Source organism: Cystobacter fuscus (genome assembly GCF_044360685.1).
In the GTDB taxonomy this organism is placed as follows: Bacteria; Myxococcota; Myxococcia; order Myxococcales; family Myxococcaceae; genus Cystobacter; species Cystobacter fuscus_C.
Genome location: NZ_CP043491.1, coordinates 11644448 through 11701986, shown reverse-complemented (window position 1 = coordinate 11701986; position 57539 = coordinate 11644448). Strand labels below are relative to the sequence as shown.

General features: G+C 69.3%; 47 protein-coding genes and 1 pseudogene (1 of these 48 cut by a window edge). 31 read left to right on the top strand and 17 right to left on the bottom strand.

Going from position 1 to position 57539, the window contains the following annotated elements:
* Both F0U63_RS47960 and F0U63_RS47955 read right to left on the bottom strand, forming a co-directional pair.
* On the bottom strand, positions 1-139 hold the beginning of the coding sequence (locus tag F0U63_RS47960; protein WP_395842067.1) for a DUF6968 family protein. 323 nt of this gene lie to the left of the window's left edge; only the first 139 of its 462 coding nucleotides appear in the window; its start codon is at positions 137-139; its stop codon lies beyond the left edge, outside the window.
* Between the two features lie 473 nt (positions 140-612).
* Positions 613-1539, bottom strand: coding sequence for a heme-dependent oxidative N-demethylase family protein (locus F0U63_RS47955; RefSeq protein WP_395842065.1), 927 nt, complete (start codon positions 1537-1539; stop codon positions 613-615).
* Positions 1540-1802: 263 nt separating this feature from the next.
* Between F0U63_RS47955 and F0U63_RS47950 the strand changes: the two genes are divergently transcribed.
* The 4 genes from F0U63_RS47950 to F0U63_RS47935 all read left to right on the top strand — a co-directional run bounded on the left by F0U63_RS47950 (position 1803) and on the right by F0U63_RS47935 (position 6412).
* On the top strand, positions 1803-3587 hold the full coding sequence (locus tag F0U63_RS47950) for a thiamine pyrophosphate-requiring protein (RefSeq protein WP_395842063.1): 1785 nt from the start codon (positions 1803-1805) through the stop codon (positions 3585-3587).
* Positions 3588-3651: 64 nt separating this feature from the next.
* Positions 3652-4803, top strand: a complete 1152-nt coding sequence (locus F0U63_RS47945; RefSeq protein ID WP_395842061.1) for a zinc-dependent alcohol dehydrogenase — start codon at positions 3652-3654, stop codon at positions 4801-4803.
* 11 nt (positions 4804-4814) lie between these two features.
* Positions 4815-5219 carry a hypothetical protein gene (locus tag F0U63_RS47940; protein ID WP_395842059.1) on the top strand — a complete coding sequence of 135 codons (405 nt, stop codon included), beginning with the start codon at positions 4815-4817 and terminating at the stop codon, positions 5217-5219.
* Between the two features lie 56 nt (positions 5220-5275).
* A complete protein-coding gene (locus tag F0U63_RS47935) occupies positions 5276-6412 on the top strand; it encodes an aminotransferase class V-fold PLP-dependent enzyme (protein WP_395842057.1) in 1137 nt (378 codons plus the stop codon).
* Positions 6413-6422: 10 nt separating this feature from the next.
* Here F0U63_RS47935 and glgC read toward each other — a convergent pair whose 3' ends face one another.
* Entirely contained in the window at positions 6423-7673 is a 1251-nt protein-coding gene (gene glgC, locus F0U63_RS47930) for a glucose-1-phosphate adenylyltransferase (protein WP_395842055.1), read from the bottom strand.
* Positions 7674-7911: 238 nt separating this feature from the next.
* Here glgC and F0U63_RS47925 point away from each other — a divergent pair, with 238 nt between their 5' ends.
* The 5 genes from F0U63_RS47925 to F0U63_RS47905 all read left to right on the top strand — a co-directional run bounded on the left by F0U63_RS47925 (position 7912) and on the right by F0U63_RS47905 (position 14391).
* On the top strand, positions 7912-8349 hold the full coding sequence (locus F0U63_RS47925) for a hypothetical protein (protein ID WP_395842053.1): 438 nt from the start codon (positions 7912-7914) through the stop codon (positions 8347-8349).
* Between the two features lie 108 nt (positions 8350-8457).
* Positions 8458-10095 (top strand): phosphoglucomutase (alpha-D-glucose-1,6-bisphosphate-dependent), encoded by a 1638-nt coding sequence (gene pgm / locus F0U63_RS47920; protein ID WP_395842051.1) that lies wholly within the window; start codon positions 8458-8460, stop codon positions 10093-10095.
* Between the two features lie 20 nt (positions 10096-10115).
* Positions 10116-10493: a DUF3253 domain-containing protein gene (locus F0U63_RS47915; RefSeq protein ID WP_395842049.1), complete on the top strand. Its 378-nt coding sequence runs from the start codon at positions 10116-10118 to the stop codon at positions 10491-10493.
* A gap of 105 nt (positions 10494-10598) precedes the next feature.
* Positions 10599-11927 carry a hypothetical protein gene (locus F0U63_RS47910; protein ID WP_395842047.1) on the top strand — a complete coding sequence of 443 codons (1329 nt, stop codon included), beginning with the start codon at positions 10599-10601 and terminating at the stop codon, positions 11925-11927.
* 19 nt (positions 11928-11946) lie between these two features.
* A complete protein-coding gene (locus F0U63_RS47905) occupies positions 11947-14391 on the top strand; it encodes a tetratricopeptide repeat protein (RefSeq protein ID WP_395842045.1) in 2445 nt (814 codons plus the stop codon).
* 82 nt (positions 14392-14473) lie between these two features.
* Here the strand turns inward: F0U63_RS47905 and F0U63_RS47900 are convergent, their stop codons facing one another.
* Complete coding sequence (locus tag F0U63_RS47900) at positions 14474-15172, bottom strand: hypothetical protein (RefSeq protein WP_395842044.1); 699 nt, start codon at positions 15170-15172, stop codon at positions 14474-14476.
* 92 nt (positions 15173-15264) lie between these two features.
* On the opposite strand from F0U63_RS47900, the gene F0U63_RS47895 reads away from it, so the two are divergent.
* Complete coding sequence (locus F0U63_RS47895; protein WP_395842042.1) at positions 15265-18324, top strand: CHASE2 domain-containing protein; 3060 nt, start codon at positions 15265-15267, stop codon at positions 18322-18324.
* A 33-nt stretch (positions 18325-18357) separates the two neighbouring features.
* Here the strand turns inward: F0U63_RS47895 and F0U63_RS47890 are convergent, their stop codons facing one another.
* The gene (locus F0U63_RS47890) at positions 18358-18669 is read right to left on the bottom strand and encodes a Flp family type IVb pilin (RefSeq protein ID WP_395842040.1); all 312 of its coding nucleotides are present in this window, start codon (positions 18667-18669) and stop codon (positions 18358-18360) included.
* 178 nt (positions 18670-18847) lie between these two features.
* On the opposite strand from F0U63_RS47890, the gene F0U63_RS47885 reads away from it, so the two are divergent.
* The 10 genes from F0U63_RS47885 to F0U63_RS47840 all read left to right on the top strand — a co-directional run bounded on the left by F0U63_RS47885 (position 18848) and on the right by F0U63_RS47840 (position 31815).
* Positions 18848-19483, top strand: a complete 636-nt coding sequence (locus F0U63_RS47885; RefSeq protein ID WP_395842038.1) for a LysE family transporter — start codon at positions 18848-18850, stop codon at positions 19481-19483.
* A 58-nt stretch (positions 19484-19541) separates the two neighbouring features.
* Positions 19542-22091: a bifunctional lysylphosphatidylglycerol flippase/synthetase MprF gene (gene mprF, locus F0U63_RS47880; RefSeq protein ID WP_395842036.1), complete on the top strand. Its 2550-nt coding sequence runs from the start codon at positions 19542-19544 to the stop codon at positions 22089-22091.
* Positions 22088-23521: a virulence factor family protein gene (locus F0U63_RS47875; protein WP_395842034.1), complete on the top strand. Its 1434-nt coding sequence runs from the start codon at positions 22088-22090 to the stop codon at positions 23519-23521. The genes mprF and F0U63_RS47875 overlap by 4 nt, the downstream gene beginning before the upstream one ends.
* A 245-nt stretch (positions 23522-23766) precedes the next feature.
* The gene (locus tag F0U63_RS47870) at positions 23767-24930 is read left to right on the top strand and encodes an AAA family ATPase (protein WP_395842032.1); all 1164 of its coding nucleotides are present in this window, start codon (positions 23767-23769) and stop codon (positions 24928-24930) included.
* Positions 24927-25517, top strand: a complete 591-nt coding sequence (locus tag F0U63_RS47865) for a DUF4276 family protein (RefSeq protein WP_395842030.1) — start codon at positions 24927-24929, stop codon at positions 25515-25517. Before F0U63_RS47870 ends, F0U63_RS47865 begins: the two co-directional genes overlap by 4 nt.
* 38 nt (positions 25518-25555) lie before the next feature.
* Positions 25556-26824 (top strand): MFS transporter, encoded by a 1269-nt coding sequence (locus F0U63_RS47860; RefSeq protein ID WP_395842028.1) that lies wholly within the window; start codon positions 25556-25558, stop codon positions 26822-26824.
* A 112-nt stretch (positions 26825-26936) separates the two neighbouring features.
* The gene (locus F0U63_RS47855) at positions 26937-28115 is read left to right on the top strand and encodes a hypothetical protein (protein ID WP_395842026.1); all 1179 of its coding nucleotides are present in this window, start codon (positions 26937-26939) and stop codon (positions 28113-28115) included.
* Between the two features lie 118 nt (positions 28116-28233).
* The gene (locus F0U63_RS47850; protein WP_395848541.1) at positions 28234-29634 is read left to right on the top strand and encodes a serine/threonine protein kinase; all 1401 of its coding nucleotides are present in this window, start codon (positions 28234-28236) and stop codon (positions 29632-29634) included.
* A gap of 121 nt (positions 29635-29755) precedes the next feature.
* Positions 29756-31051, top strand: a complete 1296-nt coding sequence (locus F0U63_RS47845; RefSeq protein WP_395842024.1) for an AAA family ATPase — start codon at positions 29756-29758, stop codon at positions 31049-31051.
* Positions 31048-31815, top strand: a complete 768-nt coding sequence (locus F0U63_RS47840; protein WP_395842022.1) for a hypothetical protein — start codon at positions 31048-31050, stop codon at positions 31813-31815. Before F0U63_RS47845 ends, F0U63_RS47840 begins: the two co-directional genes overlap by 4 nt.
* Before the next feature lie 3 nt (positions 31816-31818).
* Here the strand turns inward: F0U63_RS47840 and F0U63_RS47835 are convergent, their stop codons facing one another.
* On the bottom strand, positions 31819-33243 hold the full coding sequence (locus F0U63_RS47835; protein ID WP_395842020.1) for an RtcB family protein: 1425 nt from the start codon (positions 33241-33243) through the stop codon (positions 31819-31821).
* Between the two features lie 317 nt (positions 33244-33560).
* Here F0U63_RS47835 and F0U63_RS47830 point away from each other — a divergent pair, with 317 nt between their 5' ends.
* Positions 33561-34817 carry an ATP-binding protein gene (locus F0U63_RS47830; RefSeq protein ID WP_395842018.1) on the top strand — a complete coding sequence of 419 codons (1257 nt, stop codon included), beginning with the start codon at positions 33561-33563 and terminating at the stop codon, positions 34815-34817.
* Between the two features lie 12 nt (positions 34818-34829).
* Here F0U63_RS47830 and F0U63_RS47825 read toward each other — a convergent pair whose 3' ends face one another.
* Positions 34830-36032: a hypothetical protein gene (locus F0U63_RS47825; RefSeq protein ID WP_395842016.1), complete on the bottom strand. Its 1203-nt coding sequence runs from the start codon at positions 36030-36032 to the stop codon at positions 34830-34832.
* A gap of 204 nt (positions 36033-36236) precedes the next feature.
* Here F0U63_RS47825 and F0U63_RS47820 point away from each other — a divergent pair, with 204 nt between their 5' ends.
* The gene (locus F0U63_RS47820) at positions 36237-37811 is read left to right on the top strand and encodes a RecQ family ATP-dependent DNA helicase (protein WP_395842014.1); all 1575 of its coding nucleotides are present in this window, start codon (positions 36237-36239) and stop codon (positions 37809-37811) included.
* Between the two features lie 23 nt (positions 37812-37834).
* Here the strand turns inward: F0U63_RS47820 and F0U63_RS47815 are convergent, their stop codons facing one another.
* The 3 genes from F0U63_RS47815 to F0U63_RS47805 all read right to left on the bottom strand — a co-directional run bounded on the left by F0U63_RS47815 (position 37835) and on the right by F0U63_RS47805 (position 41067).
* Positions 37835-38863, bottom strand: a complete 1029-nt coding sequence (locus tag F0U63_RS47815) for an NUDIX domain-containing protein (protein ID WP_395842012.1) — start codon at positions 38861-38863, stop codon at positions 37835-37837.
* A 138-nt stretch (positions 38864-39001) separates the two neighbouring features.
* Positions 39002-40405 (bottom strand): sensor histidine kinase, encoded by a 1404-nt coding sequence (locus F0U63_RS47810; RefSeq protein ID WP_395842010.1) that lies wholly within the window; start codon positions 40403-40405, stop codon positions 39002-39004.
* Positions 40402-41067, bottom strand: a complete 666-nt coding sequence (locus F0U63_RS47805; protein WP_395842008.1) for a response regulator transcription factor — start codon at positions 41065-41067, stop codon at positions 40402-40404. Before F0U63_RS47805 ends, F0U63_RS47810 begins: the two co-directional genes overlap by 4 nt.
* Before the next feature lie 114 nt (positions 41068-41181).
* Here F0U63_RS47805 and F0U63_RS47800 point away from each other — a divergent pair, with 114 nt between their 5' ends.
* Genes F0U63_RS47800 through F0U63_RS47785 form a run of 4 tightly spaced genes read left to right on the top strand, consistent with a single transcriptional unit; the run spans position 41182 to position 46426 of the window.
* Positions 41182-42258, top strand: a complete 1077-nt coding sequence (locus F0U63_RS47800; protein WP_395848540.1) for an ABC transporter substrate-binding protein — start codon at positions 41182-41184, stop codon at positions 42256-42258.
* A gap of 31 nt (positions 42259-42289) precedes the next feature.
* The gene (locus F0U63_RS47795) at positions 42290-43948 is read left to right on the top strand and encodes an ABC transporter permease (RefSeq protein WP_395842006.1); all 1659 of its coding nucleotides are present in this window, start codon (positions 42290-42292) and stop codon (positions 43946-43948) included.
* A complete protein-coding gene (locus F0U63_RS47790; RefSeq protein ID WP_002630279.1) occupies positions 43941-44996 on the top strand; it encodes an ABC transporter ATP-binding protein in 1056 nt (351 codons plus the stop codon). Before F0U63_RS47795 ends, F0U63_RS47790 begins: the two co-directional genes overlap by 8 nt.
* Positions 44984-46426 (top strand): porin, encoded by a 1443-nt coding sequence (locus F0U63_RS47785; protein WP_395842004.1) that lies wholly within the window; start codon positions 44984-44986, stop codon positions 46424-46426. Before F0U63_RS47790 ends, F0U63_RS47785 begins: the two co-directional genes overlap by 13 nt.
* Positions 46427-46481: 55 nt before the next feature.
* Here the strand turns inward: F0U63_RS47785 and F0U63_RS47780 are convergent, their stop codons facing one another.
* From F0U63_RS47780 to glp, 4 genes and pseudogenes are all read right to left on the bottom strand, one after another.
* On the bottom strand, positions 46482-46940 hold the full coding sequence (locus F0U63_RS47780; protein WP_395842002.1) for a PIN domain-containing protein: 459 nt from the start codon (positions 46938-46940) through the stop codon (positions 46482-46484).
* 375 nt (positions 46941-47315) lie between these two features.
* Positions 47316-48146 carry a formate dehydrogenase accessory sulfurtransferase FdhD gene (gene fdhD, locus F0U63_RS47775; protein WP_395848539.1) on the bottom strand — a complete coding sequence of 277 codons (831 nt, stop codon included), beginning with the start codon at positions 48144-48146 and terminating at the stop codon, positions 47316-47318.
* 222 nt (positions 48147-48368) lie between these two features.
* A pseudogene (gene mobB, locus F0U63_RS47770) lies at positions 48369-48752 on the bottom strand (molybdopterin-guanine dinucleotide biosynthesis protein B); the annotation flags it as partial.
* Positions 48749-49996 (bottom strand): gephyrin-like molybdotransferase Glp, encoded by a 1248-nt coding sequence (glp, locus tag F0U63_RS47765; protein WP_395842000.1) that lies wholly within the window; start codon positions 49994-49996, stop codon positions 48749-48751. The pseudogene mobB and the gene glp, both read right to left, overlap by 4 nt.
* Positions 49997-50114: 118 nt before the next feature.
* Here glp and F0U63_RS47760 point away from each other — a divergent pair, with 118 nt between their 5' ends.
* The 3 genes from F0U63_RS47760 (at position 50115) to F0U63_RS47750 (ending at position 52776) form a co-directional block, all read left to right on the top strand.
* A complete protein-coding gene (locus F0U63_RS47760) occupies positions 50115-50756 on the top strand; it encodes a molybdenum cofactor guanylyltransferase (RefSeq protein WP_395841998.1) in 642 nt (213 codons plus the stop codon).
* 61 nt (positions 50757-50817) lie between these two features.
* Positions 50818-51600 (top strand): SDR family NAD(P)-dependent oxidoreductase, encoded by a 783-nt coding sequence (locus F0U63_RS47755; RefSeq protein ID WP_395841996.1) that lies wholly within the window; start codon positions 50818-50820, stop codon positions 51598-51600.
* A gap of 135 nt (positions 51601-51735) precedes the next feature.
* Positions 51736-52776, top strand: a complete 1041-nt coding sequence (locus tag F0U63_RS47750; protein WP_395841994.1) for a cyclase family protein — start codon at positions 51736-51738, stop codon at positions 52774-52776.
* Between the two features lie 27 nt (positions 52777-52803).
* Here F0U63_RS47750 and F0U63_RS47745 read toward each other — a convergent pair whose 3' ends face one another.
* Entirely contained in the window at positions 52804-53232 is a 429-nt protein-coding gene (locus F0U63_RS47745) for a winged helix-turn-helix transcriptional regulator (protein ID WP_395841992.1), read from the bottom strand.
* 101 nt (positions 53233-53333) lie between these two features.
* Here F0U63_RS47745 and F0U63_RS47740 point away from each other — a divergent pair, with 101 nt between their 5' ends.
* A complete protein-coding gene (locus F0U63_RS47740) occupies positions 53334-54188 on the top strand; it encodes an SDR family oxidoreductase (RefSeq protein ID WP_395841990.1) in 855 nt (284 codons plus the stop codon).
* Between the two features lie 28 nt (positions 54189-54216).
* On the opposite strand, the gene F0U63_RS47735 is transcribed toward F0U63_RS47740, so the two are convergent.
* A complete protein-coding gene (locus F0U63_RS47735) occupies positions 54217-55275 on the bottom strand; it encodes a hypothetical protein (RefSeq protein WP_395841988.1) in 1059 nt (352 codons plus the stop codon).
* A gap of 66 nt (positions 55276-55341) precedes the next feature.
* The gene (locus F0U63_RS47730) at positions 55342-56442 is read right to left on the bottom strand and encodes an acetyltransferase (RefSeq protein WP_395841986.1); all 1101 of its coding nucleotides are present in this window, start codon (positions 56440-56442) and stop codon (positions 55342-55344) included.
* A 549-nt stretch (positions 56443-56991) separates the two neighbouring features.
* Between F0U63_RS47730 and F0U63_RS47725 the strand changes: the two genes are divergently transcribed.
* The gene (locus F0U63_RS47725) at positions 56992-57519 is read left to right on the top strand and encodes a hypothetical protein (protein WP_395841984.1); all 528 of its coding nucleotides are present in this window, start codon (positions 56992-56994) and stop codon (positions 57517-57519) included.
* Positions 57520-57539 lie beyond the last annotated feature (20 nt).

Here is a 57539-nt window from a genome sequence, read left to right as displayed (position 1 = left end):
AGTTGCCTGTCCGCGAATCCCTGGCCGGTGCACGGACACGGATGGAGGCACGAGCGCCACCAGAACTCTTGAACTTGCGCTCCGCCAAGATGGGCCCAGTGGGTTTGTGGCCGCGCATCAGTTGAGTCACCGTAGTCATGGCGGAGACCTCTCAGCTTCCGAAGTAGTTGGAACAAAATCCCCGACACTGCTGCTCGCTCTCATTGGCTTTCGAGAAGCAAACGGCACGTGTCGCGGTTTTTTCGATGTCGTTGCAGAAGTTGATGAAGACCACGCCACCAGCGGCACACGAATCGAGGCAACGACTCAGATTGACCGGGCGCTTCCGCGGCTCCTCTTCCTTTCCTGGGGACTTGGGTTTCCTTGGCGGCTTACGCGCTCCCCCTCTTTCAGGACCAGATGAGAGGAGGGGTAGCTGATGCCATGGGGGCTCTGCCAGAAACTCGAATCCTGGCAAAGTACAGGCTGTAATAAGCACGAGCGTGTGTGTCCAGGTCATGACGCGTCCTTGATGGCCATGCTAACCCAGGCCACGAAGCGTTAGCACTGAGGTAGCCACCGCCCTCCTCCGCCGCCGTGCAACCCCCATGGCGGCGGAGAGCGGCGCGCCGCTCAGGAGCGGGCGTCCGGCTCGAGCCAGGCGAGGAGCTGGGGGAGGAAGGCGGTGAGGCCCTTGTAGTCGCGCGTCTCGGGCGGAAGGGTGCGCAGCACGCCCGCGAGCAGGCGGCGCCGCTCGGGGTCCTCCACCTCGGAGGCCACGGGGGCGCGGTAGGTGTGGATGGTGAAGAGGATGGCGCCCGAGGCGGGCAGCACCGAGAGCGTCTGCCGCTCCAGCCGCAGGTAGCACTTCTCCCCGGCGTTGAGCGCGGTGACTTCCTGGCGCAGGTGGCGCCACTCGGGCTGCGTCCAGGGCGCGAGATCCAACTGGGGGGTGACGCTGATGCCCCAGTTGACGCGGGTGACGGGGCGGCCGGACTTGAGTCCGCGCATGAGGCGCACGGTGGCGCCGCCGAGCTGCTCGCCGAAGCCGGGCACGGGCGCGTGGATGTCGAGCACCGGGTGGCCCAGCTTGTCGGCGAGGCACCAGCCCGCGGGAAAGCAGAGCTGTCCGGCGATGAGGGGCATGCCCTCGCGCGCGCCGTCCATGAGGAGGAGATCCTCCTGCACCTGGCGGCCGAGCCAGTCGAGCGGGGCCAGGGGGAGGCTGTCCGGATCGCCGGGGACGAAGCGCGTCCGGGTGCCGAGCAGGTGGTTGTGCCAGAGCCAGGCGTCCCCCGTGCGCTCCAGGGCGAAGTGGCGGGGGTGCTGGCGGGCCATGAGCGGCAGCAGCTCGGTGAGCGTCTCCCACTGGGCCGCGAGGGTGTCGGGCAGGGCGGCGAAGCGCACGCGCTGGGACTCGGCGAGCAGGGACTGCTTGAGCGCGAGCTCCTCGGCGTAGCGCGGCTCCTCCACCTCGATGAGCGGCTCGTCCGGACGGAGCGCGCGCACGCCGAGCCGCATCGCGAACAGCGCTTGTTCGAAAGGAAAATAGGGCAACACGGCGTCGGCTCCGTTCTCTTGGAGAAGTGTAAAGGATGGGAGCCACGGTGCGCGTCTTCCGTTCATTTCCGGCGTCGGCGGGGCGACGGAAGGAGCAGGCGGACGGGCGGGCCCCCGGGTGCCCAGGGCTAGGGCGAGATGGGCTGCGAGGAGGGGAGCGCGGCCTGCTCCCGCCTCCGGGGGCGTGCGTAGGTTTTCGCCACGGCGGGGGCCCTGACGGGGGGAGGTGTACCTCCAAGCGGTCCGCCCGAGGGAGACACGCCATGAGTGGCACCGTCAGCGATTACCTGCTCTACCGGTTGGGCCAGTGGGGCGTGCGCCGCATCTACGGCTACCCGGGTGATGGCATCAACGGCGTCATGGGCGCGCTGCGGCGCAACTCCGAGTTCCAGTTCATCCAATCGCGCCACGAGGAGATGTCGGCCTTCATGGCGTGCGCGCACGCGAAGTTCACCGGCGAGGTGGGCGTGTGCATGGCGACGTCGGGGCCCGGGGCCATCCACCTGCTCAATGGCCTGTACGACGCGAAGCTGGATCGCCAGCCGGTGGTGGCCATCGTGGGGCAGCAGGCGAGCATGGCGCTCGGCGGCCACTACCAACAGGAGGTGGACCTCTCGACGCTCTTCAAGGACGTGGCGGCCGAGTACCTCACCATGGTGACGCACCCCTCGGCCATCCGCCACGCGGTGGATCGGGCCATGCGCATCGCCCAGGCCCAGCGCACGGTGACGTGCATCATCCTGCCCAACGACATCCAGGAGCAGCCCTACGAGCCGCCGCCGATGAAGCACGGCACGGTGCACTCGAGCGTGGGCTACAGCGCGCCGCGCGTGGTGCCCCAGGAGCGGGACTTGCGGCGCGCGGCGGAGGTGCTCAACGCGGGCGGCAAGGTGGCGATGCTGGTGGGCGCGGGCGCGATGCGCGCGGCGCCGGAGATTCTCGAGGTGGCGGACCTGCTGGGGGCGGGCGTGGCCAAGGCGCTGCTCGGCAAGGCGGTGCTGCCGGATGACCTGCCCTTCGTGACGGGCGCCATCGGTCTGCTCGGCACCAGGCCGAGCTGGGACATGATGATGGGCTGCGACACGCTGCTCATGGTGGGCACGAGCTTCCCCTACTCGGAGTTCCTGCCGCCCGAAGGCCAGTCGCGTGCCGTGCAGATCGACTTGGACGGGCGCATGCTGGCCATCCGCTACCCGGTGGAGGTGCCGCTCACGGGCGATGCCAAGGAGACGCTGCGCGCGCTCGTTCCGCTGCTCAAGCGCAAGGAGGACCGGAGCTGGCGCGAGGGGGTGGAGAAGAGCGTGCGCAAGTGGTGGAAGGTGGTGGAGGGCCAGGCGATGGTGGACGCCAACCCCATCAACCCGCAGCGCGTGTTCTCCGAGCTGTCGCCGAAGCTGCCGGACCGGGTGATTCTCGCGGCGGACTCGGGGTCGACGGCGAACTGGTTCGCGCGGGACTTGAAGATCCGCGGGGGGATGATGGCGTCCCTGTCGGGCAACCTGGCCACCATGGGCTGCGGGGTGCCGTATGCGATTGGCGCCAAGTTCGCCTACCCCGAGCGGCCCGTCATCGCGCTGGTGGGCGACGGGGCCATGCAGATGAATGGCAACAGCGAGCTCATCACCGTGGCCAAGTACTGGCGCGAGTGGAAGGATCCGCGCTTCATCGTCCTGGTGCTCAACAACCGCGACCTGAACATGGTGACGTGGGAGCAGCGGGTGATGAACGGCGACCCCGAGTTCAAGGCGTCGCAGGACCTGCCGGACTTCCCCTACGCGCGCTACGCGGACTCGATTGGCCTGCGCGGCATCCGGGTGGACAAGCCGGAGCAGATCGCCGGGGCGTGGGACCGGGCGCTGGAGTCGGATCGTCCGGTGGTGCTGGAGGCCTTCGTGGATCCGGACGTGCCGCCGCTGCCGCCGCACATCTCCGTGGAGCAGGCCAGACACTTCTCCGAGGCCATCCTCAAGGGGGACCCGAAGGCGGCGGGCATCATCAACCAGTCCATCAAGGCCATGGTGGAGAAGCTCAAGCCGCACAAGAGCTGACCCGTGTTTCACCTCACACACACCCATTACCCGCGGCCGGGGGGCCGCGGAACAGGAGCGGTGCATGCAAGCGATGGTCTACGAAGGGCCCTACCGCGTGTCGGTGGGCAAGAAGCCGGATCCGGTCATCCTCCACCCCAATGACGCCATCGTCCGGGTGACGCGCACGGCCATCTGTGGCTCGGACCTGCACCTGTTGCACGGGCTCGTCACGGACACGCGCGTGGGGTGCACGTTCGGCCACGAGTTCGCCGGCGTGGTGGAGGAGGTGGGCCGCTCGGTGCGCAACCTCAAGCCCGGGGACCGGGTGGTGGTGCCCTTCAACATCTCCTGCGGCAGCTGCTTCTATTGCAAGCGCGGCCTGTTCGCCAACTGCGAGAGCAGCAACCCCAACAGCGACCTCGCCTCGGGCGTGTATGGCTATTCGCACACCACGGGCGGCTTCGAGGGCGGCCAGGCTCAGTACGTGCGCGTGCCCTTCGCGGACGTGGGGCCGATGAAGATTCCGGACGACATGGAAGAGGAGGACGTGCTCTTCCTGAGCGACATCCTGCCCACGGGCTACCAGGGGGCGGAGATGGGCAACATCCAGCCGGGGGACACCGTGGTGGTGTTCGGCTGTGGCCCGGTGGGCATCTTCGCCCAGAAGTCCGCGTGGCTCATGGGCGCCGGGCGCGTCATCGCCGTGGACCATGTCCCCTACCGCCTGGAGTTCGCCAGGAAGTACAGCCAGGTGGAGACGCTCAACTTCAAGGAGGAGGAGGACATCATCACCACCTTGAAGGAGATGACGGACGGGCGCGGGCCGGACGTGTGCATCGACGCGGTGGGCATGGAGGCCGAGGGCGAGACGCTCAACAACCTCCTCGGCGTGAAGCTCAAGCTGCAGGCGGGCTCGCCCACGGCCATCAACTGGTCCATCAACGCCGTGCGCAAGGGCGGCACGGTGTCCATCATCGGCGTGTACGGGCCCCCCTTCAATCTCATCCCCATCGGCACGGCGATGAACAAGGGCCTGACGATGCGCATGAACCAGTGCAACACCAAGCGCTACATGGGCCACCTGCTGGAGCACATCCGCGCGGGGCGCATCGACGCCAAGGGCATCATCACCCACCGCTTCCCGCTCGCCGAGGTGTCCAAGGCGTACGACATCTTCTCGGGCAAGAAGGACGGGTGCATCAAGTGCGTGCTGTTGCCGCACGGACACGCGTGAGGAGGCCGGACATGGCACAGCGAGAACACACCGACATCAGGGGCTGGGGCGCGGACGAGGATCCCAGGAACCGGCCCGGAGTCCCCATGCTGCTCGAGCCCCGGGTGCGCGGCGGGGCGCACTGGCAGGAGCCGGAGCGTCAGCCTCCTCCGGAGGTGCCCGTGCTCAAGCGCGCGTCGCTCGAGGAGCTGACGCCCGTCTTCAGCACGGCCATTCCGCCCAAGGGGCTGAGCGGCATTCTGCGGAGCGTGGCGTATGACATCCCCGAGCACTACTTCCGGCACGTGGCCCTGCTGCTGCTGGCGGACCGGGTGGACGTGCTGGAGTCGCGCCTGCGCACCCAGCCCGTGCGCGCCCTGGGCACCGTGCTGAGCCTGGCGGGCGGAAGCTGGCTCATCAGCCGCCTGCGCAAGTAGACACAACGGCGACGGAGGGCGGGCGCGGGGCTGCCGGGGCGTTATGCTCCGGGCCCATGCGCCTGCCCAACCAACGCCACCTGTTCGACCTGCCCGAGGGCCTCACCTGGCTCAACTGCGCGTACATGTCGCCCCAGTCCCACGCCGTGACGGAGGCGGGACGCGAGGCCGTGGCGCGCAAGGCGAGGCCCTGGCAGGTGCGGCCCGAGGACTTCTTCACCGAGTCGGAGGCGCTGCGCCGGCTCTTCGCGAGCCTGGTGGAGGCGGACGCGGAGGGTGTGGCGCTGGTGCCCTCGGTGAGCTACGGCATGGCGGTGGCGGCGGCCAACGTGCCGGTGCGCGTGGGCCAGCGCCTGCTGGTGCTCGCCGAGGAGTTCCCCTCCAACGTGTACCCGTGGCGCGAGCTGGCCGAGCGCTCGGGCGGGCAGGTGGTCACCGTGCGCCGGCCGCCGGACGGGGACTGGACGCGCGCGGTGCTCGCCGAGCTGGACGAGCGCGCGGCGCTGGTGGCGCTGCCGCACTGTCACTGGACGGATGGGAGCCTGGTGGACCTGGAGCGCGTGGGCGCCCGGGCGCGCGAGGTGGGCGCGGCGCTGGCGGTGGACGCGACGCAGTCGCTGGGCGCGCTGCCCCTGAGCGTGGAGCGGGTGCGGCCGGACTTCCTCGTGACGGCGGGCTACAAGTGGATGATGGGGCCCTACAGCCTGGGCTACCTCTACGTGGCGCCGCGCTGGCGCGGGGGCCGCCCGCTGGAGCACAACTGGCTCACGCGCGCGGGCAGCGAGGACTTCGCTCGTCTGGTGGACTACCGGGACGACTTCCAGCCCGGGGCGCGCCGCTTCGACGTGGGCGAGCGCAGCAACTTCGCGCTCGTGCCCATGGCGCTCGCGGCCCTGCGCCAGCTCACCTCCTGGGGCGTGGCGGACATCCAGGAGACGGTGGGCGTGCTGACGGCGCGGCTGTCGGCCGGGGCGCGCGCGCTCGGGCTGGAGGTGGCCCCCGAGGGCCTGCGCGCCGGGCACCTCATGGGCCTGCGCAACCCCGGGGGCTATCCCCCGGACATGCCGGCGAAGCTCGCGGCGCGCCGGGTGTTCGTGAGCGTGCGCGGCGACAGCCTGCGCGTCTCGCCCCACCTGTACAACACGGAGGCGGACGTGGACCGCCTCCTCGAGGAGCTGGACACCTTCGCCTGAGCGCTCCGCCTCAGTCGAACGAGTAGTTCTTGGGCACCACGACGATGCCGCTGTCCGTCACGGTGAAGCCGCGCTCCTTGTCCGCCGCCAGGTCGTAGCCGATCTTCGTGTGGGGCGGCACGCGCACGCCCTTGTCGATGATGGCGTTCTTCACCTGGGCGTGCCGGCCGATGTCCACCTCGTCGAAGAGCACCGAGCGCTCCACGAGCGAGTAGGAGTTCACCCGGACGCGGCGCGACAGGATGCTCTGGCGCACGGTGCCGCCGGAGATGATGCTGCCGCCGGCCACCATGGAGTCCAGCGCCCGTCCCATGCGCTCGCCCGCCTCGTGGACGAACTTGGCCGGGGGGCTGAACTCCACCGCGGTGCGCAGCGGCCACTCCGGGTTGAAGACGTCGAACTCGGGGTTGGCCGACACGAGGTCCATGCTCGCCTCGTGGTAGGCCTCGAGCGTGCCCACGTCGCGCCAGTACGTGTTGGCGCGGTCCTGGCCGGGGATGGGGTTGGAGTGGAAGTCATACGCCTGGATGCTGTAGCCGTCGCGCAGCGCGCGCGGCAGCACGTCCTTGCCGAAGTCGTGCTGGCTGCCCTCGGTCTTCGCGTCGATCTCCAGCAGCTCCTGGAGCACCTTCTTCTTGAAGATGTAGTTGCCCATGCTGGCCAGCGCGTGCGTGGGCTTGCTCGGCATGGCCGGGGGGTTCTTCACCTTCTCCTGGAAGTCGGTGACTCGGCCGCGCTCGTCGATCTGCATGACCCCGAAGCGGTGCGCCTCGGCGAGCGGCGTGGGATAGGCGGCGATGGTGATGTCGGCGCGCGTGGCCTCGTGCTGCTCGAGCATGTGCGCGACGTTCATCTTGTAGATGTGATCACCCGAGAAGATGGCCACGTTGTCGGCGCGGTAGTTCTCCACCAGGTGCAGGTTCTGGTAGATGGCGTCCGCCGTGCCGCGGTACCACACCGGCCCCAGCTCCTCGTAGAGGTACATCTGCGCGGGCACCAGCGTGATGAAGTAGTCGGCGAGCAGCCCCGAGCCGAAGCGCCAGCCGCGCTGGATGTGCTCGGTGAGCGACTGCGCCTTGAACTGCGTGAGCACGTAGATGGAGTAGACGCCCGAGTTGAGGAAGTTGCTCAACGCGAAGTCGATGATGCGGAACTTCGAGCCGAACGGCACGGCGGGCTTGGAGCGTTTGGCTGTCAAGGGCGCCAGGCGTGTGCCCTGGCCGCCGGCGAGAATCATTCCGAGGATGCGCTTGCTGCTCATTCGTGGGTGAACCCCCTCTGGGCGCGGCAGTATAGGAGGGTGTTCACGGAAGGCGCGGTTCTCTTCTACTTCCTCGATTCATGGCGCACGGCGCCATGATTGGGGGCCCAACGCCACCAGGGGGGCCGCTCCGCTCCCGGGGGAGCGGCCAGCCACGCGAGGGCCGCCTGTCGCCCATGGGCGCCCTGACCATATTCCCCTCGGCGCACACACCACGGAATTTTCAGAGGAGAGGCGTATGACCAGGACCAGGCTGTTGTGGACCGGACTCGTCGCGGGGGCGATGGTGTTGGGGACGGCGTGCTCGTCGGACATGTCCGCCCGGCGCTCGGAGCCGGCACCCGTTCCCCAGGTGGGGCAGCCCTCCGAGGTAGGCACGGGGGGCGCGGGGGATGAATCCGGGAAGGGCAACACGGGCGTGTATGACGACTACTCGGTGCCGCAGGAGGACCGCGGGAGCACCGGGGGCTCGGGCTACGAGGATCCGGTGACCAACCCGGACGCGAGCGGCACGAGCAACTCCAAGGACAAGGCGGACGTGCGCGACCAGGATCCCTCGCAGGAGCCGGGCACGGGCGGCTCCGGCTACGAGGAGGACAGCGAGATGTTCGAGGAGAGCCAGGAGCTGGGCGGCAGCCGCTTCCCCGGGGACAAGGCCGTTCCCCAGCACCTGTAGCCGCTGACGCGGGCTCCCCACGCCTTCCCCGCAGAGGGGAGGCGTGAACGGGAGAACATCGCGGAAAACGGGGCGTGCCGTGAGGGCGCGCGGCGCTAGAGTGGCCGCGTGGCCCATCAATTCGCTGGCAAGCCCCCTCCCGATTCCATCCTCATCAACCCCGACACCCTGCGCTCGCAGTACTACTCGGAGCTGCCGGACGTGCGCGAGCCCGAGCAACGCGTGGCGTTTGGCACCTCGGGCCATCGTGGCTCGGCCGCGCGCCGCAGCTTCAACGAGGCGCACATCCTGGCTGTCGTGCAAGCCATCTGCGAGTACCGGGAGAAGCAGGGCATCAACGGCCCGCTGTTCCTGGGCATGGACACGCACGCGCTGAGCGAGCCCGCGCAGCGCACGGCGCTCGAGGTGCTCGCGGCCAACGAGGTGCGCGTGCGCTACACGCCCGGCGCGACGCCCACGCCCGTCATCTCCCACGCCATCCTCACCCACAACCGCGGGCGGCAGACGGGCCTGGCCGACGGCATCGTCATCACCCCCTCGCACAACCCGCCCGAGGACGGCGGCATCAAGTACAACCCGCCCAACGGCGGCCCGGCGGACACCAACATCACGAGCTGGATGGAGAAGCGCGCCAACGAGCTGCTCGGCTCGGGCAACGCGGCGGTGCGGCGCATGCCCATCGAGCGCGCGCAGAACGTGGCCCACCTGGAGCGCTACGACTTCATCACCCCGTACGTGGAAGACCTGCGCAACGTGGTGGACCTGGACGTGGTGCGCGGGGCGAAGCTGTCCATTGGCGCGGATCCGCTGGGCGGCTCGAACCTGGACTACTGGGAGCCCATCGCCGCGCGCTACGGGCTCAACCTCCAGGTGGTGAACAAGACGGTGGACCCCACCTTCCGCTTCATGCGCGTGGACCATGACGGGAAGATCCGCATGGACTGCTCGTCGCCCTACGCCATGGCGGGGCTGGTGGAGCTCAAGGACCGCTACGACATCGCGTTCGGCAACGACACGGACTCGGACCGGCACGGCATCGTGACGCGGAGCGTGGGGTTGATGAACCCCAACCACTACCTGTCCGTGGCCATCAGCTACCTGTACCGCAACCGGCCCCAGTGGAAGCAGGACGTGGGGGTGGGCAAGACGCTGGTGAGCAGCAGCATGATCGACCGCGTGGCCGGGGACCTCGGTCGGCGCGTGGTGGAAGTGCCGGTGGGCTTCAAGTGGTTCGTGGATGGGCTGCTGGATGGCTCGCTGGGCTTTGGCGGCGAGGAGAGCGCGGGCGCGTCCTTCCTGCGCCACGACGGCAGCGTGTGGTCCACGGACAAGGACGGCATCATCCTGGACCTCCTGGCGGTGGAGATCCTGGCGCGCACGGGCAAGGACCCGGGCGTGCACTACCAGGAGCTGACGAAGAAGTTCGGCGCGCCGCTGTACACGCGGATTGATCAACCGGCCACGTCGGCGCAGAAGGCGGTGCTCAAGAAGCTGTCGCCGGAGGCGGTGCGGGCCACGACGCTGGCGGGCGAGCCCATCACCCAGCGGCTCACGCGGGCGCCGGGCAACAACGCGGAGCTGGGCGGGCTGAAGGTGGTGGCGGACAACGGGTGGTTCGCCGCGCGGCCCTCGGGTACGGAGGACGTGTACAAGATCTACGCGGAGAGCTTCCGGGACCAGGCGCACCTGGACGCGCTGGTGAACGAGGCGCGGCAGATCGTCGGCGACGCGTTCTCGCGCGGCTGAACCTTGGGGGCGGGAGACTCATGACGACTCCCGCCCCGAAGACGTGCGCGGTCTGCGGCCGGAGCATCACCTGGCGCAAGAAGTGGGAGAAGGACTGGGCGCAGGTGCGCTACTGCTCCGAGCGGTGCAGGCGCCGGAAGGACGCGGGGCGCCAGGACGGACTCGAGCGGCGCATCCTGGACATGCTGGCGACGCGGGCGAGGGGGGCGACGATGTGTCCCTCGGAGGTGGCGAGGGCGGAGGGAGGGGAGGACTGGCGCGAGCGGATGGAGCCGGTGCGCGAGGCGGCGCGGCGGCTGGTGGCGCGGGGCGAGGTGGAGATCCTCCAGGGGGGCCGGGTGGTGGACCCGTCGACGGCCCGAGGCCCCATTCGGCTGCGGCTGCGCGGGCCCCAGTAGGCGGGCAGGCGTGCCAGCATCTCGCCAGTGCACGGCGCATCTGTTAGGAGCGCGGGGTTCACCGTCCTGCCAACCGGCGGCCCTTCGCGGACGGAGACAACGCGCATGAAAACCGAAGACCTGGCATTCCTCCGCTCCTTCTTCCGCGCGGTCACCGACGAGCCCATCAAGTTCGATGAGCGCGACACGAGCCGCTACGTGCGGCTGTACGACACTCCGGAACTGGCGCAGCATGACCCGGTCAAGTTGCTCGCGCGCTCCATCCAGTTCGCCCTCGGGCAGAGCGTGCAGCTCTTCTCCGGCTTTCGGGGGAGCGGCAAGAGCACCGAGTTGCACCGCCTGCGGAAGTACCTGGGCGAGCAGGGTGACTACAAGGTCGTGCTCTGCGACATCGAGGACTACATCAACCTGTCGCAGAGCGTCGACATCATCGACTTCCTGCTGGCGGTGGCTGGTGCCTTCGGCGATGCGCTCCAGAAAGAGGGCTTCCTCCCGATTGATCCCGCGAAGGAAGGATACTGGGAGCGCTTCCCCAACTTCTTGAAGCGCACCAACGTCAGCATTCCGGACTTCTCCACGGTGGGAATCAAGGTCGCGCTCAAGAGCGACCCCTCGTTCCGGGAGACGCTCCAGAAGCGCATGGCGGGGCATCTCGGGGCGCTGGTGGAGGACGTGCGCGCCTACGTCACGGATTGCGTGCGCAAGGTCAAGGAGCGATTCGGTCCTGATACGGAGGTCGTGCTGCTGCTGGACTCGATGGAGCACATCCGAGGGACGTCGACCAATGCGATCGCCGTCCAGGACTCGGTGGTGAACCTGTTCAATGGTCACAGTGACAAACTCCACTTCGACCACCTGCACGTCGTCTACACGATCCCTCCCTATCTGAAGGTGCTGTCCCCGAATCTCGGAACGCTCTACTCCCCGGGGGGCGTCCAGGTTCTGCCAGCCCTCAAGGTGAGAGACAGCTCCGGAAACGTCTTCCAGCCCGGTCTCGACTTGCTGGAACAGCTCATCTCCGCGCGAAACGACTGGAAGCGACTGCTCGGCCCGGAGAGGGAAACGCTCGACAGGCTGATCCTCTTGTCCGGCGGGCATCTGCGCGACTTCCTCCGGCTGATCTCCGAGGTCATCCGCCGGGCGGATCGACTGCCGGTGCCGAAGGAGACGGTCGATGCCGCCATCGCGCAAGTCCGCACCGAGTTCCTCCCGATTGCCGATGCGGATGCGAAGTGGCTCCACCTGATCGCGACCACACATGGTGTGGCGCTTCCAGAAATCAAGCAGTTGCACGATCTCGCGCGCTACTTGGATACGCATCTCGCGCTCTATTACCGGAACGGTGACGAGTGGTACGACGTGCATCCGCTCGTGCGCGACGTCGTGAAGGCTCAGGTGGAGGCGGCCAGCAATCGCTCAGCGCAGGATACCTGACAGAGAGGCGTGAATCGCCATGAAGCCCGTCACCGAAGCGGACATCGGCCCTGGAGGTGAAGCGGAATGGCTGAGATTGCGACGGCAGCTGGAACTCGCCGAGGGGTTTTGGCTGGGGTTCATCTTCTCGCCGTCTCCGCTGAGTTCAGGAGTACTCCGTCGCCGTACCGAGCGACTGCTCCGGGGGATGACGCGCCGGTTGGAGCCCTTCCAGCCTGAGAGTCCGTCGGGTCTCAAGGGCATGCTTTCCACCCTGTTCGCCCCGGAAGCTGCGAACGCGGGATGCACGTGGGTGGAAGCCTTGAGCCCCGATCCAGGAGATGGAGCGGAGCGACCCTGGCGAGAGGCCTGGCTCGAGCTGGTCTCTCGCATGAACGAGCGGCGGGATGCCCTTCGCCGACACCTGCGCGGTGGCCTTGTACTCGTTGCGCCTCCGGAGATGAAGCTCCCGATGCGGGAGGCGGCTTCCGACCTTTGGTCCATTCGTGCCTTGGTGGTTGAACTACCTCTGGTTGCGGAGAGCATACCGAGAGAGTCCAGCATCAAGGCAGGCTTCTTGTCGGAACTGGCCGAGAGCGGGAAGATCCCTGAGTCCGAAAGGCTGATGGAGTTTGCTCTTGCCGAATCGGAACGACTCCTGGCGAAGGCTGTTGGCGGCGATCCAAGACAGATAGAGGTTCTGCTTGTTCGGGTGGATGCACTGCTCTCATCTGGGCGAACGATCGAAGCTGTCGAAACAGCTCGCAGGGCACGAGAGCTTGCCTTCAAGGACTCACAGGCAGTGCCACGCCTACAGGCTCAGGCACTCCATATGCTCGCCCTGGCCGAGAAGGCGCATGGAGACTCAGCTGCGGCTGCGGAGCATCTGGAGCAGGCTGTCAATGTGCTTGGGCCTCATGATGATCGCTATCGCGTATCACTGATGGATGAGCTAGCAAGTCTTGCCATTTGGCGAGGCGATCTTGTGCCAGCGCTGGCTGCCTACGAGGAGTCCCTGGCCCTTCGACGACAACTCCGTGCTGCGCTGGGCGACACGCCTGAGGCCCTGCGCGACCTCGCCATTTCCCTCGACAACGTAGGCGGTGTGCAGCAACGCCTGGGCCACCTCCCGGCCGCCCGTGCTGCTTACGAGGAGTCCCTGGCCCTCACCCGACAACTCCGTGTTGCGCTGGGCGACGCGCCCAATGCCCTGCGCGACCTCGCCATTTCCCTTAACAGGGTAGGAGATGTGCACCAACGCCTGGGCCACCTTCCGGCCGCCCGTGCTGCTTACGAGGAGTCTCTGGCCCTCACCCGACAACTCCGCGCTGCGCTGGGCGACACGCCCGAGACCTTGCGCGACCTCTCCGTTTCCCTCGACAACGTAGGCGGTGTGCAGCAACGCTTGGGTCACCTTCCGGCCGCCCGTGCTGCTTACGAGGAGTCTCTGGCCCTCGCCCGGCAACTCCGTGCTGTGCTGGGCAACACGCCCGAGGCGCTGCGCGACCTCTCCGTTTCCCTCGACAACGTAGGAGAAGTGCACCAACGCCTGGGCCACCTCCTGGCCGCCCGTGCTGCTTACGAGGAGTCCCTGGCCCTTCGACGACAACTCCGCGCTGCACTGGGCGACACGCCCGCGGCCCTGCGCGACCTCTCCGTTTCCCTCGACAACGTAGGAGAGGTGCACCAACGCTTGGGCCACCTTCCGGCCGCCCGTGCTGCTTACGAGGAGTTCCTGGCCCTCACCCGACAACTCCGCGCTGCGCTGGGCGACACGCCCGAGGCGCTGCGCGACCTCTCCGTTTCCCTCGACAGGGTAGGAGAAGTGCACCAACGCCTGGGCCACCTCCCAGCGGCCCATGCTGCTTACGAGGAGTCCCTGGTCCTTCGACGACAACTCCGCGCTGCGCTGGGCGACACGCCCGAGGCCCTGCGCGACCTCTCCATTTCCCTCGACAGGGTAGGAGATGTGCAGCAAAGCCTGGGCCACCTTCCGGCCGCCCGTGCTGCTTACGAGGAGTCCCTGGCCCTCACCCGACAACTCCGCGCTGCGCTGGGCGACACGCCCGAGGCCCTGCGCGACCTCTCCGTTTGCCTCGACAGGGTAGGAGAAGTGCACCAACGCCTGGGCCACCTCCCAGCGGCCCATGCTGCTTACGAGGAGTCCCTTTCCCTTACCCGACAACTGCGCTCTGTCCTGGGAGACATGCCCGAGGCCCTCCGCGACCTCTTCGTTTCCCTCAACAAGGTAGGGGGCGTACAACAAAGCTTGGGCCACCTCCCGGAGGCCAATGCAGCCTACGAGGAGTCCCTTTCCCTTGTCCGCCAACTCCATGCGCTCATGGGAGACACTCCTCAGACCATTGAAGATCTCTCTGTCTGCCTCGACAAGGTCGCAGATATACGAGAAGCCCTTGGCGACAGTGTCGGCGCTGCGCTTGTACGAGGGGAATCACAATCACTTCGCAGTCGGGTGATGGACTAGCATGTGCGGTGGAGATCCTCCAGGGCGGCCGAGTAGTGGACCCATCGACGGCCAGAAGCCCCATCCTACTGCGGCTGCGTGGTTAGGGAATGCTGGCAGGTTCGCTCGTGAAGAGTGCATCAAACAGCGTGGTATGTGGAGGTTCTTTGGACTCCACGAACAGAGGAATGGGAGTTCGCGCGATATCGCTCGGAACCGCGCTGAATCCAAAAGTCTCCTCGATCTTCCTGGAGATTACACGGACTGGGAAGTCCATACCTGGACGTGTGGGCTCGAACATGGCTTTGAGCTGACTTCGGTTGCCATCGGTGTAATCATATTCTACGGCATACACTGTATACACGGGGGCCAGGATGCTGATGCACCCAACGATGGACCAATCGTATCGTGGGAGCTGAGTGCACAGGATTGGGTATGCGATAAAGCGGAAGCCAGCATCCGCCGTGCTTCCCATGAGCTTGAGTTCGAACCCAGGAAGCGAGCGCTGGAGATCATCCCGGAACGACCACCAGCGCTCAACGTTTTCAAGCTCTCGGGTCCAGGCCGCCTGGAGTCTTTCCGTCCTGGGGCTCGTCTCTTGTCGAAGATAGAAGTCCTTGCTCGAATCCCAGTAGTTGCTTGCGATGGCCAGTAGCTTTTCCGCCGAGAGCGTCATGGGATGAAGGGAGCAGGGAGCGTGGATGATGCCCTCCTCGCGAATCCGGGTCACCTCCCGCGCTGCTCCTTCCATCGCCGTGGTGAACACTTCCTTCCAACCCGGGCCGTGAGGGTCCTCGGCCACGTCGGTAGCCTCCTGGAGTCCCAGTCGTGCCCGGAGAGTGCCGGGCTCGTCCGGGTCCGGTCGGGGACGGCTATACTTCGAGGCACTCCTCCATGGCTCCCCCGCCTCGTCCTCCCTCCGCCCAACTCCCCTCTCCGGCGTGTCTGAAGCCGCACGAGGTCTCCCTCTTCCTCCAGGGCCAGCTTCCCCCCGAGCGGCGGCAGCGGGTGGAGGCCCACCTGGGCGGGTGCACGCGATGCCAGGCGGAACTCGCCCCGACCGCCGCGGACCCCTCCCGCGACTCGCGCCCCACCGCCCCGATGCGGCCCTCCGAGCCGCCCACCGAGGACACGACGCGCGCGGAGGGCTCCCGGAAGGTGCCGCCACGGGGACTCCTGGCCCTCTCCGCCTCCAAGGAGTTCGAGCCCGGCAGCCGCGTGGGCCGCTACGTCATCGAGCGCGTGCTGGGCACGGGCGGCATGGGCGCCGTCTACCTGGCGCATGACCCCGAACTGCACCGCCGGGTGGCCATCAAGCTGCTGCACTCCTGGATGTCCGAGCGCCCGGAGCACGAGGAGCACAAGACCCGCTTCCTGCGCGAGGCGCAGGCCATGGCGAGCGTCTCGCATCCCAACGTGGTCACCATCCATGACCTGCTCCACCTCGAAGGCCAGCTCTTCGTGGCCATGGAGTACGTGGAGGGCACCACGCTGCGCGAGTGGGCCCGGACGCCTCGCTCCACGCGTCAGATTCTCGAGATCTTCCGCCAGGCGGGAGCGGGGCTGGCCGCCGCGCACGCCGCGGGCCTCATCCATCGCGACATCAAGCCGAGCAACATCCTCATCGGCGTGGACGGCTCGGTGCGGGTGTCGGACTTCGGGCTGGCCCGCTCCCGGGAGAGCGTCCCGGAGGCCCCGCGGCCCGAGGGCGCACCCGGACAGGAGCGATGGCTCGGCCAGGAGTTGACCCTGGCGGGGCGGGTGGTGGGCACGCCCGGGTACATGGCGCCCGAGCAGATGACGCTCCTTTCCCCCGTCGACGAGCGCAGCGACCAGTTCAGCTTCTGCGCCGCGCTGTACGAGACGCTCCACGGCTGCCGGCCCTTCGCGGGCAGCAACGAGGCGGTGCTGGAGCGCAACATCCGGGCCCGGAACTTCCAGCCCTCGCGCACCCGCGCCCGCGTGCCGCCGTGGTTGACCGACGTGGTGCTGCGCGGGTTGAGCTACGAGCCCAAGGAGCGCTTCCCCAGCATGGAGGCGCTGCTCCAGGCGCTCGCGAGAGACCCCTCGCGCGAGCAGGAGAGCGCCCGGAGCCGGGTGCGGCGGCGGGTGCGGCGCGGCGTGCTGCTGGGCACGCTGGCCACCGCGCTCGTGATGGCCCTGGCGCCCACGCGCACCTGGCGCGCCTTCGAGGAGCGCGCCCAGGGCCTGTTGCTGACGGCCCGTCCCCGGCCGTGGAACAAGCAGGTGGTGCTGCTCGCCATCGATCAGCCCTCCATCGACTCGGTGGGCTGGCCCCAGCCGCGCCACGTCCAGGCGAAAATGGTGGAGGCGCTCGGACGGGCCGGGGTGAAGGCGCTCGGCATCGATTCCTTCCTCTACCTGCCGGCGCGCGACGGCCCCGGCGCGGACGCGGCCCTGGGCGAGGCCATCTCCCGGTACGGCCGGGTGGTGCTGGCCGCGCCGTGCACCTTCGACGCCAACGACAAGGCCCAGGCGCTGGCCCGGCGGCTCGAGTCCTCCTCCCTCGGCCCGGGCCCCACGCCCCGCTTCGGGTGCCAGGGCGTGCTCGCGCCCCAGGAGCCCCTGCTGCGCGGCTCGGCGGTGGCGCAGGTGGAGGTGGCGCGCTCGGCCTCTGGCAACGTGCGCGGCGCGTACCTGTTGTCGAACCTGGCGGGACGGGCACTGCCCACGCTCGCGCTGAGCATGTACATGCGCGGCCTGGGGCTGCCCATCTCCGACATCCTCCAGGAGCCGGGCGGCGTGCGGCTGGGGGCCCTGCACGTGCCCGCCGACGACAGCAGCGCCGTGCTGGCCAGCTTCCGCGAGCCCGGGGCCACGGACGTGCTCTCCTACGGCGCGCTCTACGCGGAGCTCGCCCAGGCGCGCGAGCCCGTCTTCCCCCCCGCGCTGGCCGAGCATCTCAAGGACAAGTACGTGCTGGTGGGGCAGACGGCCGAGAGCGTGCGCGACCTGGGCCCCTTCGCCAACGGTCAGACCTTGCCGCTGGTGCTGCTGCATGCCTCGCTCCTGAGCGATCTGCTCGAGGAGCGGCCCGTGCGCGAGCTGCCCCTGGGCCTGCAACTCGCGCTCATCGCCCTGTGTGGCGCGCTGCTGACGGCGGCGGTGTTGGTGCTGCGCCCCTCGCTGACGTTCGCCTCGGTGCTGGTGGTGTTGCTCGGGGTGGTGGGCGGGGCGCTGCTGCTGGCCGAGCGCGGGCTGGTGCTGGGGCCGCTCGGGCCCATGGTGGCCTCGGTGCTGGCCTTCTGCCTGGTGCTCGCCGGGCGCATCTCCGCCGACGAGCAGGAGCGCTCGCGGATGCGTCACACCTTCGAGGGCTACGTGGATGACGCCGAGCTGGAGCGGCTGGTGTCCGCCTCGGAGGGCGCGCTGAGCCTGGAGGGCTCCCGCCAGCGCGTGTCGGTGCTGTGCGCGTGGGTGCAGGGCGCCACGGGCGCCCTGGAGCGCCTGCCTCCCGAGGAGGTGGTGGGCGAGCTGCGCGAGGCGCTCGACGGGGTGGTGCGCGAAGTGCTCGCGCGCAAGGGGCGCGTGGACTCGCTGCGGGGCGAGGGGGTGCTCGCGGTGTTCGGGGATCCGCAGCGGATGGCGGATCATGCGCGGCGCGCGGTGGAGGCGGCGCTGGCGGTGCGCTCCCGGCTGGAGGCGCGGGCCACGTCCCGGGTGGCCCTGGAGGTGCGCGTGGGCGTGGCCACCGGCGAGGCGCTGGTGGGCAACGTGGGCCCGCGGGGAGGCCGGTGGGAGTACACGGTGCTCGGCTCGCCGATGGAGCAGGCGCGGCAACTGGCGCGGCGCGCCCCTCCGGGCGGCGTGCTCGTCTCGGCGGACACCCAGGAGGCGTGTGGAGGGCGCTTCGGCTTCACCCCCACGCGCGGCACCGAGGCGGGACAGCTCGCCTTCGTGGTGCGCGACGACGACGGGAGTCAGGCCGCGTGACAGGCCACCTCGCGGGGCTTGAGCCCCACGGGCCTAGTCGTTTGTGTCCGAGCCCCCGGAGTTCGAGCTCCCGCCCGGGTTGCCCGTGTTGCTGCCCGAGCCCTTGATGCTCCACTTGCTCAGGTCCGTGGAGGGCGCGCTGCCCCCGTTCTGCCCGTTCGAGGCCCCCGCGAGGGATTCCGAGCTCGTCCCGAAGAGGTGGCGCAGGTTGTCGCCGAACAGCCCCACCACCCCGATCGTCCCCAGGGCCACGAGGAACGTGATGAGGGCGTATTCGGTGAGGCTGTGACCCCTCCGGCGCCACGGCGCGGAGCTTTGGGAGGGCGGAGTGAGGCGGGCGTTCATGAGGCGCAACTTAATTCACATACTAATGCGAGATTCCAGGACTTCCTCCGCGCCTCCGTGGGGCGGTGAGCAATGGCCCGCATGGAGCCGTCGTGCATGGCTCGGTGTCCCGGCGTCGGCGCGTGCGCGGGCAGGCATTCCCGCCCGGTCCCCCCCGGTTCGGTGTTCTAAGTCGGACATGGCTCTGCTCGTCACCGCGCTCGTCGCCTTCGCGTTCGGCTTCATCGGCTCCATGCCGCTGACGGGACCCGTGGCGGTGATGGTGTTCTCCGAGTGCCTGCGAGGACGTCATGGGGTGGCCCTGCGCGTGGGCCTGGGCGCCGCGCTGGCCGAGGCCTGCTATGCCGCCGTGGCCTTCTGGGGCTTCACCCACTTCTTCTCCGAGCACCCCGCCGTGCTCCCCGTCTCCAAGGGCCTGAGCGCGCTGCTGCTCGTGGGGCTCGGGGTGTACTTCGCCCGGTGGTCCCCGGGAGGGGACTCGGTGCTGGAGCCCGAAGGGCGCGCGGCGGGGTTCCTGGTGGGCTTCTCCGTGTCCGCGCTCAACCCCACGCTCCTGGCCACCTGGAGCGGCGCGGTCGCCTTCCTCCATGCCCGGCAGCTCGTGCACTTCACGCGCCTGGGCGCGCTGCCCTTCGGCCTCGGCGCGGGCGCGGGCGTGGCCTGCTGGGAGGCCGTGTTCGTGGGGCTCTCGTGGCGCCTCGGCCAGCGCTTCTCCCTCCGCGCGATGACCTGGGGAGTGCGGGGCATGGGCCTCCTTCTGCTCGGGGGTGCTGTCTTCTCCGGGATGGATTTCGTCCGAAGCTTCCAACGGTGAGCACATGGGCCGGGGCCGCCCGCGCCTCCGCTCCGGCGCCTTGCTATGCGCGAGGGGCATGAAGCCCTCCCGCGTACTCGCCGCGCTCCTGCCCATGGTGCTGCTGGGCCTGTCCGCCTGGGTCCTCCACCGCGAGCTGCGCGAGTTCCACTGGCACGACGTGTCCACGGCGCTCGCGGCCCTGCCCCTCGGCCGCGTTGGTCTGGCCGTGGCCGTCACCGTGGCCAACTACGCCCTGCTGTCGCTCTATGATGTCCTGGCGCTCGCGTACGCGGGCAAGGCGCTGCCCTACCCCCGGGTGGCGATGACGTCCTTCATCGCCTACGCCTTCGGCAACAACCTGGGCATGGCCATGCTCAGCAGCGCCTCCGTGCGCTACCGCCTCTACTCCGCCTGGGGCCTGAGCGTGGTGGACGTGTCCCGGGTGGCCGTCTTCTGTGGCCTTACCCTGTGGCTGGGCCTGGGGCTCACCGGGGGCCTGGCCCTCGTGGCCGAGCCCGTCCCGGTGCCCGGCTTCGTGGCGCTGCCCCTGGGCTCGCGGCTGCTGGGCGCCGTGCTGCTCGCGGCCACCCTGGGCTATGTCGTCCTGTGCGCCGTGTGGCGCCAGCCCCTCTCCGTGCGCGGGCACTCCGTGGCGCTGCCCTCGCTCCGGCTCGCGCTGGGGCAGGTGCTCGTGTCGGGCGCGGACTGGCTGCTCGCCGCGGGGGTGCTCTTCCTGCTGCTGCCCGAGGGCGCGGACCTGTCCCCGCCCGTCTTCATCGCCCTGTACATGCTCGGCCAGGTGGCGGGGCTGCTCAGCCAGGTGCCCGGGGGCCTGGGCGTCTTCGAGTCCATCCTCGTCGCGGCGCTCACCCCGCGCGTGCCCGCTCCGGCCGTGCTGGGCTCGCTCATGGCGTGGCGCGCCATCTACTACGTCGGGCCCTTCGTGCTCGCGGCGGGGGTGCTGGCGTCGGGCGAGCTGCTGCGCCGGCGCGAGCAGGTGTCGCGGCTGGTCAAGGGCGTACACGCCTCGTTCGGCCCGGTGGTGCCGCTGATGGCCGCGGCGGGGGCGGTGCTCGCGGGCGCCGTGCTGCTCTTCTCCGGCGCGACGCCCACCGTGGCCGGACGCCTGCTCGTGCTGCGCCGCTGGCTGCCCCTGCCCCTGCTGGAGCTGTCCCACCTGCTCGGCAGCCTCGCGGGCGTGTCGCTCGTGCTGCTCGGCCGGGGCCTGCAGCGGCGCCTGGACGCGGCCTACGTGCTGACGCTCGGGCTGCTGGTGAGCGGCGGCGTGTTGTCGCTCGTGAAGGGGCTCGACTTCGAGGAGGCGAGCCTGCTCTTCGCGCTGGCGCTGGTGCTGGTGCCCTTCCGCGCCCAGTTCTACCGGCACACCTCGCTCTTCGCCGAGCGCTTCAGCGCACCGTGGCTCCTGGCGCTCGCCGCCGTGGTGGGCGCGTCGGTGTGGCTCGGCTTCTTCTCCTACCGGCACCTGGACTACGGCGGGGAGCTGTGGTGGCAGTTCACCTTCGAGGGCGACGCGCCGCGCTTCCTGCGCGCCTCGGTGGGCGTGGGCGGGGTGATGTTGCTGTTCGGCCTGGCGCGGCTGCTCGGGCCCTCCTCGCCCCGGAGCGAGCCTCCCTCGGAGGAGGCCCTGGCCCGGGTCCGTCCACTCGTGGCGCGCTGCCCCGAGTCCATGAGCCACCTGGCGCTCGTGGGGGACAAGTCGCTGCTGTTCAACGAGGCGGGCACGGCCTTCCTCATGTACGGGGTGGCGGGGCGCGCCTGGGTGTCCATGGGAGACCCGGTGGGCGGCACGCCCGAGGAGGGCACGGAGCTGGCGTGGCGCTTCCGCGAGCTGGTGGACAGGCACCATGGCTGGGCGTGCTTCTACCAGGTGGGTCCCGGCTCGCTGCCGCGCTACCTGGACCTGGGGCTGTCGCTGCTCAAGCTGGGCGAGGAGGCCACGGTGCCGCTCGCGGGCTTCCAGTTGGACTCGCCCGAGCGCCGCTCGCTGCGCCACGCGCACCGCAAGCTGGAGAAGGAGGGCCTCTCCTTCGAGGTGGTGCCGCGCGAGGGCGTGGAGCCGTTGCTGCCCCAGCTCCGGGTCATCTCGGACGCGTGGTTGGGGGAGAAGAACACGCGCGAGAAGGGCTTCTCGCTCGGCTACTTCTCCGAGCGCTACCTGCGCGAGGGCCCGGTGGCGGTGGTGCGCCAGGGCGGGGAGCTGCTCGGGTTCGCCAACCTCTGGGCGCCCGAGCTGAAGGTGGAGCTGTCGGTGGACCTGATGCGCTACCGGCCGGGCGCGCCCCGGGGAGTGATGGATCACCTCTTCGTGTCGCTCATGCTGTGGGGACGCGAGCAGGGCTACGAGCGCTTCAACCTGGGCATGGCGCCCTTCTCCGGCTTCGAGTCCCACGCGCTCGCGCCACTGTGGCAGCGCGCGGGCGCGTTCCTCTTCACCCACGGCGAGCACTTCTACAACTTCCAGGGACTGCGGCGGTTCAAGGAGAAGTTCAAGCCGGTGTGGACGCCGCGCTACCTGGCTTCTCCCGGAGGGCTCGCGTTTCCACGGGTGCTCGCGGGCGTGGGCTCCCTCGTCTCGCGGGGCATCACCGGATTGGTGGCACGATGAATCACTTGAAGGGCTGGGCCGTGATGGGAGCGCTGCTCGCCGCGTCGGTGGGCGCGGCGGCGGACGTGGGGGACACGCTGTCCTTCGGCCGCTTCGGCCAGGTGGCGCTGGTGCGGCCGGCGGGGGCACCGAGCGCGGTGGTGCTCTTCCTGTCGGGAGACGAGGGGTGGGGGGCGGGGGAGCGGGCGCTCGCGAAGGAACTCGCGGGCCAGGGGGCGCTGGTGCTGGGCGTGCGCACGCCCGCGTATCTCGAGGCCGTGGGGGCAGGGAAGAAGTGCGCCTACCCGGCGGGAGACCTGGAGGCGCTCAGCCAGTCCACGCAGAAGAAGCTGGGCCTGCCCGAGTACCTGCACCCGGTGCTGCTGGGCACGGGGGCGGGGGCGGGCCTGGTGTATGCGAGCCTCGTGCAGGCGCCGGTGAACACCTTCGCGGGCGGGGTGAGCCTGGGGTTCCACCCCGTGCTGCGCATGGGCGGCACGTTGTGCCGGGGCAGTGGGCTCGTGCGCCAGCACACGCGCGAGGGCGAGCGGCTGGAGCCCTTCAAGTCCCTGGCCGAGCCCTGGAGGGTGCTCGTGGGCGAGAAGGACACGGTGTTCCCGGCGGAGCGGGCGCGGGCCTTCACCGAGGGCGTGCGGCAGGCGCAGGTGACACGGGTGCCCGGGGTGGGGCGGAGTCTGGTGCCGCTGGCGGGGTGGAAGGACGCGGTGCTCCAGGCCGAGGCCCAGCTCGTGCGCCGCGCCTCGCCCCCTCCGCCGGTGACGGCCACCCGGGACGAGGAGAGCGGCACGCCGCTGGTGGACGTGTCGGATCTTCCCCTCATCCAGGTGCCCGCGGGCAAGGAGGGAGGGGACTCGCTGGCGGTGCTGCTGTCGGGCGATGGCGGCTGGGCGGGCATCGATCGCGACGTGGCCTCGGTGCTGGCGGCCGAGGGCGTGCCGGTGGTGGGCTGGGACTCGCTGCGCTACTTCTGGAAGCGGCGCACGCCCGAGGCCACGGCGAAGGATCTGGAGCGCGTGCTCGCGCACTACCTGCGGGACTGGAAGAAGACGCGTGTGGTGCTGGTGGGCTACTCGCGCGGGGCGGACGTGCTGCCGTCGGTGGTGGCGAAGCTGTCCGCCGAGGCCCGGAAGAACGTCCAGGCGCTCGCGCTCATCGCGCCGAGCCAGGACGCGGAGCTGGAGGTGCACGTGGTGGATCTGCTGGGCGGGGGCGGAGGCGAGCCCATCCTGCCCATGGTGAGGTCGCTCGGAGGCATGCCCGTGGTGTGCCTGTACGGCAGCGACGAGGCCAGCGAGAGTCTCTGCCCCCTGCTCGCGGACGTGCCGGGCGCGCGGGTGCTGAAGCTCGAGGGCGGGCACCACTTCAGCGGCGACTACCCCGCCGTGGGCCGCGCCATCCTCGCCCCCCTGCGCGAGGGCCAGCATTTGTAGAGGGGAAGCCCATCCCTGGCCGCCCCGCGTGCTACCGTGAAGTCACTCCGAGCCCGTGCGCAAGACAAACCTTGTGGGCCATGCCCCTTGAGTTACGCTCCGCCGCTCGTGGATGCTGCACTGTCCTCGCGACGAGGGGACGGGTGCGGAGCGACACCACTTGGAGCGCCTTGATGCCAGCACCTGAGACTCCCAGGCAAACCTCCCTCCGCATGCCAAGTGGGCGCGTCCCCTTCCTGACGCGGGTGCAACTGCGCAACTACCGCAGCATCGCCGCATGTGACGTGCGGCTTGGGCCCCTCACGTTTCTCGTGGGGCCCAACGGCTCCGGAAAGAGCAACTTCCTGGATGCACTGAGGCTTGTCTCGGACGCCCTGCGGACCTCGCTTGATCATGCGCTGCGTGACCGTGGCGGTGTGCAAGAAGTTCTCCAGAGATCGAGCGGTCATCCGAAGAACTTCGCGATCCGCCTTGATTTTCAGCTGCCCGATGGAGCGATTGGGCATTTCTCGTTCGAGGTTGGCGCACGCCCTCATGGTGACTACTCCGTGCTGCGCGAGGAGTGCGTGGTAGGAGAGGCGAAGTACCTCGTGCAAGAGGGCACAGTGGCCATCAAGCCCGTGCCTGTCTCGCCACCGGGTTCGGCTGATCGCCTCTACCTCGTCAACGCCGCCGGCCTGCCAGAGTTTCGCCCTGTCTTCGATGTCCTCTCCAAGATGGGGTTCTACAATCTGAATCCCGACAAGATTCGCTCCCTTCAGCCGCCTGACAAGGGAGAACTGCTCGCACGTGATGGCCTCAACCTGTCCAGTGTGCTCGAGCGTCTGGAGAAGGTCGACGAGGGCGACACCAAGCGACGCATCGAGGAGTACCTCAGCCGCATCGTACCTGGACTGGAGGGGGTAGATCACAAGCGTGTCGGACACCTGGAAACGCTGGAGTTTCGCCAGCACGTCGAGGGGTCCAAGGATCCCTGGCGCTTTCCGGCCATCAACATGTCGGACGGCACGCTGCGTGCGTTGGGCATTCTGGTCGCCCTTCTCCAGGCGCGAGCCGAGGATGACGTGCGGGTCGTGGGGATCGAGGAGCCAGAAGTGGCCCTGCATCCCGCGGCGGCTGGTATCGTGCGAGATGCTCTGCGCGATGGTTCCCGCCATGCTCAGGTCATCGTGACGAGCCATAGCCCCGAGTTGCTCGATGCTCCCGAGGTCTCCGCTCAGGAGATCGTCTCGGTGGTGGCTGAGCAGGGAAGGACCTTCATCGCGAGGCTCGACGAGGCCACGCGCGACACGCTCAGGGATCGGCTCTACACGGCTGGAGAGTTGCTGAAGACGAATCAGCTGACACCGGACCGCGAGGATGTTCCCGCCTCCAAGCAGCTCCAGCTCTTCGCACTGGAGGCGCAATGAAGGTTGGCCTCATCGTCGAAGGCCACGGCGAGGTTCATTCACTGCCCATCCTCTTGCGGAGGGTCGCTCGGGAAATGGAGCCAGGGTTTCATTTCTCCGTACTGAATCCGTTCCGCATTCCCCGGGGGCAACTCGTCAAGGAGGAGGGACTGCGGCGCGCGGTCGAGTTCATGGCGCGCAAGGTCGGCAACGATGGCCGGATCCTCATCCTGCTCGACGCCGATGATGATCTCCCCTGCCAATTGGGTCCCAGGCTGCTCGCCCAGGCCAGGGACTGTCGTCCGGATCGCGATATCTCCGTGGTCATCGCCATGCGTGAGTACGAAGCGTGGTTCCTCACCGCGGCGGAGTCGCTTCGGGGCCAGCGTAAGCTTCCCGTGGATCTCACTCCGCCCTCACGTCCCGAGGACATTCGGGACGCCAAGGGATGGCTGGACCAACGCATGCCGGATGGCTATAGCGAAACACTCCACCAGCCAGCCCTGACGGAGTTGTTCGATCTGGCGGCGGCGCGCCGCTCGGACTCCTTCGACAAGTTTTTTCGCGAGGTCGGGCGCCTCTTCGGTCTCTCCATTCCCCCTCGTTAGAGAAGAGCCGTGTCGACCCCTTATCTCCCGAGTCATTCGTGATCGAGTCCGAAGCGGTGGCGCCCGCCACCTCCGAAGAGCGTTGGTCCTGGCCCCCCTTGTTCGGCCTGCTGGAGATCCAGTTCGGCGCCGCCGTGGGTTTCCTGCAGACGGCGGTTCCCTACTGGCTGGCGCGCGAGGGCATGCCGCTCGCGGAGATCGGCCTCTTGTCCGGCACCGCCTTCTCCCCGCACGCGTGGAAGCTCTTGTGGGTGCCGCTCATCGACCTGGGGCCCTGGCGGCGCGTCTGGTACGGCGTCGCCACGCTGCTCACGGCGCTGTTCCTGCTCGCGTGTGCCTTCCTGGAGGAGCCCTCCAAGCACCTCGGGCTCTACACGCTGCTGCTCACGGGCATGCAGGCCACGGCGTCCACGGCGCACGCGGCGCTCAACGGGCTCATGGCCACCACCACGCGGCTCGAGGACAAGGGGCGCACGGGTGGCTGGCAGATGGCCGGGAACGTGGGGGCCACGAGCATCCTCGGCGCGCTCTGCATCTGGCTCGCCAGCTCCTTCTCGCGGCAGGTGGTGGGCGTGGTGATGGCGGTGCTGGTGCTGGGCAGCGGGGTGGGCATCTTCTTCATCGTCGAGCGCGCGGGCGCTCGGGCCGAGCCGGGGCCCCTGTTGCGCGCGGCCTGGGGGCGCGTGAGGGGCATCGTCGTGGATCTGCTGCGCACGGCCTTCAGCCGGGATGGGCTCGTCATGCTGGTGTTGTGCCTCATGCCGGTGAGCTGCGGCGCGCTCACCAACCTCTTCAGCGCCATGGCGGGCGACTACCAGGTGCCCGAGCACGTGGTGGAACTCGTCAACGGCCTGGGCATGGGCGTCACCGGGGCGCTCGGCTCGCTGATGGGCGGGTGGCTGTCGGACCGGATGAATCGCAAGCTCAACTACGCGCTCATGGGCGGACTCACCGGGCTGAGTGCCCTCGCCATGGCGGCCGCGCCCATGACGCCCACCACCTATGTCTGGGGCACGCTCCTCTACAGCTTCGCCAATGGCGCGGGCTTCGCGGCCTTCGCCGGCATGGTGCTCGAGATGGTCAACGAGGGGGCCGCCGTCACCACGAAGTACACGCTCTTCGTCGCGGCCTCCAACTTCGCCATCAGCTACGTCACCGCCCTGGATGGGCACGCCTCGGGCTTCCGCGGCCTGGGCGCTCGCGCGAGCGTGGCGTTCGACGGCCTCATCACCTTCGCGGGCATTCTGGGCGTGGGGCTGCTCTTCCTGCTCTTCCTGCGCCGCAAGCCTGAGCCCACGGCGGCCTGAGTTCCCGCCGCCGTCACACGAAAGTCGCTCCCCGCGCGGCACTTTTGCTTGGAACCCCTGGCGGGCGCTGCTGTCTAGTGCGCTCGCGATGAAACAAGAGGGGGTACTTGAGATGCGTCATTCGATGCGGTGGCTGTCCGTGGTGGGAGCGCTGTGCGGAGCTTGGAGCCCGGTGGCGATGGCGGAGCCCTTTGACTGTGGCGGGGTTGAAGGCGAGGCCATCCGCGAGATGAGGGCGCTGTACACGGCGGAGCAGTCCCTGCTCCAGGAGAAGGACCGGTATACACAGGACCTGACGCAGGTGGGCTTCGCGCCCGCGGCGTGCGCGGATGGCTCGCGGGCGCCCGTGCCAGGGACGGGCTGGGTGGCGGGCTGCCATTTCGCCTACCAGGTGGAGTCGGTGACGGGTTGGCCGGCGGCGTCCTTCTCCGCCATCGCGCGGGGAACTCCGGGCACTCTGGCCGAGGACGTGACACTGGGGATCGGCTCGCCCGTGACCCAGGGCATCTCCTTCTGGCTGGAGCGCTCCGGGGTGCGCCGCTTCGTCGACTGGTACGAGTGCCGGTCCACCGGAGCGTTCTCCGCTCAGGAGACCGAGGGCATCGAGGCCATGGATTATGTCTTCGTGTCGATGCTGTCGTACCTCGGGGAGAAGGACCGGTATCCGAGCCGCCTGGCGGATGCGGGTTTCTGGCCCATGAGCTGTACGGATGGCTCGCATGCGCCCGTGCCCGGACCCGACTGGGTGGCGGGCTGTCACTTCGCCTACCATGTGGAGTCGGTGACGGGCCTGCCGAATGCCTCCTTCCTGGCCATCGCGCGAGGAGCCGCGGGCACTTCGGTCGCGGACGTGACGTTGGGGATCGGCTTGTCCCCGTCCCGTGACATCACCTTCTGGCTGGAGCGCTCCGGAGTGCGCCGCTACATCGAATGGGACGAGCGTTTTCCGACCCAGCCCGCGTGCGCCGCCCAGGAGGACGTGGGCGAGGTGGATCTCCGGGGGCTCTTCACGTCGGAGCGGACTTTCTGGAATGAGAAGGACCGGTACACGAGCAACCTCGCGGAGGTGGGCTTCCAGCCCAGGAACTGCATGGATGGAACGCGCCCCTCGGGTCCGGACAGCTCGTGGTTGGGTGGGTGCCGCTTCATCTATCAGGTCGAGGTGACGGGGCCGTCCTCCTTCGTCGCCACGGCACGCGCCGTGTCCGGGGTCATCTCGGGCATGACGCTGCGGATCGACGAGACCGGCACGCTCACCCGCACGCCGGCTCCCTCGGGCGCGTGCCCGTGAGACGCCCGCCGGAGGTGGGCCGGACGAGGTGACCTCCGGCGTCATGTCGTGGTATGAGCGCTCGTCCCGGCGGTGGGACGAGCGCGGAGGTGCACGGGTGGTTACGAGCCCTGGAGTGGTGAGGTTGTACCCGGAGGCCCTGGCACAGGGGACACGGCTGGGCCGCTGGCGTGTGGTGGAACGGTTGGGCGTGGGAGGGCAGGGCGCCGTCTACCGTGTGGAGGACCTGGAGCACCCGGGGGACTTCTACGCGCTCAAGCTCGCGTGGTACGTGCACGACGGACGGGCCGAGCGCGAGGTGGAGCTGATGATGACCCGGGCGGCGCATCCCCACGTGGTGGGGTTCCATGGCTGGGCGCGCGGGCCCCACCCCCGTGAGGAGTGTCTGGGGTTCGTCATGGATTGGGTGTCTGGTCTGGCCCTGGACGTGTGGGCCGAGACGGAGGGCACCACCTTCCGCCGGCTCGCCGAGGTGGGGGCGACGGTGGCGAGCACCCTGGGCGAGCTGCATGAGCGGGGCGTGCTGCACCGCGACCTCAAGCCCGAGCACATCCTGGTGCGGGAGCGGGATGGACAGCCGGTGCTGCTCGACTTCGGCGTGGGCTGGTACGAGGGGGCGGCGCCGCTCACCACGGGTCCCTTGCCTCCGGCCACCCTGCACCAGCTCACCCCCGAGGCGGTGCGCTTCCTGTGGAAGAGCCGCGAGCACCCTGGCGCGCGCTATGCCTTTCAACCGGGCGATGACCTGTATGCGCTGGGTGTCTGCCTCTACCGGGCGACCACCGGGCATCAACCCTTCCCCGAGGGGCTGCCGGCGGACTTGTTGCAGATGGCGATCATCGAGGCGCGGCCGATGGCGCCCGTGCTCGTCAATCCCCGGGTGCCCCGGGCGTTGAGTGATGTGATTATGAGGCTATTGGCGAAGGACCCTGCGGAGCGCTATCCGAGCGGTGCGGCGCTGCACGAGGCGCTGGTCGCGGCGGCCCGTGGTGAGGAGCCCGCGTGGGACGCGAGCATCTTCGCGTGGGAAGAGGTGCCGCCGGCTCAGGAGGGGGGCTGCCCCGAGCGGCGCCTCGTCCGGCCTCCGAGGCCGAAGCCCTCCTGGAGTTCTCCACCGCCGCCCCCCGTTCCCGCGCGAGTGGAGCGGCGGAGCAACTGGCCCAGGGGGCTCGTGCTCGCCGCGGTGGTGCTGTTGGCGCTGGTGTCCATGGTTCGCGTTTCACCCGAGGCGCCGAGTGTCCAGGCTCCAGACGAGAAGTGGGCCACGGATGTGCGGGTCGACCCGCCGGGCTCCGCCCGGTACGAGCAGGCGCCGCTCCCGGTGAGGAATCAGAAGCAGGCCCCCTGTACGCAGGGGGTCGAGGTGGAGCTGTCCGGCGTCTGCTGGCATACGCTTGAGCAGCGGCCTCCGACCTGTCCCCGCCTGACGTTCGCGTACAAGGGCAGATGCTTCCTGCCCGTGTTGAAGGCGCCGCGTGCGCCCACCAGCGTGGATGCTGGAGTGCCCGAGGAGCGCTGAGGGTTGGCTAGGAGTATTCAGGAGATTTCGCCGACAGAGGCATGCCGCTGGACACCAGAGGACCGGCACGTATTCTCGGCGTTCTCCTCCGTGGGCGCATTGCGCCGCAATCAGGTGTCCGATGGTCAAGCTCCAGTGGCTCCAGGTGAACAAGTTCCGCTCCGTGAAGCCGGGGACGCGGCTGACGTTCAACGAGGGCCACAACGTGCTGCTCGGACAGAACGGCACCGGGAAGACCACGCTGCTCAACCTCATCGCGGCGGCCATCAAGTCAGATTTTACTGACTTCAAGGATGAAGAGTTCGACCTTTCCTACGAACTGGCTTCGGACAAGGCGTCAGCCAGCGTCTCGATACGTAACGAGAATCGGGTGCTGCCCATATCGATCCCCTCGAATCTCAAGGGTATTTCAGCCCTATACTCGGGAGCTCTGTCATCGGCAGGCGGTTTGAGCGCTTCAAACGTGTCCTTCACGGCGGTCGTTTTCAGTAAATCCAAGGGGATTAAAATCGAGTTTGACATTAATGGAAAGAGCGGATTCGTTCAGCGGATAGACGAACCGACTCCAAGATTGTCCCTCGATATCATTCACCCTCTGGTGTGGACAACGATGGTTTTGGGATTGTCGAAGTGGTGTCAGAGGACGCCCATGATGAACGACCTGTTTCCCGATTTCATGGATCTGTTCTTTGAAGTCTCAACGAGCCGTTTTGATGAGTCTCTCAAATATTTTGACAGCTTGGGGCAACGAGAACTCCAGGTGACGCAAAGCGCAGATGGGCAGATTTCCTCATTTGGGGACCTGGATCCTGGTGGCAGTATTAAAGAACAAATTACCATTCGGGCCAAACAAGAGTGGGGCGTGGATAGGTATGTTCTGACCGATACTGATCTTCCATTCCTCAAACGCACAGTTCAGCTTCTCGATTTTGAATCTGCCGAAGCCATCTTTGAGTTGCAGGATTCGACCAGGAGTGAGCAAGACAGCGTCATGCGTTTGGGTAACCTGAGGTTTTATTTCCGTCATCGGGGAGGCTCGAAAATATCGGAGAAGATGCTCAGCTATGGGCAGAAGCGCATGCTGGCCTTCATGCATTATCTGGCATCGGCTAAATCTACTGTTGTCGCCGACGAGCTCGTCAATGGGCTTCACCATGGATGGATTCGGGCCTGCTTTGAGTTGCTGGGTGAACGGCAGGTTTTTCTGACCAGTCAGAATCCACTTCTGCTTGACTATTTGGGTTTCCAATCTCCGGAGGATGTTCGATCTACGTTTGTGCTGTGTAGCTGGGACAAGGAGGCCGAGCAGATGATTTGGGAGAACATGTCCCAGGAGGCCGCGGAGGACTTCTTCGACTCCTACAAGGTCGGCTTCCAGCAGGTGGGCGAGCTGCTCCAGACGAAGGGGCTCTGGTGAGCGGTCACACCAAAACCCTGTCGGTCATGGTGCTGACCGAGGACTCCGGAGCGGACGCCTACGACACCGTGCGAGCACTCGTGAAGGAGATGCTCAAGCTGCTCGTTCCCGCCGTGCAGACCCATCGCATCGACTTCAAGCCATTGGCGGACGAGAACGCTCGCCGGGCCATGCACGCGAACCTGTGGAAGAGCAACAACCCGCTCGACGAGCGCAATCGCAGGCAGCTCATCCGCGGCATCATCACCGAGCTCCTCAAGCCCCACGGCTTCGTCCTCTACCACATCGACGGAGACGAGCCCTGGTCCCGGCATGAGTCGAGCGAGAATGTCCGCGAGTTCCTCACGCGCGTGCGCTCACCCATCGAAGCAGGTGTGCGTTCTCAACTCCCAGCGGAGGTGGAGACGCGGATGAAGCGCCTGCGCCTCCTCGTGCCCTTCTACAGCATCGAGGCGTGGCTCTATCAGCACACCCGCGAGGCCAGGCAGCTCTGCGCGGAAGAGGGCTGTGGTCGGTGCCACTCGCGGCTCGCGGATTGGGAGAAGGACCGCGCGAGCCTCGATGAAGTCACCCAGCCCAAGGAGACGACGCTGTGCTTGAAGGACAAGCACAACGCGCGGCTCGCTTCTTCGGGGTTTCCCGCGAGGGATGTCTACGAGGCAGAGGCGTCCTTCACGGGTGCTGTTGATGGACTCCTGGAGTGTGACGAGCTGACGGCGGCGCTGGAGCGGACCTGCACTACCTCCGGCACCCCGTCGCCCTGAGCCTCACGCCTTGAAGGTCATCAGCGGGCGCATCCGCGCCACCTCCCGGACGATGCCCGCCTCCACCTGCGAGGCCACCACCGGACCGATGGGCTTGTAGGCCGCGGGGGCCTCCTCGATGCGGCGCTCGGCTCGCAGGGTGATGCAATCCACCCCCGTCAGGCCCAGCGCTTCCTCCCGGTGATCCGCTCCACCCCGTGCCATGGAGAAGCGCGAGCGCGCCCGTCCCGCTCCGTGTGACGCCGATGCCAGCGCCCGCGCGTTGCCCAGCCCCACCATCAGGTAGGACTCGGCCCCCATGGAGCCGGGGATGATGACCGGTTGCTCCTCCTCCGCCGGGCACGCGCCCTTGCGCGCCAGCCACCCTCCCTCCCACGGCAGGGTGATGTTGTGTGGCACGTCGTAGACGAGCGGCGCCTCCACGTCCCCGAACAGCTCCCGCAGGGTGAGCCGCAACAGCTCCGCCAGCAGCAGCCGGTTGAGAAAGGCATAGTTGGCCGCCGTGGCCTCGGCCCGGAGGTACTCGCGCACCAGCCCCGGGTCCGCCAGGGGCAGAATCCCGCTCTCCGGCAAGGGCGCCCCCACCGGCCACGCGGCCCTCGCCCGCTCCTGCCACGTGAGCCCCACGTGCTTGCCCAGGTCCCTCGAGCCGGAGTGCACCATGAACGCGAGCTGCCCCTCGCGCACGCCCCATTGCCACGCCCGCGCGCGGTCCACCACCGCCTCCACCCGCTGCACCTCCACGAAGTGGTTGCCCCCGCCGATGGTCGCCAGTCCCGGGTCTCGCACCACGCCCTCCCGGCGCAGCCCCGTGGGCGCCCACGCCGGATCCCCCTCGAGCGCTCCTCCCAGGTACACCCGCGTGGACTCCCGATCGAGCTGTCCCAGGTCCGCCCTCGCCACCGCGCCAAGCGGCTGCTCCAGCGTCTCCACGAGCCAGCCCGGCAGGCCGTCGCGCAGGAGCGCCTCCAGCGCGCGCGAGCCCAGGGCCACGTCCCGGGTGCCGAAGAAGTAGTGGCCCTTCATCCGCTCGACGAAGGCGTCGCGGCGGGCGAGGAAGGCCTCCACGGGGATGTCCGCGACGTGCAGGCGCATGCCGCAGTTGATGTCGGTGCCCACCGCGCCGGGCACCACCAGCCCCTGCGTGTGCACCACCGAGCCGATGGCCACTCCGGAGTCACCCGGGTGGAAGTCCGGCGTGGCGCGCACGCGCTTCACACGGCCTCCGTCTGGGTGCTTCAGCGCGGCGAGCGCGGCGAGTTGCTGGAACGCCTTGCCCTCCACGGGCAGGTCGGGAGGGAGGAGCACCTCGGCGGGAGGCGCGTGCGCGTCCCGCTGGAGGCGCACGGTGTAGACACGACCGTCGTACGTCACATCGAGCCCCTCGCGGGCAAGTGCCCGCAGGAGCCGGTTCAAGTTCGGCTGCATGACCTTCTCGGAATCTGGCCCGCGCCCGGAGGGGCACGGGGGACGTGTGCGAATGGATTCGAGACCTCGGGTCAGCAGCCGCGGTCGTGGACGCCGGAGCGTCCGCCGCGCCAGGGACGTCCCGGCTCCTCCGTGCCTGACGGGGAGCCGCTCGCGGACCTCCGAGGGCGGACGCGGAGCACCCACGGAGGCTCAGCCGGGCGGAAGGCGCGCCTGGAGAGGGTTCTGGCGCTTCCCCCTTGTCCACACGCCCGATGGCGTCACTACCTTCTCCAGGTAGAAGACCCGCTTGGGAACACCCTCATGAAGGGGGGATCATGGGTGGAGAGGACGAGGCCCCGGAGGCAGCGACTCCCGAGACGACGGTCGCGGAGTTGCTCGAGCTGATCAAAAGGATGGCGGCCGGGCAGCCGCATGTTTCCCTGCGCGTGGGGAGTGGACCGCTCGCTCCGCTCGCCGTGGCGCTCAATGACCTGGCCGCCCTGCTCGTGACGCGCCACGAGAAGGAGGCGGAGGGTGTGTTCGGCCTCCAGACGCTGATCGAGCAGTCGCCGAACATCATGTTCGCCTGTGATGTCGAGGCGCGGATCCGCTTCATCAATTACACCCTGCCCCTCCAAACCCCCGAGATGGCGATGGGGACCGTCCTCTATTCCTGGTTCGAGCCGTACATGGTCGAGCGGGTCCGCGGCATCATCGAGAAGGTGCTCACGATTGGGGAGCGCCATGCCTTCGAGATTCCTCCCTCCCTCAACACCGGTGCCGAGTGGTACATGGCCCGGGTCGCGCCCATCCGGAGGGGCCAGGAGATCGGCGGCTTCACGGTGATCCTCACCGACATCACCGAGCTCAAGCGCTCCCAGTTCCGGCTGGAACAGTCCAACCGCGAGCTGGAGAGCTTCGCGTATGTGGCCTCGCACGACCTGCAGGAGCCGCTGCGGAAGATCCAGACCTTCGGCGAGCGCCTGGTGAAGACGTCCGCCGCCACGCTCAGCCCCGAGGGCCGCGACTACCTCGAGCGCATGCAGGGGGCCGCGACGCGCATGCGCCGGCTGATCGACGACCTGCTCACCTTCTCCCGGGTGTCATCGAAGGCCCGGCCCTACACGCAGGTGGACCTCGCCGTCGTCGCCCGCGAGGTGCTGACGGACCTGGAGACGGCGATCGAACAGGCGGGAGCGACCGTCACGCTGGGGGAGCTGCCCGTGCTCGAGGCCGATGCCACGCAGATGCGCCAGCTCCTGCAGAACCTGGTGGGCAACGCCCTCAAGTTCCGCCGCGAGGGCGTGCCCGCGGCCATCTCCCTGCGCGGCACGGTGGAGCCACGCTCCCAGCGCTGTGAGCTGGTGGTGGAGGACAACGGCATCGGCTTCGAGGAGAAGTTCGCCGAGCGCATCTTCGACGTGTTCCAGCGCCTGCACGGGCGTGGCCAGTACGAGGGCACGGGGATTGGCCTCGCCATCTGCCGCAAGATCGTCGAGCGGCACGGGGGGAGCATCCGGGCACGGAGCACCCCCGGGGTGGGGTCGGCCTTCGTCGTCTCGCTGCCGCTCAAGCAGCTCATGCGGCAGTGAGGCGGTTCGGGCTCAGAAGGTACCGCTGAGCAGCAGGCCGCCGCCGTCGGAGCGGATCACGGGGGAGACGCGGGCCTGGATGGACGTGGGCGGCCTGGCGGGGGTGACGGGCTTGCCGTCCTCGGACAGCCCCAGGTCCGACTGGAGCTTCTTGTTGTAGCCGTCGGCCAGCTCGCGCGCCTCGTGGGGCGTCACGGGGTGGGGATTGATGAAGACGGCCGCCACCAGCACGCCGATGCCCGCCATGGAAATCCCGAGGCCCGTCCCGAACGCCGCCATTCGCCGCTTCGCCCGATCGAAGCCGCGGTCGAAGCAAGCGCTGGTGTCTTCGTAGCTGTTGCCCGCGAAGCAGTCCTCCTTGTCCTGGTTGGCATTGGCGCCGAGGACGCCGACGGTGATTCCCCCCACCATGGCCCCCGCGCCCACGATGCCCAGGACCGTCTTGAGGGTCATCTTGCCGTGATAGGCCTCCACCAGGTCCGCCCGGCCCACCTTCTGGTAGAAGGCGTCCCCCTCGAGCGGCTTCTTGAACTTGCCCTCGTACGGCACGGTGTGCTGGGACACCACGGCGTTCGTTCTGGTGTTCACCTCGAGGAAGTCGTCGAAGCCGATGTACTGCTTCTCGTACTGCTCCACGGGATCCATCGAGGAATCCGAAGGGAGGGCGGGCTTCGTGGGCGCGGGCCTGGCCGGAGCGGGCTTGGGGGCCTCGGGCACCTTCTGCTCGGCCAGCTTGGGCTCGTCGCGCTCGGGGACCGCCGGGGTCCTGGAGGCGAGCGCGGTTCCCCGGGCCGCGGAGAAGGCGCCGCGCGGCTGGCCCGCGGTGTCATAGACGGTCACCACGGCCTGGGTCGCTTCGCCCGAGGCATCCGGGAAGAGCCGCAGCACCAGGACGCGGTCCACGGGGAAGCCCGCGCCGCGCTGGACGATGGTGGCGTCATCCGCGCGCACCACCGGACCGAGCGCCTGGGCATCCATCACCAGGGACGCCTTGCCGCTGGCGCGCAGCGCCGCCGCGAGCGCCTGTTCCGCCTGGGTGAGGGCCGGGGACTCGGCGCCCGCGGGCACCAACAGGTAGCGGGCGGGGGCCGCGTCGAGCCAGGTGGCCAGGGACTCGGCGGGGAAGGTGGTGCTCCAGGTGGACTCCTCGGCGGCGAGCGCGGAGGAGCCGGGAGCGGAGAGCAGCAGGGCGAGGGCGAGGAGCAGAGGGCGCATGGCTTGGGGAGCGTTGCTTATTGGACAGGACGGGCGCGGAACAAGCCCCCACCGGGAAGAGGGGGAGCCGCTTCGGGGTGGGTGACGGGCAGGGGAGCGAGCACCTGACCCATGGTTCCGGGGTCCAGACTCCCCCGGGCCTCCCTGGCCTCCTACCTTGAGACGTACGGCCGCCCGCTCCACCCCGGGCGCCGCCGAGGACCCATGCGCACTCCCGAGGACAGCGACGCGGCAGGACGGGCCCCTGGCTCCCGGAGGCCGGATTGGACGCGGCTCATGGCCGAGGCCTGCGCCCGCTTCGGCGTGGAGGAGCTGCGACCCGGCCAGCGGGAGATCATCGAGGCGCTGCTCGCGGGCGAGAACGTGCTGGGGGTGATGCCCACGGGCGCGGGCAAGTCGCTGTGCTTCCAGCTCCCCGCCCTCTTCCTGCCCCGGGCCACCGTCGTCGTCTCCCCGCTGCTGGCGCTCATGAGGGATCAGCACGACAAGCTCTCGGAGGCCGCGGTGGACGTGGTGAAGCTGGACTCCACCCTCACCGCGCGCGAGGCGGACGAGGTGGCGCGCGAGGTGCGCCGCGGCGAGCACGAGATCATCTACGTCACGCCCGAGCAGCTCGAGAAGCCCGAGCGCCTCGAGGCGCTGCGCAAGGCGGGCGTCTCGCTCTTCGTGGTGGACGAGGCGCATTGCGTGTCCCAGTGGGGGCACGACTTCCGCCCGGCGTTCCTCTCGCTGCGCGATGCCGTGCGGCGGCTCGGGGGGCCTCCGGTGCTCGCGCTCACGGCCACCGCCACCCCCCAGGTGCGCGAGGACGTGCTCGAGCAGCTCGGCATCCGGGGCGCCCGGGTGGTGAACACCGGCATCCGGCGCGACAACCTCCACCTGGAGGTGGCCCGCACGGTGAACCCCGAGGCCAAGAAGGCGCGGATGCTGAAGCTGCTCCAGGAGGAGCCGGGCACGGGCATCATCTACACCGCCACCGTGCGCAAGGCCGACGAGGTGTGGCAGTGGCTCCAGGACGCGGGCATCGAGGCGGGCCGCTACCACGGCAAGATGAAGGCCCGCGAGCGCGAGGAGGAGCAACAGCGCTTCATGGAGAATGGCTACCGGGTCATCGTGGCCACCAAGGCGTTCGGCCTGGGCATCGACAAGCCGGACATCCGCTTCGTGGCGCACTGGCAGTTCCCGGACTCGCTGGAGAGCTACTACCAGGAGGCGGGACGCGCGGGCCGCGACGGGCAGCCCGCGCGCGCGGTGCTGTTCTACCGGCTGGAGGACCGGCGGATCCAGAGCTACTTCCTCGGGGGCAAGTACCCCCGGCGCGAGGAGTCCCAGACGCTCTACTCGGTGTTGCGCGAGCTGTGGGCACACCGCCAGGGCAAGCCCGTGGCCCTCAAGGTGCTCACCGAGGCCTCGGGCCTGCCAGCCAACCGGGTGAAGGTGTTGGTGGCGCAGCTCGCCGGGGCGGACATCCTGGAGCGTACCCCCCGTGGGCTCCAGCGGCTGCGCGACTTCGACACCTCCGAGGAGCTCGACGCGTACCTCTGCGCCTACGAGGCGCGCCACCAGGGCGATCGCGAGCGCCTCCAGCGGATGATGCGCTACGGGCAGACCACCGGGTGCCGCTGGCGCCTGCTCAACGAGTACTTCGGCGAGCCCGAGCCCGAGGACTGCGGCCACTGCGACAACTGCGAGGAGCGCGCCGCCGGACACTTCGACGCGGCCAGCACGCCCCTGGCCACGCCGCCGGCCCCCATGGCGAGCACCTCCAGCGCGGGGTAGGGCGGCCCTCCATCCAGCGCGCCTCAGGTCTTCTTGAGGAGGCCGTGGCGCTCGGCCCACTGGAGCAACAGGATGGTCTTCGCGTCGATGATCTCCCCGGAGTCGATCTTCCGCAGGGCCTCGGAGAAGGGGAGCTCGAGCACCTGGATGTCCTCGCCCTCGGCGGCGACCCCACCGCCCTCCGCGGCGCGGGTGTCCCGGGTGTAGGGCGCGGCGAAGAAGTGCAGGCGCTCGGTGACCGAGCCCGGGCTCATGAAGAGGTCGAAGACGGGTCGCACCTCGCCGATGCGCACCCCGGTCTCCTCCTCGACTTCCCGGCGGATCGCCGCGTCGGGGTGCTCGCCATCGAGCAGGCCCGCGGGGGCCTCGATGAGCATGCCGTCGGGGTGGCCGTTCACGTAGGCCGGCAGCCGGAACTGGCGGGTGAGCAGCACCGTGCCCCGCGAGGCGTCATGGAGCAGCACGGTGGCTCCGTTGCCGCGGTCATAGGCCTCGCGGTGCTGCCGGCTCCAGGAGCCATCCGAGCGCCGGTAGTCGAACGTCACCTTGCGCAGGACGTACCAGTTGGAGGACAGGACCTGCACGTCGGTGACGCGCACGGCGTCGTTGCGCGAGGGCTCCGTGCGTGGATCCCGGAAGCCGCCCGGATCGCGAGGCTTCGGCGGCGGCGGTGCCTCCCCATGGGCGGGGGGCAGCTCGTCGAGTCCGAAGTACACCGCCTTGCCGTGGGCGCGGGCCATGCTGACCATCTCGTCCGCGCCCGCCGAGGGGCCTCCGACGCGCAATACGGCGTCACAGTGGGGGATGAGCCGGCGGGCGATGGGGTGGAAGATCTCGTTGAAGACGCTGTCGCCGATGGCCTTGCTGCCGGCCAGTTCGATCAACGGAAGCGCCAGGGCCTCGCCCGTCACCGGCAGGTGTCCCGCCCGGTAGAGGGCGAGCGCGGCCTCGTTCATCACCCGCACGTTCGCGGCGAGCTTCGCGGGATCATCCCCCGTTCCGGACCGGTAGGGGCCCGCCACGAGGACCATCAGGGGCGTATGCACGTTCATGCTCGGAAAAGTGCATGAACGTAGAGGAATTCGCAATCAAAAGAGCAGATATGAGCGGATTCGCACAAATCCAGGAGTGGGCACGACCGTGGTCGTGCTGGGTAGGGGCTCTGGCTCCAGCCATGGGGCGTGGTGGTTTCAGTGCTCGGGCCACGGCTGGAAGCGCACGGCGGCCGTGAGTCCGGCACCGCCCGTCCCATCGCGCAGGACGACCTCGGCCTCCATGTGTTGCGCGAGCGAGCGGACGATGGGCAGGCCCAACCCGCTTCCGGACTGGGACTGGTCGCGCGGCAGCCGGTGGAAGCGCTGGAACACGCTCTCGCGCTGCTCGGGGGGGATGCCGGGGCCGTCGTCCTCGATCTCCAGCCAGGGCGCGCCGTCGCGGAGTGCCACCCGCACCGTCACCTGTCCGCCCCGCCGGTGGTAGCGGATGGCGTTGTCCAGGAGGTTGCCGGCCACCTCGCGCACCAGCACCGGATCCGCGCGGATGGGCAGCTCCGGCTCATGGCCCTCGAACTGGACCTCGACGTCCGCGCGCAGCGCCTGGGGCACGAAGTCCGCCGTCACCTGGGCCGCGAGGCCATTCAAATCCACCCGTTGCAGCGCGGGCAGGGCGCCGCGCTCCTCCGCTCGCGCCAATGTCAGCAATTGCGTCAGGAGCCGCTCCAGCGACAGCGTCGCGTCCCGCACCTCCGCCAGGGCGGTGCTTCGCTCTCCTTCCGTCGCGTCCCCACGCAGGGCGAGCGCCAGGTGCGTGCGCAGCACCGCGAGCGGGGTGCGCATCTGGTGGGAGGCATCACCGGTGAAGCGGCGCATGCGCGCGGTGGACTCCTCCAGCCGGGACAAGAGCGCGTTGACGGCCTCGACGAAGGGGCGCAACTCGGTGGGCACGGGCGCGAGCGGCAGCGGAGACAGCTCCACGGGCGCGGCGCGGGCCTTGGCTTCCACGCTGGCGCGCGCGCGGGCCAGCGGCTTGAGTCCCCAGCGCAGGGCGGGCCGGGCCGTCAGCGCGGCGCCGAGGATGAGCGCGGCCTCCAGCAGGGCCAGTCCCAGCACCATGCGCGCCTGGAGCGCCCGCCGCGCCTCGAGCGTCTCCGCGACCTGCACCACCACCGGCTCCTTGAGCCGCGGAATCCTCCGGCTCACCGCCGCGACGCGCACCGGCTGGCCGCGGAACGTGTCGTTCCGGAAGGCCACGGTGTCGCGCTCGGGGGGCTCGGGGGGAAAGGCCAGGTCCGGGTAGCCGGTGACGAGCCGTCCCTCATGCCGGATGGCGTAGTAGACGTTGTCTCGCTCGGCGTTCTCCAGCATGCCGAAGGCCGCGGGCGGAAGGTCCAGCGTCAGCTCCCCGTCCTCCAGCGCCACGGTCTCCGCGATGGCGCCCACCGAGCCCGCGAGGATGCGATCCCCACTGCGCTGCACCACGCCGTGAATCAACCAGGCGCCTCCCAATCCCAGCACGAGCGCCAGGGCCAGCAGGGGGCCCGCCATGGCCACCACGAGCCGCGTGGTGAGGGAGCTGGACTCGCCGGGTGTCTTCACGAGGCGTTGATCAGATAGCCGAGGCCACGGATGGTGGTGATGGTGGGGCCGTCGGGCTCGAGCTTCTTGCGCAGCCGCCCCACGTACACCTCGAGCGCGTTGGGCCCCACCGGCTCGTCATGGCCGAACACCTCGGCGCTCAGCCGCTCCTTGGTGACGACCTTGCCCGCGCGCATCATCAAACTCTCCAGCACCGCCCACTCCCGCCGGCGCAGCTCCAGCGGGCGCCCATGCAGCGTGGCGGTGCCCGTGGAGCGATCGAACACCAAACCACCGAGCGAGAGGGCGGGCGCTGGCTGTCCCTGGCCGCGCCGCAGCAGCGCGCGCACGCGGGCCTCCAGCTCGGCGGGCTCGAAAGGCTTGAGCAGGTAGTCATCCGCTCCCAGGTCCAGTCCCTTCACCTTGTCGTTGAGGGCGGCGCGCGCGGTGAGGATCAACACGGGCGTCTTCGAGCCGCGCTGGCGCAGCTGTCTGAGCACCTCGAAGCCATCGAGGTCCGGCAGGCCCACGTCGAGGATCATCAGGTTGTAGGGGACGAGCCGCTCTTCATCCAAAGCCGCGACGCCATGCGTTACATGATCCACGGCGAACCCAGACGCCCTGAATGACGCGGTGAGTCCACGCGCCAGGGATGCGTTGTCTTCGACAATCAGGATGCGCAAGCGCCCTCCTCACCGGCGCGCGACAGGTCGGTGACAGCTTCGATTCATATCGTCGGTGTTGCAAGACAAGCCGGATTGGGAACCCCGACACCCGAGAGGTCTTCCTTGAAACGAGTGCTGACCGCCCTGGCGGTGGCCCTGTTGTCGACAGGTGCCGCGGCCGAGGGCTCCGACGTTCCGCTGCCCGAAGGCTATCCCCGCTCCTACGCCCGCATCATCGAGGCCGCCCAGAAGGAGGGCGTGCTGAGCATCTACTCGGCCACGGACGCGAGCGAGGCCGCCGCGCTCATCCGTGAGTTCGAGGCCACCTATCCCGGCGTGCGGGTCGAGTACGCGGACCAGAACTCGACGGAGATCTACAGCCGCTTCATCGCGGAGGTGGCGGCCGGGCAGGGCACGGCGGACCTGGTGTGGAGCTCGGCGATGGACTTGCAGGTGAAGCTCATCAACGACGGCTACGCGCAGGCGTATGCGTCGCCGGAGAAGCCGAACCTGCCCGACTGGGCGGTGTGGAAGAACGAGGGCTATGGCACCACCGCCGAGCCGCTCGTCATCGCCTACAACAAGCGGCTGATGCCTCCGGAGGACGTGCCGCGCACGCGCGCGGACCTGGAGAAGTTGTTGCGCGCGAAGAAGGACTTCTACCGGGGCAAGGTGGGCAGCTACGACCCGGAGCGCAGCGGCGTGGGCTTCCTGTTCATCTCCCAGGACGTGCAGATCAGCCGGGACACGTGGAACCTGGTGGAGGCCATGGCTGGCACCGAGCCCCGGCTCTACACCTCCACGGGCGCGATGATGGAGCGGCTCGTCTCCGGCGAGCACCTGCTCGTCTACAACATGATTGGCTCCTACGCGCTCCAGCGGCGGAAGAAGGATCCGTCGGTGGGCATCGTCTTCCCGGCCGACTTCACGCTGACGCTCTCGCGCATCGCCTTCATTCCCACCGAGGCGCGCCACCCCAACGCCGCGAAGCTGTTCCTGGACTTCATGTTGTCGCGGCGGGGCCAGTCCTTGCTGGCCCAGCGCGACATGACGCCGGTGCGGACCGACCTGGGGAATGTCGACGTGCCCCGGCCTCCCGCCGAGCAGGTGCGGGCCATCCGCGTGGGACCGCAACTGCTGGCGAACCTGGATCAACTCACCCGCCTGCGCTTCCTCAAGCAGTGGAAGCGCATCGTGCGCGGCCGCTGAGCGGCGGAGGACTCCTGCAATGAACCGCTCCATGAGAATCGGGGTCGTCCTGGCCTCCGCGCTGGCCATCCTCGCGCCGCTGCTGCTGGTCGTCTGGCAGAGCTTCCTGGATGGCCCCTTCTTCGCCCGCAACGTGCACCCGACGCTGGGGGCCTATCAATTCGTCTTCGAGGATCCGGACTTCTACCGCGCGCTGGGCACCTCGGTGGTGGTGGCCGTGGGCATGACGCTCATCGCCGTGCCCGTGGGAGCGCTCCTGGCCTTCCTGCTGGTGCGCACGGACCTGCCGGGCCGGCGGTGGATGGAGCCGCTCATCCTCACGCCGATGTTCATCTCCTCCATCGTGCTGGCGTTCGGCTTCGTGGTGGCCTTCGGGCCGGTGGGCATCGTCAGCCTGTGGGTGAAGGGGTGGCTGGGCTCGCTGCCCTGGGATGTCTATTCGCTGCCATCGCTCATCGTCATCGCGGGCCTCACGCACGCGCCGCATGTGTTCCTCTACGCCGCCACGGCGCTGCGCAGCCTGGGCTCGGACGTGGAGGAGGCGGCGCGCTCCATCGGCGCGGGGCCCCTGCGGGTGGCGGCCACCGTCAGCCTGCCGATGATCCGCCCCGCGCTCTTGTACGCCGGCGTGCTCGTGTTCTTCCTGGGCTTCGAGCTGTTCGGCCTGCCGCTGGTGCTCGCGGACCCCAAGGGCGTACTGGTGCTGGCCACCTACCTCTACAAGCTGACGAACGTGCTGGGCATTCCCTCCTACCAGCTCATGGCCGTGGTGGTGATGGTCATCGTCTTCATCGCGGTGCCGCTGGTGTGGTTGCAGAACCGGCTGCTCCAGAGCGCCAACCGCTACGTGTCCATCAAGGGCAAGGCGCAGGTCGCGCGGCCCATCGCCCTGGGCGTGTGGCGCTGGCCCGCGGCGGCGTTCATCGCGCTCTGGCTGCTCACGGTGGTGGTGGCGCCCGTGTGCGCGCTCGTGCTGCGCGCCTTCCTGTCGAGCTGGGGCGAGGGCGTGGAGCTGGCCAGCGCGCTGACGCTGGACCATTTCCGCGAGCTCACCCACTACCCCAACCTGATGCGCGGCATCACCAACACCCTGGTGCTGGCCGCGGTGGGCGGGGCCGCGTCGGTGGTCGTCTACACGCTCATCAACCTCGCGGTGCACCGCTGGCAGTCGGCCTGGGCGCGTGTCATCGACTACCTCGTGCTGTTGCCTCGTGCCATGCCGGGCATCGTCGCCGGTCTGGCCATCTTCTGGGTCTTCCTCTTCTTCCCACCGCTGCAGCCGTTGCGGCAGACGCTGCTGGCCATGTGGGTGGCCTACACGCTGGTGTGGATGGCCTATGGCATGCGCCTGGTGTCCGGCAGCCTGTTGCAGATTGGCCCGGAGCTGGAGGAGGCCGGCCGGGTGGTGGGCGCCTCTCCGGGGCGCGTCAGCCTGGACGTCACGCTGCCGTTGATCCGCGCGGGCCTGCTCGGCAGTTGGATGCTCGTCTTCGTCACCTTCGTGCGCGAGTACTCCACGGGTGTCTACCTGCTGGGGCCCGGGACGGAAGTGATTGGCTCGTTGCTCGTGTCGCTCTGGGCGACTGGAGCGGTGGATACCGTCGTTGCCCTGTCGGTCATCAACATCGCGATGGTCGGCGCGGGTCTCTTGTTGCTCACCCTGTTCGGAAGGAAGGCACACCATGGCTAGGTTGCTCGTCGAGGACGTGCACGTCCGGCTCGGCACCAATGACATCCTCAAGGGCATCACCGCCGACTTCCGCCACGGCGAGGTGGTGGCGTTGCTCGGGCGCTCCGGCTGCGGCAAGTCGACGCTGCTGCGCTCCATCGCCGGGCTGGAGACGCCCCTGAGGGGCCGCATCCACATCGGGGACAGGACGGTGTTCGACGCGGCGGCGAAGGTGAACCTGCCGCCGGAGCAGCGCGACCTGGGACTCGTCTTCCAGTCCTACGCGCTGTGGCCCCACAAGACGGTGGCGGAGAACGTCGCCTATGGCCTGAAGCTGCGCAAGCAGCCGAAGGAGGCCATCGACAAGGCGGTGCGCGAGGTGCTCGAGGGCGTGGACCTGGGGGGCGTGGGGGATCGCCTTCCCAGCCAGCTCTCCGGAGGCCAGCAGCAGCGCGTGGCCCTGGCGCGCGCGCTCGTCTACAGCCCGCCGCTCGTGCTGCTGGACGAGCCCCTGTCCAACCTGGACGCGAAGCTGCGCGAGGAGGCACGCATCTGGATTCGCGCCCTCATCAAGCGCATGGGGCTCACCGCGCTCTTCGTCACGCATGATCAGGTGGAGGCGATGGCGATTGCCGACCGCATCATGCTCCTGGACGGGGGCCGCATGGTGCAGGACGGCACGCCGGAGCAGCTCTACACGGAGCCCCAGAGTCTGTTCGCCGCGAACTTCATGGGGGTGAACAACACCCTGCCGGGGCGGGTGGTGGAGCGGCGCGGAAACGAGGCCCGGCTGGAGGTGGGCGGGCTGTCGCTGTGGGGCCAGCAGCGGGGCGGGACGGGCGGCGACGGGGCCGCCACGGGCGTCATCCGCGTGGAGGAGTTGTCATTGGCGTCGGGGCCTGGGGAGAACCGGCTGCCGGCGCACCTGGACAGCTCCATCTACGTGGGGGGGCGCTGGGAGCACCTGTTCCAGCTCGCGGGCCAGACGCTGCGCGCCACCACGCGCGAGTCCCTGTCCCCCGGGGCATACACCCTCGCGTTCCCGAAGGAGCGGCTGTGGATCTTCTGAAGCGTGTATTCGTGGGCTCGTGGCTGGTGGCGTCCGTTCCCGCCTTGGCGCAGGAGCCCGTCTCCAGCGAGGCGGCGGACGAGGCGCGGCGGGCGGAGATCGATGCGCTGCGCGCCCGGCTGGAAGCGCTCGAGAAGAGACAAGCGCGGGATCATGAGGAGCTGGAGGAGGTCCGCGCGGTCATGGCGCCGATCGCTCCACAGTTGGTTCCTCCCGGTCCGGCCACGGCCCCGGTCGATACGGCGCGAGCGGTGGCCGTGCCCGTGCCCGGTGCGAAGGCGACGGACATCCAGGTCGAGTGGGGCGCGGGGGCGCCGATCTTCCGCTCGGGGGACGGGGTCTTCTCGTTCAAGCCGCGCGGGAGAATCCTGCTCGATGTGAGCGGCAGCGGAGGCTCTGCCTACGAGGCCCGGAACATCACGACGACGGGCTCGCGGGCGCTGCGCCTGGGCATCGAGGGGGGCGTCGGTCCGCACCTCTTCTACCAGTTCGAGAGCGACTTCGCGGAGAACGGCGTCGACGTGGTCACCGCCTTCCTCGGCTGGCGCCACAAGGTGTTGGGGCTCGACTACGACATCCGCATTGGCAATCTCTTCAACGATCGTGGCCTCGAGGGCTCGACGGGTTCGGACTCGACGCCCTTCGCCGAGCGGACGGTCGTCGGGACGGCGATCATCCCGCAGCGGGGCTTCTATGGCATTGGCGCACAGGGGCGGCTGTTCGGGCCGACCTGGCACGCCTCGCTGACGCTCTCGGGGGATGACGTCGACAGTGCCTATGCCGTCAATGACAGCCGCACCGTGCTCGCGCGAGCGCACTGGAACCCGGTGAAGACGGACGCCACGGTCATCCACGTGGGGGCTTGGGGCTTCGACGAGAAGCTGTCCTCGGCGGCGGGCACGGTGACTCGCAACACCGTCATCGGTGGCCGGTTCAATGGCAGCTTACGCGTGTCGACGGGGCCGCTCACCGGGGCCACGGGCGACACCGGCTATGGGGCCGAGCTGGGAGGGTATTGGCGCGCGCTGTGGGTCATGGCGGAGCTGGGCCGGCGCGAGGCCCGGCTGGCGGGCCAGCGGGACTTCCTCACTGACGCCTGGAGTGTCTCGGCGGGCGGGTTCGTGACGGGCGAGACGCCGCCCTACAACCCGCGCTTCGGCAACTTCACCCAGCCGAAGGTGAGCCGGTCCATCCTCGACGGAGGCCCCGGGGCCATCGAGCTGACCGCGCGCTACGAGCGTCTGGCCTTCACCCAGGAGTCGCGGCTGGGCGAGGGCTGGGCGGCGACCGTGGGGGTGAACTGGTATCTCAACAGCTTCACCCGGCTGATGCTCAATGGCATCCACTGGCACACGGACAACCGCGGTGGGGACTTCACCGGCGGGGACGACGGCGAGACCGTGACCCTGCGCGCGCAGGTGTCCTACTGAGGGAGTGGCTTCAGCGTGGAAGTGGGGGAGGGTGCCCGACGCCCTCCCGAGCGGATCAAGGAGAAGGCGCAGGGGCTGGAATCCGCAAGAGCTTCCATGGGGGAGCCTCGACCCAAGTGCGGATGCGCTCGAAGTCCTGGTCACTGGTGACGACGGCGAAGCCCTGATTCCATGAGGACAGGGCAATCAACGCGTCGTTTTGTTCCTTGCGGATGGCGTGCAGCGCATCCGCAGTGGGTTTTCGTCCCGCCCTGGATAGTCGCGTGGAGAGATACTGGCCCACCATTCGCCAGTCCCGGGGAGTGGGGGCAAAGATGAACCGGCCCAGATTCTGTTCGATGGTGTGGACGTACGCTTGCGCTGACCTGGTTTGCGCGGAACGCCACAGCTCACTGAGAACCACGGCGGACATCCGGATGGAATGGAACTCCTTCCTGATCCGGGTCTCGAATTCGGGAGAGGTCGCGCTGTATCGATAGATGTTCGTGTCGAAGACGAAGCGGCGCGGTGGCATGATCAATCGTCAGCCCACGAAAAGCCTTTTCCTCGTGTTCGACCCAACTGCTTCAAGAACGCGTCGTGAGCCTTCTTGGCATTCTGTTCGCGGTTGTTCTCCCCTCCTCGGGGCAATGCGTCCGGCGCCCGCTTCGGCATGTTGGGATTGGAGTGGGTGCTGGCATCCGTTCCCCTGGTGCGCCGACTGGAGGCCGGAGAAGCTCCTATCGGACGTGAGGTGGCCCGAGGGGTCGGCGTCTTGTCGCTCGGTGAGGAACGGTTGCGTGACATGGTACGAGCAATATAACCGGCCTCCCTGACAAGTGCAGGGCCTGACCCTACGTCCAAAGTTGGGACTCGGACCGTCACGGCGGGGCGAACCTTTGTGGCGCCCTCAGTCCTCGCGCAGGCGCTCGGGGTGGCAGTAGACGTTGAAGCGTCCGCCGCGCACGAACGTGGCGAGGGTGATTCCAGCGCGCCCGGCCAGGTCGATGGCGAGCGAGGTGGCCGCGGACACGCTGGCGACAATGGGAATGCGCGCCACGGCGGCCTTCTGGAGGATGTCGAAGCCCACCCGTCCGCTGACCACGAGCAGCGCCGGGCGCGGTGAGTCCTTGAGCGCCGTGCGCGCCGAGCGCAGGCCATGCTCGAGCACCAGCGCCCCCACCACCTTGTCCACCGCGTTGTGGCGCCCCACGTCCTCGAAGGCCGCCAGCACCTCGCCGTGCGCGTCGAGCGCCGCGGCGGCATGGACTCCACCGGTATGGGCGAAGTTGAGCTGCGTGGCGCGCAGGCGCTCGGGGGTGCTCGCCAGCACGGACGCGGAGAACGGCGGGCCCGGGGGCACCGGATGGCACGCGGCCACCAGGTCGTCCACGCTGCGCCGGCCACACACGCCACATGCCGCCGTGGTGAGCGTGCCCCGGCGCGTGGCGCTCACGCGCTCCAAATCCATCACCAGCCCCGGCGCGGGCGTCACCTCCACCGTGTTCCCATACCCCTCCTCCCCGGGCCGGCCGCAGTGCACCAGGCCCCCCAGGTCCTCCGCCCCGTGGATGAGGCCCTCGGCGAAGAGGAAGCCGGTGACGAGGAAGCGATCCGCCCCGGGCGTGCGCAGGGTGATGGCCACCGTGTCCCCACTCACGCGGATGTCGAGCGGCTCCTCGAGGGCCACCGCATCGTCCCGCTCGGGAGAAAGGCCGCTGTCCGCCGTGTACCGCCGCACCGGCCGCCAGGTGACTCCCGGGGGAAGCACGGGGGGACTCGTCCGTCCCGGAGCCGGAGCCTCGGGTCGCGCGGGCGCCGCCGGACGCCAGCCCCCCTCGCGCAGACCGTGCTGGAGGAAGTCGGCGATGCCCCGCGTGTCCTCGGGGTCGAAGCGCGGACGGCCTTCCATCGTGGAGCCCGGGCCCACTCCCGGACTCCCTCCGGGCCCGACGAAGGCGAGCACGTCCGAGCGCGTGGCCGACAGGGGCGCCTCGAGTCCCTCGCGCCACACCTCCAGCTTGGGCAGGGGCCCGTCCTTCCACCCCTCGACGAGCACCAGATCCAGGTGTCCCGCGAAGCGCTCCAGCAGGGCGCTCAGCCGCGCGGGCGGCGAGGGGAGCGACACCTGCACGCCCTCGGGGGTGGCGAAGGCGACGAGCGCCGCGCCGGCCCGGGCGTGGAGCGCGGTGTCGTGTCCCTCGGGGTGCAGGGGGTGGGGATGCGAGGTGTGCTTCACCACGCCCACGCGCAGTCCCCGCGCGCGCAGCTCGGGCACCAGCCGGGTGATGAGCGTCGTCTTGCCCGCGCCGGACCAGCCGATGATCGAGACCGCGAGCGGCGTCATTCCGGCTCCACGGGCACGTAGCGGGGATGGTCGAAGCGCTCGAAGTCCACGAGCTCGCCCACGGCGAAGTCAGCACGGCCCGGGGGCAGCAGCGCGAAGCCCTCGGCGCCGATGTGGCGCAGGGCATGGCCGCCGCCCTTCTCGCGCAGGCGCGTCCAGACGGTGCCGTCCTCGCGCGTCTCCAGGCTGCCGCCGATGAGGTAGGTGAGTCCCGCCTGCTTGTGCTGGGCCTCGTCCAGCCGCGCGCGCACCCGCTGGCGCTCCTCGTTGACGCCCTGGTGGCGCAACAGCAGGGGCCGGGCGAACTGGTCGAAGGCGACGAGGGCGGCCCCCGGTGTGCCGGGCAGCACGACGACGGCGGTGGTGCCCAGACGCGCCACGGCCACGGGCTTGCCGGGCTTGAGCGCCACGCCGTCCACGAGGAAGGTGGCGCCCAGCAGGGTGAGCACGCGCTTGACGCGATCCTTGTCCCCCACGGACGCGCCCCCGGTGGTGATGAGCACCTGGGCGCGGTCCGCCAGGCGCAGCAGGGCCAGGCGCAGCATGTCGTCGTCGTCCCCGGTGCGCTCCCGGGCGACGATCTGGGCACCGGCCTCCCGCGCGAGCGCGGAGATGAGGACGAGGTTGCTCTCGTACACCTGGTGGGGGAGGGCCGCCTGGCCGGGGGGCACGAGCTCGTCACCGGTGGCGAGCACGGCGACGCGGGGGGGCGGGCGCACGAGCACCTGGGACTCGCCGAGCGAGGCGATGACGCCGAGCACGGAGGCATCGATGCGCTGGCCGGCGCGCAGCAGCGGGGTGCCCACGAGCAGCTCCTCGCCCTCGATGCGGATGTCCTTGCCGGGGGGCGCGGGGACGAAGATGTCCACGGCGGCGCTGTCCGTCACGGGCCGGGTGACTTCCTGGCGCACGATGGCGGTGGCGCCCGCGGGCAGAGGCGCGCCGGTGAAGATGCGCGCGGCCTCGCCGGGCTGGAGCGAGCGCGAGGGCAGGTGGCCGGCGTAGATGGTGTCGGTGACGCGCAGGCGCACGGGCTGCTCGCGCGTGGCGTGCGGGGTATCCTCGGCGCGCACGGCGTACCCATCCATGGCGGACACGGGGCAGCCGGGCACCGAGCGTGAGGCGACGAGCTCCCGGGCGAGGAAGCCTCCGAGGGCATCCAGGAGGGGGACGGGCTCGGGGGGCGCGGGGGAGAGCGCGCCGAGGGCGGCCCGCCGGGCGGTGGCGAGGGGCGTGAGGGACATGGGGAAGCCGTGCACCGGGCTTTAGCCCAAGCGGAGGCGGGCGGCGACGGGGCGCGGGGGGAGTTTCGCGTGGTGGACGGCCCCGGGGAAGCGGGCAGGGGGCCGTGGACGAGCCGTCATGAGGAGCGATGAGGTGAGCGAGCGGGTGGAATGTCCGGAGGTGACGCTGGCGGTGATCGCGGGGGGACGGGGCTCCCGGCTGGGGGGCGTGGCCAAGGGCCTGCTGGAGGTGGAGGGGCGGCCGGTGCTCGAGCGCGTGCTGCGGCTCGGCGGGCTGTGTGGGGACGTGCTGCTGGTGGCCAACGAGCCCGGGCCCTACGCGCGCTGGGGCCTGCGCGCGGTGGCGGACGTGGTGCGCGGGCGGGGGGCGCCGGGCGGGGTCCACGCGGCGTTGGTGGGTGCTCACACCGAGTGGGTGCTGGCGGTGGCGTGCGACATGCCCTTCGTGACGCGGGAGGTGGCGCGGGTGCTGCTCGGGGCGCGCGCGCCCGGGGTGGACGCGGTGGCCTTCACGGTGGCGGGCCGGGTGGAGCCGTTGCTCGCCCTGTACCACCGCGCCCTGGCGGGCCCCTGGGGTGCGGCGCTCGAGTCCGGGGAGCCCTCGCTGCGGGCGCTGCTGGCCGGCTGCCGCGCGAGGCTCCTGCCGGAGGAGGCTCTACGGGCGGTGGACCCGGCGCTGCGCGCGGTGGTGAGCGTGAACACGCCGGAGGACCTGGCGCGTCATGGCGCCTCGCTGCCCCCGGTGGGGGACGGAAGTTGAATCCCGCTTCATTTCAGACCGGACAGGCCCGGGTTCCAGGTAAGGTGTGCTTCCTCCAGCTATGGATCGACTCAAGGACAAGGTAGCCCTCGTGACGGGGGCGGCGTCGGGGATTGGCCGGGCCACGGCGTTGTTGTTCGCGAGGGAAGGCGCGCGGGTGGTGGCGACGGACATCGCCACCCTGGGCGAGGCGGTGGCGCGGGACATCCGCGCCGAGGGCGGGCAGGCGCTGTTCCTCATGCACGACGTGACGGACGAGGTGGCGTGGCACGCGGTGATGAGCCGGACGCTCGAGGCGCACGGGCGGCTGGACATCCTGGTGAACAACGCGGGCATCTCCACGTCGCGCGCGGTGACGGAGCTGTCGCTGGCCGAGTGGCGCGAGCAGCTCGCGGTGAACCTGGACGGCGTCTTCCTGGGCATCAAGTACGCGGTGCGCACCATGCGCGCGGGCAAGCGCGAGGGCTCCATCGTCAACGTGGCGAGCGTGTCGGGGCTGGTGGGCAGTCCGGGCACCGCAGCCTATTCGGCGAGCAAGGGCGGGGTGCGCATGTTGAGCAAGGCGGTGGCGATGGAGTGCGCGGCCGACCGCATCCGCGTCAACACCGTCTTCCCGGGCGGGGTGCGCACGCCCATCTGGCAGAACGCCGACTGGTGGAAGGGCTTCGTCGATCAGGTGGGCAGCGAGGCCGAGGCGTGGAAGCAGTTGGATGCCTCCGCCCCCCTGGGCCGCATGGCCGAGCCCGAGGAGATCGCCGAGGCCATCCTCTACCTGGCCTCGGACGCCGCGCGCTACGTCACCGGCACCGAGCTCGTCGTGGATGGCGGCTACACCGCGCGCTAGCGCTCGAGCACTCGCGATTGTTACGTCCGGGTTGGTGGCTTACCCCGAAGTAGGTACTTACCCGGAGGAAGTGGCGGCGTTACGGTGAGTGCCAGTTCAACGACGCGGCACACCCCCACGAAAAGGATGCCCCCCATGTTGGTCATCACCGCAGCCCCCCCTCCGCCTGGCCGCCGAGTGCGTACCCCGGCCCTCTTCAAGCGCCTCCTCCTCGTGGGCGCCTGCCTGAGCGCGCTGCCGGGCGCGGCCCAGGAGAGCGCCGCCCCGCCCGTGAAGACGGCGAAGGACGTGCAGGGCTGGATGGAGAAGAACCGCAACTGGCAGCGCTGGGGTCCCCAGGATCAGCTCGGCGCCGTGAATCTGATCTCCCCCGCCAAGCGCAAGCAGGCCGCGCAGCTCATCCGGGAGGGGGTCTCCGTCTCCGTTGCCCATCCGCTGGAGACCCAGAAGTCCGCGGATGTGACGCACCCGCTCGCCCATCAGATGATCGCCACGGGTGAGTCCGCGGACTCATCGTACAGCATGGACTCCCTGACCATCGCGTACCATGGCTTCGCGCACACGCACCTCGATGCGCTCTGCCACGTCTTCAATGAGGGCAAGACGTTCAACGGCTACGACCAGAAGCTCGTCACCGCGAGCGGTTGCGGCACGCTCGCCGTGAGCGCGTACAAGGACGGCATCGTGACGCGCGGGGTGCTCATCGATCTGCCGGCCCTCCGGGGCGTTGCCTGGCTGGAGCCGGACACCGCCATCCAGGCGAGCGATCTGGAGGCGTGGGAGAAGAAGACGAAGGTGCGCGTGTCGAGCGGTGACGCCGTCATCGTGCGCACCGGCCGCTGGGCCCGCCGCGCGGCCAAGGGGCCCTGGGATGTGTCGGCCCAGTCCGCGGGACTGGACGTGTCCACCGCGGACTGGTTCAAGAAGCGGGGCGTGGCCCTCGTCGCCACGGACGTCGGCCTGGACGTACTTCCCCCGCGCGTGGAGGGGGTCACGTTTCCGGTGCACCGGATGTTGATCAACTCCTTGGGCATCGCGGTCATCGACGACGCCGACCCCGAGGCGTTGAGCAAGGCCGCCGCCGCGCGCAAGCGCCATGACTTCTTCTTCAGCGTCGCGCCCCTGAACGTGGAAGGGGGCACGGGCTCTCCCGTCAACCCCATCGCCATCTTCTGAGGCTACGGCGCGGCCGCGAGGGAGGGCTCAGGAGGCGCGCTTGCGCGTCGGGTGCTGGTCGCGCGCCTCGAGGACGTACGACATGTTCTCCTCGATCCAATCCACCAGCGCCTCCAGGCGCTCGGCGACCTGCCGGCCCATGGGCGTGAGGCTGTAGTCCACCCGGGGGGGAATCTCGGCGTAGGCCTGGCGCAGCACGAAGCCATCCTCCTCCAGCGCGTGGAGCGTCTGGGCCAGCATCTTCTCGCTCACCCCCCCCACCTTGCGCCGCAGCTCGCTGAAGCGGTGCGTGTCCTCCAGCAGGCTCACGAGCACCATCACCCCCCAGCGGCTCGTCACATGCTCCAGGACGCTCCGCGAGGGGCACATGGGCTCGAGGACATCCCCCTGCTCCCGCTTCTTGCGCGCCTGCGCCAGCTTCGTGGCCAGGGTGCCCGGCTTCTTTCTTTCCACCATGTTAGTAGCTTACCCAAAGGTAGGTACTTACGCAAGGTAAGTGACGGCGTTAGGGTAAGTGCAACTCGAACGCGGCACACCCGCATGGAAAGGGAGTCCCCATGTTTCTCGTCACCGGAGCCACTGGAAAGCTGGGCCAGCACGTCATCGAAGGGCTGCTGAAGAAGGTCCCCGCGGGGCAGATCATCGCGGTGGTGCGCAATCCGCAGAAGGCGGCGGACCTCGCCGCGAAGGGCGTGCAGGTGCGCCAGGCCGACTACGGCCGGCCCGAGACGCTCGCCGCCGCCTTCGCGGGCGCGACGCGGGTGCTGCTCATCTCCTCCAGCGAGGTGGGCCAGCGCATCGCCCAGCACCGCGCCGTGGTGGAGGCCGCCCGGAAGGCCGGAGTCCGCCTGTTCGTCTACACCAGCATCCTGCACGCGGACAGCTCGGGCCTGGCGCTCGCCGCGGAGCACAAGGCCACCGAGCAGCTCATCCGCGACTCCGGCCTCCCCTTCGTCTTCCTGCGCAACGGCTGGTATTTCGAGAACTACACCGAGAACCTCGCGCCGGCGCTGCAGCACGGCGCCCTGCTGGGCAGCTCGGGCGAGGGCCGGATCGCCGCCGCGAGTCGGGCGGACTACGCCGCCGCGGCGGTGGAGGTGCTCACTGGCACCGGCCACGAGAACCGCGTCTACGAGCTCGCGGGCGACACCTCCTTCACCCAGTCGGAGCTCGCCGCCGAGGTGTCCCGCCAGTCGGGCCGGAGCATCGTCTACAAGGATCTGCCACCCGCCCAGTACCAGGGGGTGCTGGAGCAGGCGGGGGTGCCGGGCGCCTTCGCGGGAATCCTCGTGGACTCGAGCGAGAAGGCGGGCCGGGGCGAGCTGAATGACTCCTCCGGGCAGCTCGGCCGGCTCATCGGCCGGCCCACCACCCGGCTCGCCGACGCGGTCGCCACCGCCGTGCGGCACTGAGGGCAGGGAGGGCGGCGAGGGGGCCGCGTCAGTTGCGGCCCCACTGCCGGGGCTGGTTGAAGCGGAAGAAGCCGCTGGCCTCCTCCTCGGCGAGTGTCTCCGCCTCGTCCGGGAAGTAGCGCGCGCGCAGCGCGGCGAGCCGGGCTTCCAGCTCGGGGCCCGAGGACTGCTGGGTGAGGGCGGCGCGCTCGGCCATGTAGCGCTCGCCCAGCTCCCAGCGCGTGTCGCGCCGCAGATCCAGCTCCTTCCAGCGCTCGAGCGCCGCCTCGTCCAGGCCCATGCCCTGGCGCACCTCGCGCAGGCTCCGGGCGCGCGCCTCGGGCGACATCGCCCCGAGCTCGCGCTGCACCGAGCCCAGGTCGAGGAAACGGTTCATCAGCTCCTGCTGGTGCTCGCGCACGTAGTCGGGAGACTCGGCGCCATACGTCTGGGCGAGGCTCTTCTGGTAGCGCTCGAGCCGCTCGCCCACGCTCGCCTGGGGCAGGGCGTCGATGGACACGAGCGCGTCGGACACGGCCGCGGAGCGCAGCTCCCCCGCCCACAACCGCTCCGCCACGTCCTCGCCGAACAGCCGCTTGCGCTCCTCCCACACCGCCGCCCGGCGCTCGGCCTCGGGCAGGCCGAGCAGCTCCTTCTGGTGCTCCTCCATCCACCGCCCGTACTCCACGCGCTGGCGCAGCCGCTGGGTGAGCAGCTCGGCCTGTTCCGGGAAGGCCCGCCGCACGAGCGCGAGCAGGTCCGCCTCCCACCCCGTGGGGTTGAGCTGCTGGAAGTGGCGCATGAGCTGCTCGAGCAGGCGCATCTGCGTGTGGGGCTCGTGCAGGCGCCCGCCGTAGCGCGCGCGCAGGGCGGCGATGAGCTCCTCCTCGGAGCGCGCGGTGTCGGGCGTTTCGGGCGGCGTTCCCGGCGGACGGGCGAGGGCGCGGGGGATGCCCGGAGCCGTGCCGGTGGGGGAGGTGGCTTCCCGCCGCGCCGGGGACGCCCCGGCGGGGGCGCCAGACTCCGGCAGGGGCCGGGTGAGGAGGACGGCGGTGCCCGCGAGGAGCAGGGCCAGGGCCACGAGCAGGGGGGCCTTGCGGCGGTTCATGCGTGGAAGGCTACTCCCGGAGGCCCCCGCCATGCGATGGGGAGCCGTCCGGGGCGGCACGGCGGCTCAGTCGAAGCTGCCGATGTACTGGAAGAGCGCGGCGTAGAACTCGGGCTCGTCGAAGGTGTCCGGCCCCACGCCCACCACGTCCATGTGGTCCTGGTTGATGATGCTCGAGGACGAGGTCATCTGCGCGGAGGTGGGCGCGTTGAGGTCCGCCGAGTAGGGGACGTTGGTGTCGGTGGTGACGGAGTCGAAGCCGAAGACGCTCTCGGAGTACTTGAGCCGGTAGCCCATCTGCTGCGAGTTGATGCCCACCAGGCCGTCATCGTCCTCGTCACCGGCGTAGCCGTTGCCCTTGCCGCCCGCGCCGTCGTTGTCGCAGTCGTCCAGGCAGTAGCCGTTGCCGTCGATGTCGTAGAGGAATTCCTTGATGAGGTAGAGCGCGGGGTTGACGCTCATGCCGCTCTGCGCGGTGACGAACGAGGCGTAGCGCGAGGCGTACTTCGCGTCGATGGGGTTGTTGGTGTTGAAGACCTTGGCGCCGGTGGTGATGCCGTCGCTCGCGCTGTAGTCGTTGTAGACGAGCTGCTTGGCGCCCGCGTAGGCGTCGTTGCCCGGCCCGTAGATGACGTCTCCGTAATACGTGGCCAGGGCGGCGATGACGCTGGAGACGCCGGGCTTGAGGTCGAGGATGTACTTGGCCACGGGCGAGCCGCGGTGGGGCGAGGACACGCTCACCAGCACGGACACCACCGTGTAGCCCTTGCGCTGCTGGAGCACCTTGGCCGCCTTGCGCGCGTCCATTCCTCCCTGCGAGTGGCCGACGATGTTCACGCGCGTGGCGCCCACGCTCGCCATGTAGCCCTCGATGTCGTTGGCCAGGTCCAGGCCCCGCACCTCGGAGGACTGCATGGGCTGCACCTGGCCCACGAACGTCTGCTGGTTGTCGTCGATGTCCTCGTTGCACGTCCACGCGCTCTTGCACGTGGTGCCCACGAACATGCCGTAGTCATCCCCCCAGTAGTCGTAGCCGAGGATGTTGTTGAAGCCTCCCATGCCATGGGCAAACACCACGGGATACGTCGTCTTCGCCGCTCCGGCGTGGGCCACGGGGGAAAGGCCAAACGCGCACAGCGCCAGCGCGAGGGCAGGCAGTTGCTTCATGAAAGAAGGTTCCTTGGGGCTCCCCGGGCCGGAGGTCATCCGGTCCGGGGACGGAGGCACAGGGGGGTAAGGACGCTGCGTTGGTCTGGCTCGCCGGGGGAACTCGCCGTCGGGAAGCGCTGAAACCATCCAGTCGTCCCCCAGCGCCCGGGTGTTGAGCAACTTCCACGCCAGACCTGCCGCGTCACGGATGCCAGGACGACGCATCGCGTTACCTCCACGATGTGGAGCATGGATGCTCCACTTCCCCCGGCGGCTCCCGAGTCGTTTCCTCGTCACTGACTCGTGGGAGCCATAAGAAAAACCAGGGTTTGGTGTCTTCCAGGTGACTGTCCTGAATCAGGACGGTGGGGGTGTCCTCCCCCAGGACATGTACTGGAGGACAGGGGGGCCGGCAGGGGGGCCCCGGGTCATGTCAGAGGGCTCCTGTATGCTGGTGAGGTCGACGCTGAAGACGTGTGGGGCGGGTGGAGTGTGGAAAAGGTGACCGCGGTGGCGGGGCCCCGGTAGGGTACGGGGTTCGGGGTTTTGGAGGGGTACGTGGCCAGGATGAGACTCGACACGCTCGCGGGGGAGACGTTCCTGCGTCAGGACGAGGGAGTGCCGGAGCAGGGCACCCGATTGAGCCTGGTGACCTGTGGGGAGGAACTCGCCCGGTTGCTGGACGGGGCGCTGGCGTGCAGCTTCTCGCACGAGGAGCCCGAGCAGGCGGACGAGGGCTCGGCGGTGGAGGGCTTTCTGCGCGACTGCGCGGAGTTCTGTGATGTGACGGGGCTGCCCGAGCCGCTGCGTCTGGAGATGGAGGAGTACTTCGGTCAGCGGCTCGACGCGCTGTGGCGGCTGGACTGGCTGGTGTTCGGCGGCTCCCGGGAAGCGGTGCTGGAGCCGGGCGAGCCGCCCCTGTCGGGCCGGACGGTGACGCTGTGCCTGGCGCGCTCGGACAGTCCCTCGGTGCAGATGGACTCGCGGCTGCGCCGCTCCCTGGAGCGCTTCCGGACCGCCATGGCGCGCGTGCGCGAAGAGCCGGACGACGAGGACGGCTCCGGCGGTGACTCCGGCGGCGGCCTGCTGCACTGACGAGGCCCTGACGGCGGGGG

Excerpts from the sequence above, each read along its gene's own strand:
- F0U63_RS47950 (WP_395842063.1), top strand. The coding sequence starts at position 1,803 with ATGAGTGGCACCGTCAGCGATTACCTGCTCTACCGGTTGGGCCAGTGG.
- F0U63_RS47945 (WP_395842061.1), top strand. The coding sequence starts at position 3,652 with ATGCAAGCGATGGTCTACGAAGGGCCCTACCGCGTGTCGGTGGGCAAG.
- F0U63_RS47940 (WP_395842059.1), top strand. The coding sequence starts at position 4,815 with ATGGCACAGCGAGAACACACCGACATCAGGGGCTGGGGCGCGGACGAG.
- F0U63_RS47935 (WP_395842057.1), top strand. The coding sequence starts at position 5,276 with ATGCGCCTGCCCAACCAACGCCACCTGTTCGACCTGCCCGAGGGCCTC.
- glgC (WP_395842055.1), bottom strand. The coding sequence starts at position 7,673 with ATGAGCAGCAAGCGCATCCTCGGAATGATTCTCGCCGGCGGCCAGGGC.
- F0U63_RS47925 (WP_395842053.1), top strand. The coding sequence starts at position 7,912 with ATGACCAGGACCAGGCTGTTGTGGACCGGACTCGTCGCGGGGGCGATG.
- F0U63_RS47915 (WP_395842049.1), top strand. The coding sequence starts at position 10,116 with ATGACGACTCCCGCCCCGAAGACGTGCGCGGTCTGCGGCCGGAGCATC.
- F0U63_RS47910 (WP_395842047.1), top strand. The coding sequence starts at position 10,599 with ATGAAAACCGAAGACCTGGCATTCCTCCGCTCCTTCTTCCGCGCGGTC.
- F0U63_RS47905 (WP_395842045.1), top strand. The coding sequence starts at position 11,947 with ATGAAGCCCGTCACCGAAGCGGACATCGGCCCTGGAGGTGAAGCGGAA.
- F0U63_RS47895 (WP_395842042.1), top strand. The coding sequence starts at position 15,265 with ATGGCTCCCCCGCCTCGTCCTCCCTCCGCCCAACTCCCCTCTCCGGCG.
- F0U63_RS47890 (WP_395842040.1), bottom strand. The coding sequence starts at position 18,669 with ATGAACGCCCGCCTCACTCCGCCCTCCCAAAGCTCCGCGCCGTGGCGC.
- F0U63_RS47885 (WP_395842038.1), top strand. The coding sequence starts at position 18,848 with ATGGCTCTGCTCGTCACCGCGCTCGTCGCCTTCGCGTTCGGCTTCATC.
- mprF (WP_395842036.1), top strand. The coding sequence starts at position 19,542 with ATGAAGCCCTCCCGCGTACTCGCCGCGCTCCTGCCCATGGTGCTGCTG.
- F0U63_RS47875 (WP_395842034.1), top strand. The coding sequence starts at position 22,088 with ATGAATCACTTGAAGGGCTGGGCCGTGATGGGAGCGCTGCTCGCCGCG.
- F0U63_RS47865 (WP_395842030.1), top strand. The coding sequence starts at position 24,927 with ATGAAGGTTGGCCTCATCGTCGAAGGCCACGGCGAGGTTCATTCACTG.
- F0U63_RS47855 (WP_395842026.1), top strand. The coding sequence starts at position 26,937 with ATGCGTCATTCGATGCGGTGGCTGTCCGTGGTGGGAGCGCTGTGCGGA.
- F0U63_RS47845 (WP_395842024.1), top strand. The coding sequence starts at position 29,756 with ATGGTCAAGCTCCAGTGGCTCCAGGTGAACAAGTTCCGCTCCGTGAAG.
- F0U63_RS47835 (WP_395842020.1), bottom strand. The coding sequence starts at position 33,243 with ATGCAGCCGAACTTGAACCGGCTCCTGCGGGCACTTGCCCGCGAGGGG.
- F0U63_RS47830 (WP_395842018.1), top strand. The coding sequence starts at position 33,561 with ATGGGTGGAGAGGACGAGGCCCCGGAGGCAGCGACTCCCGAGACGACG.
- F0U63_RS47825 (WP_395842016.1), bottom strand. The coding sequence starts at position 36,032 with ATGCGCCCTCTGCTCCTCGCCCTCGCCCTGCTGCTCTCCGCTCCCGGC.
- F0U63_RS47820 (WP_395842014.1), top strand. The coding sequence starts at position 36,237 with ATGCGCACTCCCGAGGACAGCGACGCGGCAGGACGGGCCCCTGGCTCC.
- F0U63_RS47815 (WP_395842012.1), bottom strand. The coding sequence starts at position 38,863 with ATGAACGTGCATACGCCCCTGATGGTCCTCGTGGCGGGCCCCTACCGG.
- F0U63_RS47795 (WP_395842006.1), top strand. The coding sequence starts at position 42,290 with ATGAGAATCGGGGTCGTCCTGGCCTCCGCGCTGGCCATCCTCGCGCCG.
- F0U63_RS47790 (WP_002630279.1), top strand. The coding sequence starts at position 43,941 with ATGGCTAGGTTGCTCGTCGAGGACGTGCACGTCCGGCTCGGCACCAAT.
- F0U63_RS47780 (WP_395842002.1), bottom strand. The coding sequence starts at position 46,940 with ATGCCACCGCGCCGCTTCGTCTTCGACACGAACATCTATCGATACAGC.
- glp (WP_395842000.1), bottom strand. The coding sequence starts at position 49,996 with ATGTCCCTCACGCCCCTCGCCACCGCCCGGCGGGCCGCCCTCGGCGCG.
- F0U63_RS47760 (WP_395841998.1), top strand. The coding sequence starts at position 50,115 with ATGAGGAGCGATGAGGTGAGCGAGCGGGTGGAATGTCCGGAGGTGACG.
- F0U63_RS47755 (WP_395841996.1), top strand. The coding sequence starts at position 50,818 with ATGGATCGACTCAAGGACAAGGTAGCCCTCGTGACGGGGGCGGCGTCG.
- F0U63_RS47750 (WP_395841994.1), top strand. The coding sequence starts at position 51,736 with ATGTTGGTCATCACCGCAGCCCCCCCTCCGCCTGGCCGCCGAGTGCGT.
- F0U63_RS47745 (WP_395841992.1), bottom strand. The coding sequence starts at position 53,232 with ATGGTGGAAAGAAAGAAGCCGGGCACCCTGGCCACGAAGCTGGCGCAG.
- F0U63_RS47740 (WP_395841990.1), top strand. The coding sequence starts at position 53,334 with ATGTTTCTCGTCACCGGAGCCACTGGAAAGCTGGGCCAGCACGTCATC.
- F0U63_RS47735 (WP_395841988.1), bottom strand. The coding sequence starts at position 55,275 with ATGAACCGCCGCAAGGCCCCCCTGCTCGTGGCCCTGGCCCTGCTCCTC.
- F0U63_RS47730 (WP_395841986.1), bottom strand. The coding sequence starts at position 56,442 with ATGAAGCAACTGCCTGCCCTCGCGCTGGCGCTGTGCGCGTTTGGCCTT.
- F0U63_RS47725 (WP_395841984.1), top strand. The coding sequence starts at position 56,992 with ATGAGACTCGACACGCTCGCGGGGGAGACGTTCCTGCGTCAGGACGAG.